56 protein-coding genes (2 of these 56 running past the window's edge) are annotated in these 57,017 nt (G+C 68.8%); 16 read left to right on the forward strand and 40 right to left on the reverse strand.

From position 1 onward, the window contains the following. The 3 genes from ACFXKA_RS15620 to ACFXKA_RS15630 all read left to right on the forward strand — a co-directional run. On the forward strand, positions 1–357 hold the 3' portion of the coding sequence (locus ACFXKA_RS15620) for a GNAT family N-acetyltransferase (protein WP_379427720.1). 147 nt of this gene lie to the left of the window's left edge; only the last 357 of its 504 coding nucleotides appear in the window; the start codon falls outside the window, past its left edge; the stop codon is at positions 355–357. Between the two features lie 298 nt (positions 358–655). Then, positions 656–1,153, forward strand: a complete 498-nt coding sequence (locus tag ACFXKA_RS15625; protein WP_379427814.1) for a M23 family metallopeptidase — start codon at positions 656–658, stop codon at positions 1,151–1,153. A gap of 2 nt (positions 1,154–1,155) precedes the next feature. Beyond that, positions 1,156–1,665, forward strand: a complete 510-nt coding sequence (locus ACFXKA_RS15630) for a DUF1990 domain-containing protein (RefSeq protein WP_354837684.1) — start codon at positions 1,156–1,158, stop codon at positions 1,663–1,665. An 11-nt stretch (positions 1,666–1,676) separates the two neighbouring features. Here the strand turns inward: ACFXKA_RS15630 and ACFXKA_RS15635 are convergent, their stop codons facing one another. The 13 genes from ACFXKA_RS15635 to ACFXKA_RS15695 all read right to left on the reverse strand — a co-directional run bounded on the left by ACFXKA_RS15635 (position 1,677) and on the right by ACFXKA_RS15695 (position 13,768). Next, positions 1,677–2,039 (reverse strand): hypothetical protein, encoded by a 363-nt coding sequence (locus ACFXKA_RS15635; RefSeq protein WP_379427721.1) that lies wholly within the window; start codon positions 2,037–2,039, stop codon positions 1,677–1,679. A gap of 400 nt (positions 2,040–2,439) precedes the next feature. Next, the gene (locus tag ACFXKA_RS15640; RefSeq protein ID WP_379427722.1) at positions 2,440–3,201 is read right to left on the reverse strand and encodes a siderophore-interacting protein; all 762 of its coding nucleotides are present in this window, start codon (positions 3,199–3,201) and stop codon (positions 2,440–2,442) included. Between the two features lie 84 nt (positions 3,202–3,285). After that, positions 3,286–4,077: an N-formylglutamate amidohydrolase gene (locus ACFXKA_RS15645; protein WP_379427723.1), complete on the reverse strand. Its 792-nt coding sequence runs from the start codon at positions 4,075–4,077 to the stop codon at positions 3,286–3,288. A 5-nt stretch (positions 4,078–4,082) separates the two neighbouring features. Next, positions 4,083–5,006: a tyrosine recombinase XerC gene (locus ACFXKA_RS15650; protein ID WP_379427815.1), complete on the reverse strand. Its 924-nt coding sequence runs from the start codon at positions 5,004–5,006 to the stop codon at positions 4,083–4,085. A gap of 124 nt (positions 5,007–5,130) precedes the next feature. Beyond that, the gene (gene dprA / locus ACFXKA_RS15655; RefSeq protein WP_379427724.1) at positions 5,131–6,285 is read right to left on the reverse strand and encodes a DNA-processing protein DprA; all 1,155 of its coding nucleotides are present in this window, start codon (positions 6,283–6,285) and stop codon (positions 5,131–5,133) included. Between the two features lie 296 nt (positions 6,286–6,581). Beyond that, positions 6,582–8,090: a YifB family Mg chelatase-like AAA ATPase gene (locus ACFXKA_RS15660; RefSeq protein ID WP_379427725.1), complete on the reverse strand. Its 1,509-nt coding sequence runs from the start codon at positions 8,088–8,090 to the stop codon at positions 6,582–6,584. Position 8,091: 1 nt separating this feature from the next. After that, positions 8,092–8,448, reverse strand: coding sequence for a YraN family protein (locus ACFXKA_RS15665; RefSeq protein ID WP_379427726.1), 357 nt, complete (start codon positions 8,446–8,448; stop codon positions 8,092–8,094). An 86-nt stretch (positions 8,449–8,534) separates the two neighbouring features. Next, positions 8,535–8,840, reverse strand: coding sequence for a DUF2469 domain-containing protein (locus ACFXKA_RS15670; protein ID WP_040859817.1), 306 nt, complete (start codon positions 8,838–8,840; stop codon positions 8,535–8,537). 43 nt (positions 8,841–8,883) lie between these two features. Beyond that, positions 8,884–9,639: a ribonuclease HII gene (locus ACFXKA_RS15675; RefSeq protein ID WP_379427727.1), complete on the reverse strand. Its 756-nt coding sequence runs from the start codon at positions 9,637–9,639 to the stop codon at positions 8,884–8,886. A gap of 27 nt (positions 9,640–9,666) precedes the next feature. Next, entirely contained in the window at positions 9,667–10,488 is an 822-nt protein-coding gene (gene lepB, locus ACFXKA_RS15680) for a signal peptidase I (protein ID WP_379401136.1), read from the reverse strand. Positions 10,489–10,607: 119 nt separating this feature from the next. Further along, complete coding sequence (rplS, locus tag ACFXKA_RS15685; RefSeq protein WP_033086110.1) at positions 10,608–10,949, reverse strand: 50S ribosomal protein L19; 342 nt, start codon at positions 10,947–10,949, stop codon at positions 10,608–10,610. Positions 10,950–11,113: 164 nt separating this feature from the next. Beyond that, entirely contained in the window at positions 11,114–12,796 is a 1,683-nt protein-coding gene (locus ACFXKA_RS15690; protein ID WP_379427728.1) for an alpha-keto acid decarboxylase family protein, read from the reverse strand. A 36-nt stretch (positions 12,797–12,832) separates the two neighbouring features. Continuing rightward, positions 12,833–13,768, reverse strand: coding sequence for a hypothetical protein (locus ACFXKA_RS15695; RefSeq protein WP_379427729.1), 936 nt, complete (start codon positions 13,766–13,768; stop codon positions 12,833–12,835). Positions 13,769–13,925: 157 nt separating this feature from the next. Between ACFXKA_RS15695 and ACFXKA_RS15700 the strand changes: the two genes are divergently transcribed. Both ACFXKA_RS15700 and ACFXKA_RS15705 read left to right on the forward strand, forming a co-directional pair. Then, complete coding sequence (locus ACFXKA_RS15700) at positions 13,926–14,135, forward strand: TOBE domain-containing protein (protein ID WP_354837704.1); 210 nt, start codon at positions 13,926–13,928, stop codon at positions 14,133–14,135. A 69-nt stretch (positions 14,136–14,204) separates the two neighbouring features. After that, positions 14,205–14,573, forward strand: coding sequence for a bleomycin resistance protein (locus tag ACFXKA_RS15705; protein ID WP_379427730.1), 369 nt, complete (start codon positions 14,205–14,207; stop codon positions 14,571–14,573). A 134-nt stretch (positions 14,574–14,707) separates the two neighbouring features. Here the strand turns inward: ACFXKA_RS15705 and ACFXKA_RS15710 are convergent, their stop codons facing one another. The 10 genes from ACFXKA_RS15710 to ACFXKA_RS15755 all read right to left on the reverse strand — a co-directional run bounded on the left by ACFXKA_RS15710 (position 14,708) and on the right by ACFXKA_RS15755 (position 23,918). Further along, complete coding sequence (locus ACFXKA_RS15710; protein WP_379427816.1) at positions 14,708–17,035, reverse strand: Tex family protein; 2,328 nt, start codon at positions 17,033–17,035, stop codon at positions 14,708–14,710. Between the two features lie 317 nt (positions 17,036–17,352). Then, entirely contained in the window at positions 17,353–17,679 is a 327-nt protein-coding gene (locus ACFXKA_RS15715; protein ID WP_379427731.1) for a DUF732 domain-containing protein, read from the reverse strand. A gap of 13 nt (positions 17,680–17,692) precedes the next feature. Further along, entirely contained in the window at positions 17,693–18,388 is a 696-nt protein-coding gene (gene trmD / locus ACFXKA_RS15720) for a tRNA (guanosine(37)-N1)-methyltransferase TrmD (RefSeq protein ID WP_379386693.1), read from the reverse strand. Positions 18,389–18,392: 4 nt separating this feature from the next. Then, positions 18,393–18,929 carry a ribosome maturation factor RimM gene (gene rimM / locus ACFXKA_RS15725; protein ID WP_379427732.1) on the reverse strand — a complete coding sequence of 179 codons (537 nt, stop codon included), beginning with the start codon at positions 18,927–18,929 and terminating at the stop codon, positions 18,393–18,395. After that, complete coding sequence (locus tag ACFXKA_RS15730) at positions 18,930–19,172, reverse strand: RNA-binding protein (protein WP_029930032.1); 243 nt, start codon at positions 19,170–19,172, stop codon at positions 18,930–18,932. Then, on the reverse strand, positions 19,172–19,618 hold the full coding sequence (gene rpsP / locus ACFXKA_RS15735; protein WP_379427733.1) for a 30S ribosomal protein S16: 447 nt from the start codon (positions 19,616–19,618) through the stop codon (positions 19,172–19,174). Before rpsP ends, ACFXKA_RS15730 begins: the two co-directional genes overlap by 1 nt. A gap of 505 nt (positions 19,619–20,123) precedes the next feature. Further along, positions 20,124–21,224 carry an amidohydrolase family protein gene (locus tag ACFXKA_RS15740; RefSeq protein ID WP_379427734.1) on the reverse strand — a complete coding sequence of 367 codons (1,101 nt, stop codon included), beginning with the start codon at positions 21,222–21,224 and terminating at the stop codon, positions 20,124–20,126. Between the two features lie 56 nt (positions 21,225–21,280). Further along, a complete protein-coding gene (locus ACFXKA_RS15745) occupies positions 21,281–21,736 on the reverse strand; it encodes a LysR substrate-binding domain-containing protein (RefSeq protein ID WP_379427817.1) in 456 nt (151 codons plus the stop codon). Positions 21,737–22,181: 445 nt separating this feature from the next. After that, positions 22,182–22,919: an MBL fold metallo-hydrolase gene (locus ACFXKA_RS15750; RefSeq protein ID WP_379427735.1), complete on the reverse strand. Its 738-nt coding sequence runs from the start codon at positions 22,917–22,919 to the stop codon at positions 22,182–22,184. Positions 22,920–22,952: 33 nt separating this feature from the next. Beyond that, the gene (locus ACFXKA_RS15755; RefSeq protein WP_379427736.1) at positions 22,953–23,918 is read right to left on the reverse strand and encodes a fumarylacetoacetate hydrolase family protein; all 966 of its coding nucleotides are present in this window, start codon (positions 23,916–23,918) and stop codon (positions 22,953–22,955) included. Positions 23,919–24,005: 87 nt separating this feature from the next. Between ACFXKA_RS15755 and ACFXKA_RS15760 the strand changes: the two genes are divergently transcribed. Next, positions 24,006–24,203: a hypothetical protein gene (locus ACFXKA_RS15760; RefSeq protein WP_379427737.1), complete on the forward strand. Its 198-nt coding sequence runs from the start codon at positions 24,006–24,008 to the stop codon at positions 24,201–24,203. A 105-nt stretch (positions 24,204–24,308) separates the two neighbouring features. On the opposite strand, the gene ffh is transcribed toward ACFXKA_RS15760, so the two are convergent. The 6 genes from ffh to ftsY form a co-directional block, all read right to left on the reverse strand. After that, positions 24,309–25,880 carry a signal recognition particle protein gene (gene ffh / locus ACFXKA_RS15765; RefSeq protein ID WP_379427738.1) on the reverse strand — a complete coding sequence of 524 codons (1,572 nt, stop codon included), beginning with the start codon at positions 25,878–25,880 and terminating at the stop codon, positions 24,309–24,311. A gap of 120 nt (positions 25,881–26,000) precedes the next feature. Beyond that, positions 26,001–26,309, reverse strand: coding sequence for a hypothetical protein (locus ACFXKA_RS15770; protein ID WP_354837728.1), 309 nt, complete (start codon positions 26,307–26,309; stop codon positions 26,001–26,003). Between the two features lie 197 nt (positions 26,310–26,506). Continuing rightward, positions 26,507–28,954, reverse strand: coding sequence for a [protein-PII] uridylyltransferase (locus tag ACFXKA_RS15775; protein WP_379427739.1), 2,448 nt, complete (start codon positions 28,952–28,954; stop codon positions 26,507–26,509). A 116-nt stretch (positions 28,955–29,070) separates the two neighbouring features. Then, entirely contained in the window at positions 29,071–29,409 is a 339-nt protein-coding gene (locus tag ACFXKA_RS15780; RefSeq protein WP_040859831.1) for a P-II family nitrogen regulator, read from the reverse strand. Positions 29,410–29,414: 5 nt separating this feature from the next. Continuing rightward, entirely contained in the window at positions 29,415–30,800 is a 1,386-nt protein-coding gene (locus ACFXKA_RS15785) for an ammonium transporter (protein WP_354837732.1), read from the reverse strand. Positions 30,801–30,997: 197 nt separating this feature from the next. Continuing rightward, entirely contained in the window at positions 30,998–32,671 is a 1,674-nt protein-coding gene (gene ftsY, locus ACFXKA_RS15790) for a signal recognition particle-docking protein FtsY (protein WP_379427740.1), read from the reverse strand. 216 nt (positions 32,672–32,887) lie between these two features. Here ftsY and ACFXKA_RS15795 point away from each other — a divergent pair, with 216 nt between their 5' ends. Then, complete coding sequence (locus ACFXKA_RS15795; protein ID WP_326357779.1) at positions 32,888–33,277, forward strand: DUF2237 domain-containing protein; 390 nt, start codon at positions 32,888–32,890, stop codon at positions 33,275–33,277. An 18-nt stretch (positions 33,278–33,295) separates the two neighbouring features. Here ACFXKA_RS15795 and ACFXKA_RS15800 read toward each other — a convergent pair whose 3' ends face one another. Together ACFXKA_RS15800 and ACFXKA_RS15805 are read right to left on the reverse strand one after the other, a co-directional pair. Then, on the reverse strand, positions 33,296–34,201 hold the full coding sequence (locus ACFXKA_RS15800; RefSeq protein ID WP_379427741.1) for a hypothetical protein: 906 nt from the start codon (positions 34,199–34,201) through the stop codon (positions 33,296–33,298). A gap of 173 nt (positions 34,202–34,374) precedes the next feature. Beyond that, entirely contained in the window at positions 34,375–35,190 is an 816-nt protein-coding gene (locus ACFXKA_RS15805) for a TetR/AcrR family transcriptional regulator (protein WP_379427742.1), read from the reverse strand. Between the two features lie 103 nt (positions 35,191–35,293). Between ACFXKA_RS15805 and ACFXKA_RS15810 the strand changes: the two genes are divergently transcribed. Then, a complete protein-coding gene (locus tag ACFXKA_RS15810) occupies positions 35,294–36,214 on the forward strand; it encodes an NmrA family NAD(P)-binding protein (RefSeq protein WP_379427743.1) in 921 nt (306 codons plus the stop codon). Positions 36,215–36,271: 57 nt separating this feature from the next. Here the strand turns inward: ACFXKA_RS15810 and ACFXKA_RS15815 are convergent, their stop codons facing one another. Next, on the reverse strand, positions 36,272–36,928 hold the full coding sequence (locus ACFXKA_RS15815; RefSeq protein WP_379427744.1) for an HAD family acid phosphatase: 657 nt from the start codon (positions 36,926–36,928) through the stop codon (positions 36,272–36,274). Between the two features lie 104 nt (positions 36,929–37,032). Then, entirely contained in the window at positions 37,033–40,644 is a 3,612-nt protein-coding gene (smc, locus tag ACFXKA_RS15820) for a chromosome segregation protein SMC (RefSeq protein ID WP_379427745.1), read from the reverse strand. Positions 40,645–40,738: 94 nt separating this feature from the next. On the opposite strand from smc, the gene ACFXKA_RS15825 reads away from it, so the two are divergent. Then, entirely contained in the window at positions 40,739–41,680 is a 942-nt protein-coding gene (locus ACFXKA_RS15825; protein ID WP_379427746.1) for a MerR family transcriptional regulator, read from the forward strand. A gap of 74 nt (positions 41,681–41,754) precedes the next feature. Here the strand turns inward: ACFXKA_RS15825 and ACFXKA_RS15830 are convergent, their stop codons facing one another. Further along, positions 41,755–42,183, reverse strand: a complete 429-nt coding sequence (locus tag ACFXKA_RS15830) for a DUF1707 domain-containing protein (protein WP_379427747.1) — start codon at positions 42,181–42,183, stop codon at positions 41,755–41,757. A gap of 171 nt (positions 42,184–42,354) precedes the next feature. Between ACFXKA_RS15830 and ACFXKA_RS15835 the strand changes: the two genes are divergently transcribed. Beyond that, entirely contained in the window at positions 42,355–43,587 is a 1,233-nt protein-coding gene (locus ACFXKA_RS15835; protein WP_354837750.1) for an acyl-CoA dehydrogenase family protein, read from the forward strand. A 2-nt stretch (positions 43,588–43,589) separates the two neighbouring features. Further along, positions 43,590–44,714, forward strand: a complete 1,125-nt coding sequence (locus ACFXKA_RS15840) for an acyl-CoA dehydrogenase family protein (protein ID WP_379427748.1) — start codon at positions 43,590–43,592, stop codon at positions 44,712–44,714. Positions 44,715–44,819: 105 nt separating this feature from the next. Here ACFXKA_RS15840 and ACFXKA_RS15845 read toward each other — a convergent pair whose 3' ends face one another. Beyond that, a complete protein-coding gene (locus ACFXKA_RS15845) occupies positions 44,820–44,999 on the reverse strand; it encodes a hypothetical protein (protein ID WP_379427749.1) in 180 nt (59 codons plus the stop codon). Positions 45,000–45,229: 230 nt separating this feature from the next. Here ACFXKA_RS15845 and ACFXKA_RS15850 point away from each other — a divergent pair, with 230 nt between their 5' ends. The 5 genes from ACFXKA_RS15850 (at position 45,230) to ACFXKA_RS15870 (ending at position 50,654) form a co-directional block, all read left to right on the forward strand. Then, positions 45,230–45,670 (forward strand): carboxymuconolactone decarboxylase family protein, encoded by a 441-nt coding sequence (locus ACFXKA_RS15850; RefSeq protein ID WP_354837756.1) that lies wholly within the window; start codon positions 45,230–45,232, stop codon positions 45,668–45,670. Positions 45,671–45,779: 109 nt separating this feature from the next. Beyond that, entirely contained in the window at positions 45,780–46,490 is a 711-nt protein-coding gene (locus tag ACFXKA_RS15855; RefSeq protein ID WP_379427750.1) for a metallophosphoesterase, read from the forward strand. 177 nt (positions 46,491–46,667) lie between these two features. Beyond that, the gene (locus tag ACFXKA_RS15860; protein WP_354837760.1) at positions 46,668–47,111 is read left to right on the forward strand and encodes a CBS domain-containing protein; all 444 of its coding nucleotides are present in this window, start codon (positions 46,668–46,670) and stop codon (positions 47,109–47,111) included. Between the two features lie 19 nt (positions 47,112–47,130). Then, complete coding sequence (locus ACFXKA_RS15865; RefSeq protein WP_379427751.1) at positions 47,131–48,420, forward strand: ArsB/NhaD family transporter; 1,290 nt, start codon at positions 47,131–47,133, stop codon at positions 48,418–48,420. An 83-nt stretch (positions 48,421–48,503) separates the two neighbouring features. Beyond that, positions 48,504–50,654, forward strand: a complete 2,151-nt coding sequence (locus ACFXKA_RS15870) for an acyltransferase family protein (protein ID WP_379427752.1) — start codon at positions 48,504–48,506, stop codon at positions 50,652–50,654. Between the two features lie 75 nt (positions 50,655–50,729). On the opposite strand, the gene ACFXKA_RS15875 is transcribed toward ACFXKA_RS15870, so the two are convergent. The 5 genes from ACFXKA_RS15875 to kdpA all read right to left on the reverse strand — a co-directional run. Further along, positions 50,730–51,542, reverse strand: a complete 813-nt coding sequence (locus tag ACFXKA_RS15875; protein ID WP_379427753.1) for an alpha/beta fold hydrolase — start codon at positions 51,540–51,542, stop codon at positions 50,730–50,732. A 136-nt stretch (positions 51,543–51,678) separates the two neighbouring features. Continuing rightward, positions 51,679–52,014: a winged helix-turn-helix domain-containing protein gene (locus tag ACFXKA_RS15880; RefSeq protein ID WP_379427754.1), complete on the reverse strand. Its 336-nt coding sequence runs from the start codon at positions 52,012–52,014 to the stop codon at positions 51,679–51,681. Positions 52,015–52,369: 355 nt separating this feature from the next. Then, positions 52,370–53,299, reverse strand: coding sequence for a potassium-transporting ATPase subunit C (locus ACFXKA_RS15885; protein ID WP_379427755.1), 930 nt, complete (start codon positions 53,297–53,299; stop codon positions 52,370–52,372). Next, positions 53,299–55,449 carry a potassium-transporting ATPase subunit KdpB gene (kdpB, locus tag ACFXKA_RS15890; protein ID WP_379427756.1) on the reverse strand — a complete coding sequence of 717 codons (2,151 nt, stop codon included), beginning with the start codon at positions 55,447–55,449 and terminating at the stop codon, positions 53,299–53,301. Before kdpB ends, ACFXKA_RS15885 begins: the two co-directional genes overlap by 1 nt. Further along, positions 55,446–57,017, reverse strand: the 3' portion of a protein-coding gene (kdpA, locus tag ACFXKA_RS15895; RefSeq protein ID WP_379427757.1) for a potassium-transporting ATPase subunit KdpA. 105 nt of this gene lie beyond the right edge of the window; the window shows 1,572 of its 1,677 coding nt (coding positions 106–1,677); its start codon lies off the right edge, out of view — the gene reads right to left on this strand; it ends in the stop codon at positions 55,446–55,448. The genes kdpB and kdpA overlap by 4 nt, the downstream gene beginning before the upstream one ends.

A 57,017-nucleotide genomic window follows, 5' to 3' on the forward strand; every position in this document is an offset into this window, starting at 1 on the left:
AATTCCGAAAATAGTTTCGCCACCGTGAATTTCGGACTCTGGGCGCTCCGAGAAAGGAGCGGCGGGCCACTGCTCGGCACCGCTGGATTGCGTGGCCTCGACGGCGGCCCCGACCTGGAGATCGTCTACAGCCTGACCCCGGCCCGCTGGGGCCGCGGCCTGGCAGGCGAGGCCGCAGCCGCGGTCCTGGACTACGCCTTCGACACGCTCGGGCTGGACCGGGTCCTCGCCGAGATCGACGAGAGCAATACCGCCTCACGAGCCGTTGTCGAGCGCCTGGGAATGCGTCCCTACGAAACCGTCCAGGGCGTACTCGGCCCGATGATCCACTACTCCCTGATGCGACCCAGCAACTGACCTTCACGTTGTCCACAACCGCTCGTGTCCTCCACACTCGCCGCGCACCCTCTCGCTCAACGCCTCACCACGGCGCAGGCTGACTCCCATGCCCTCACCTCCACACGAACCGCCGCCTCGCACCCGGCACACCGACGTCTCAGCCGTGCCGTCCATGACGGCTCCGAATGCCGCGGGCGTTTCCCCCGGACCGCACACCAGATTTCGGCTCGCATCGCGTGCGCATGGTCCGGGCGCCGCGGTCGTCCGGGTCGTGGCCGGAGCGTGCGCGACGAGCCTGATCGGGCTGTGCGCCGCCATGCCCGCTGCCGGCGGTTCACCTGCGCCCGCCGGCGATTTCGATTGGCCGCTGCGGCCGCGGCCAGGGGTCGTACGCGCCTTCGACAAACCCGAACACGATTGGCTGCCGGGGCATCGCGGGGTGGATTTGGCGGGCGCTCGGGGGCAGGTGGTGCTCGCGGCCGGGGACGGCATCGTCGTCTTCGCGGGGATCGTGGCCGACAAACCGGTTGTCTCCATCGACCATCCCGGCGGGCTCCGAACGACCTACGAGCCCGTATCCGCAGCGATTCCCGTGGGCCGCAGGCTGACTCGTGGCACACCGATCGGGCTGCTGGAAGCCGGACACCCGCCCTGCTCCCCATGCCTGCACTGGGGAGCGCGGCGGGACGGCGAATACCTCGATCCGCTCGGGCTGCTCCACCGCACTCCGATCCGGCTCAAGCCCCTCACCGGCGACATCCCGGCCCGTCCCGGCCGCATGGGCGTGAACGTCGAAACCGAGCGAGGATGGTGACCATGTCGCAGAAACCCGCGCCCTTCACCTACTCCGATGTCGGCGCGACCGCGGGTGAATTTCCCCCGGGCTACGACCACTTCCGGCTACGCAGGCACATCGGTTCGGGCCGAGCGCTGTTCGAGCAGGCGGCCGAACACATTCTCGGGTACGGGATGCAGCGCGGTACCGGGATCTTCCAGGACGCGACCACGCCGGTAGCCGAGCCGGGGACCGAGCTGACGGTGCGGCTCGGGCTGGGGCCGATCGGCGTGAGCGCGCCGTGCCGGGTCGTCTACGTCCTCGATGAGCCGGATCGGCGCGGTTTCGCCTATGGGACGCTCCCCGGCCACCCCGAGAGCGGTGAGGAGTTGTTCTGCGTCGAATACGACCCCGCCGACGGCTCGGTCCACGGGGTCATTGCCGCGTTCTCGAAACCGGGCGCCTGGTACACCCGGCTCGGCGGCCCGATCGTGCGACTCATCCAGCGCTGGTTCGCACACCGCTACATCGGAACCATCCGGCCACGCTGAGGCACGCGACCTCAGCCATCCACGAGGTGAGCCGAGAGAGCAGCGGCCTCGGCGCGCAGCGAGGCGGCACGGTCCGCCCCACCGGAGAGCGCATCGTATTCCTCTGCGGCAGTGAGACGGTCGTCGATCTCGGCACGCACGATACCGGCGATATCGGACTCGGTGAGGTCGCGCCGAGCGCGTTCAGCCGCGCCCAGCCCCACAGCACTGGACTCGATGGCCCCGGCACGAACATCGGAACCGTCCACAGCTTCGGCATTGTCGATAGCGCCCAGAGCCGAACGAAGCGCCGCGGTGGCACTGCGATCGCGAGCCTTCATCGCCACGGGCAGGGCGGCGCGCAGACGTTCACGCAGGGAGGATGGGGTCGTCATGATCATCGACGCTACCCGCTAGGTCTTTGGTTATGAGATTGGAGTGGTGGGCGCGCGGGACCGAAAAGACCTGTCCGAGGATGTGATCGGGCGCACGCACGCGATCGCCGATGCCACCCGGGCCTGGGATTGGACCGGATCTGCTCGGGCCTCCTCCGCGATCGATCAAACTGCTTGACGATTAAGCGAATTCACCCCGGATCAGCGGGTCCGGGCAGCATTATATGGTCCGTCCCAACGGATTCGAGCTATTCGACCAGGGATTCGTCTGATCCCTCCCGCAGCGAGCCACACGACGTCCTCTATGCACTGCGGGAACGCTCGGGATGGGCCCGAGGGGCCCGCCGCAGATGTGTGCGGCGGGCTGCGGGGAACACCCGAGCGGGAAGGAGTGGATTGGCTAAAGGGTTGCGGGGGTAACCTTTTCGCGTTCGGCGAGTTCGGACTTCCAGCGGCGGAAGCCCTCCTCGGTGCGGCCGTGCCGCCAGTAACCGGAGATGGATGCCCAGTCGGCGGGGACGCCGCGGTCCTTGCGGATGTAGGAGCGGAGGTCGTGCATGACGGCCTGGGCTTCACCGTGGATGAAGACGTGCACCTGGCCGTCACGCCAGGGGGCGGAGCGGACGGCGGTGGCGAGGCGCACTCCCGGCTCGTCCGCGCCGCGGTGAATCCAGATCAGCTCCACGCCCTCCGGGTGGGCGAAGGCGAGTTCGTCGGCGGGATCCGCGACCTCCACGAATACTTGCCCGACCGCATCGGTGGGCAGCGACTCGCAGGCCGCGGCAATGGCGGGGAGTGCGGATTCGTCGCCGGCCAGCAGATGCCAGTCGGCGTCGGAACGCGGAGCGTAGGCGCCTCCCGGGCCCATCAGGTCGATGGTGTCGCCCGGCTGGGCGGCGGCGGCCCACGGTCCGGCGACGCCCTCGTCACCGTGGTGGACGAAGTCGATGGCGAGCTCCTGCGCCGCGCGATCCACCTCGCGCACGGTGTAGGTGCGCACGGTGTCGCCGTCGGCACCGGGGAAGACCAGTTTGACGTAGGCGTCGGTGCGGTCGTTGGGCTGGAAGGACGCGAAGCCGGGGCCGCCCAGCCGGACCCGGATCAGGTGATCGGTCAGCCGGATCGTGTTCTGAACCACCAGCGTGATGCGTGTGCGTGCCAAAGGAAGCCTCCATAATTAGGATTACCTAAGTGACGCTAGCATGAATTCCGATAGGTCGTCGATAGTATTTCGATAGGCCGTCGGTCACCGGATATCGGCGATGAGCGCGGCCAGGGCGGCGGCCAGGCGATCGATTCCGGGACCGGGCGGGCCGCCGGGTTCGGACAGGTAGAGGTCGCGGCGGATCTCCACCATCAGCGCGGTGACGCGGGGTTCGGTGCGGTAGAAGTCCAGCGGCACATAGGTTCCCGCGAACGGGCTGTTGACGCCGACGCCACCGAAGTCCACGAAGGCCCCCGCCGCATGGGTGAGCAGTTCGGGCGGCGTGTGAAAGGCGTCCGCGCCCAGGCAGATCGGGGGACGCGGTAGGTCACCGTGCAGCTCATAGGGCAGGGGCTGAGCCGGGTAGGAGTGGACGTCGATGATCACCGCACGGCCGGTCGCCGACAGGCGATCGGCGACCAGATCCGTCATGGCCTGGGCGTAGGGGCGGAAGTAGCGGTCCAGCAACGGTGCGGGATCGAAACCGGCCGCCCGCAATGGCCTCCGGTCCGTGGTGGCGGTGTACACCGCGCCCATGCCGACGGCGAGCATCTCCTCCCGCTCGTCCGGAAAGCGCTCCGGGTCGACGACCAGCCGCGACAGCCGGTTCACGAATTGCCATGGCCGGGTGGGCGACAGGCGTGCGGCCGTATCCGCCAGCCGCGCGGTATGGGCATCGGTGATGGCGTCGAGCTCACGGTCGAGCGCCCCGTCATCGAGCAGCAGCTCCGCGCGGACAACGGCGGGGATCGTGCGCGCCGAGTGCGGAACGTGCAGCACCACAGGCGAATCGGCGGCACCGGGCAGCAGTTCGGCCGAGTCGGGAATTCGCATGGCGGTCAGGCGCGCGGGTGGGCTTGGTCGTGCGCCTTCTTGAGCCGATCGATCGACACGTGGGTGTACAGCTGCGTGGTGGCCATGCTGGCGTGGCCCAGGATCTCCTGCACCACCCGCAGATCGGCGCCGCCCTCGAGCAGATGGGTCGCGGCGGTGTGACGGAAACCGTGCGGGCCCATATCGGGTGCGCCCGGAATGGCGGAAACCACCTCGTGCACAACCGTTCTGGCCTGTCGCTGGTCGATGCGTCGGCCCCGGCGGCCCAGCAGCAGCGCGCGCCCCGACTCCGGGGTGGCGAAGGCGGCCCGGCCGAACCGCAGCCAGCCGTCCAGGGCCTGCTCGGCGGGCACGCCGAACGGCACCGCCCGCTCCTTGTTCCCCTTGCCCAGCACGCGCACCAGCCGCCGTTCCCGATCCACGTCCTCGATGTCGAGCCCGCACAGCTCGCTCACCCGGATCCCGGTCGCGTACAGCATCTCGACAATCAGCCTATCCCGCAAGGCCATCGGATCATGCTGCGCCGCACCCGATTCCGCCGCCGCCATGGCCGCCTGCGCCTGCTCGCGGCCCAGCACCGACGGCAGCACCCGATGCGCCCGCGCCGACCCCAGCCGCGGTCCCGGATCCACCGCCAGCCGCCCCGTGTGCGTCAGCCAGGCCGTGAACGTCCGAGCCGACGAGGCCCGCCGCGCCATGGTGGTCCGCGCCGCGCCGCCCGCCGCCTGTGCCGCCAGCCACGACCGCAGCAAGGCCAGATCCACCTCCCCCACACCGGAATCCACCGCCCGCCCCAGCAAATGCTCCAGCAACCCGCGCGCGTCGCCCACATACGCCCGCACCGTATGCTCCGACCGATTCCGCCCCAACCGCAAGTGCCGCCCGTACTCGGCCAGCAATGCCTCCAAATCCTCGGGCAGCTCACTCATCCGTCCACGCTGACCCGAATCCCGCCACATATCAAGCACCCCCGCCGCCGCGCCCATCACACGGCCGGACCACCAGCGGTTGTCCATGCCCGGCACCGCATTCCTGTGCAGGCGGGCCGGTTGGTCAGCGATGGCAGTCATGGGCGGCGACTATGGCGGCGGTGGCCGAGGTCGGGTGGGTGGTGCGGTACCAGCCGTTGCCGTCGCAGGCGACCAGGCCGGCGATCTCCAAGGCGGACAAGGTTGCCCGCACTGTGGGGAGTGGGAGGCCGGTGTCGGTGGCCAGGCCACGGGGCAAACGGGAACCGGTGTTGGGGAGGGCGGCGAGGACCAGGGCCTCGTCGCCTGAGAGGTTGTCCTCCGGGCTGGGTGGGACCGCGCCCGGCAGGGACAGGCGCAATGGCCCGGCTTCGTCGAGGATGTCCTCGGCGCGGGTGACGATGAAGGCTTCGCCCTCGCGGATCATGCGGTGGCAGCCGACCGAGGCGGCAGAGGTGACCGGGCCGGGAACGGCCATCGCGGGCCGGCCCAGCCGGCGGCACCATTTCACCGTGTTGCGCGCCCCGCTGCGCATCCCGGCCTCCACCACCACGACACCGTCCGCGAAGGCGGCTATCAGCCGATTGCGGGCCAGGAAATGGTGTTTGCGCGCGGACGTGCCGGGTGGGTACTCGGTGACGACCAGACCGGTGTCGACGATCTCGGCCAGCAGCTGATCGTGCTGCACGGGATACGGCCGATCCGGACCGCAGGCGAGCACGGCGATCGTCATACCGCCGACGGCCAGCGCGGCCCGATGTGCCATCCCATCGATCCCGAACGCCGCCCCGGACACGATCGTCCACCCGCGCGCCGCGAGTTCACCGGCAATCTCGCCGGTCGCATGATTCCCGTACCCCGTGCTGCACCGCGCCCCCACCACCGCGATCGCCCGCTCGGTGGTCTCCAGCAGCGACCGCGGCCCCCGCACCCACAACACCAGCGGCACAGCCGCATCCGCATCCTGCGCCGGATCCAGCTGCCCCAGCCCGAGCATCCGCCAGGCCGGCCACTCCGCGTCGTCCGGCGTCACCACCCGCCCACCCAACCGCTCGATATACGCCAAATCCCTTTCCGCCCGGTCGATCCCCCGCCGCAGCTCGGTAGGCCCCCGCAACACCTCGGGCAATGCACACTCCCGCACCGCCCGCGCCGCCTCCACCACCCCCACCGACCCGATCAACGCCGACAACGCCGCACAGGGCCCCTCCACCACCCGCGACAAATACACCCAAGCCAACCGCCTCTCATCCGCATCCCCGCCCCCAACCGCCGCGCCGACAGTGCCTTTCGCGCCGTGCTTCGCCCCCGTCCACCCGGAGCCCCGGCCGAATTCGCTGACGTGACCGGGTGCGCGTGACCCGGAATCGGTTATGCCGACCGAACCAGGCTGACCAAGTCCGCTGCCGGTCCCACCGGCAGCACGTCCAGAGGCAGGCACAACCGCTGCTGTCGCCGCCACATCCCCTGAGGCCGAACGGAATTCGTGGCGCACGCCAGTGCGCTGCATCGAATCGGAGTTGTCCGTCGTCTCGCTCATGCTCCACCTCGCTGTCGAAAGCTCAATGCCTGCAGGACGTCCTGGGCGCCGGGCACATCACCGCCACGCAAGTCACAGACAGTCCAGGCAACTCTGATCGCGCGGTCGGCGCCGCGGGCGGACATGCGGCCGTGCTGGAGGGCGTTCTCTACCGGGGCGAGCGCCTCACGGGGCAACCGGAAGCGTTGGCGGAGTACGTGACCGGGCACCTCCGCATTGGTGGTCATGCCGAGCTCGACCCATCGTTCGGCGGCCGCGTTCCGTGCCGCCGTCACGCGGGCGCGCACCTCTTCGCTGCTCTCGACCTCGTCGCCGGTGAAGGCTCCGGCGGCCTGGGCGTGCATCTGTACCGAGAGATCGATGCGATCCATCAGCGGGCCGGAGAGTTTGCCGAGGTAGCGGCGGCGGGCCAGGGGCGCGCAGATGCAGTCGATATCGCGGGCGGGTGCGCACGGGCACGGGTTGGCCGCGAGGACGAGTTGGAAGCGGGCAGGGAAACGGGACACCCCGTCCCGGCGCGCGATGCGAACCTCGCCTTCCTCCAAGGGGGTTCGCAGCGCCTCGAGGACCTTGCTGCCGATCTCGGCACACTCGTCCAGGAACAGCACGCCGCGATGGGCGCAGCTGACCGCCCCGGGCCGGGCGGAGCCCGAACCGCCGCCGATCATCGCCGTGACCGACGACGAATGATGGGGTGCCACGAAGGGCGGCGCGGTGATCAGCGGGGCATCGTCGGACAGTGTGCCCGCTACCGAGTGAATCGCGGTCACCTCCAGGGAATCCCGTTCGCGCAGCGGCGGCAGCAAGCCTGGAAGCCGTTGCGCCAACATGGTTTTCCCGATGCCGGGCGGGCCCGTCAGCAGCAGGTGATGCCCGCCCGCCGCGGCCACCTCCAGGGCCCAGCGCGCCTCGTCCTGCCCCACGACCTCGCGCAGGTCCCCGATCGATGTCTCGGCCGGCGGCTGGACCGGATCGGGAAGCGCGAGCTCACCGCCGCCGCGCAACCAATCCAGTAATTCGAGCAGGGTCGACGCCCCGAGAACGCGAATGCCGTCGACCAGGCCCGCCTCGGGCAGGGCGGCCGTCGGGACGATGACGGTGCGCCGCCCCGCGTTCCGCGCCGCCAGGACCGCCGGAAGAATGCCGCGCACCCGGCGCACGCGGCCGTCCAGTGCCAGTTCACCCAGCAGTACCGACTCCGAGAGACGGTTCGACGGGATCGCTCCGGCCGCGTCCAGCACGGCACCGGCCAGAGCGACGTCGTACACACTGCCGACCTTCGGCAGCGTGGCCGGGGACAGGGCGAGGATGACGCGGCCGTCAGGCCACTTCTCGCCCGTATTGGTGACGGCGGCGCGGACGCGGTCGCGGGATTCCTGGAGGGTGGTGTCGGGGCGGCCGACCAGGTGGACCGAGGGGAGGCCCTGACCTATGTCGGCTTCGATTTCTACGAGTTGGCCCTCTACGCCGTTGACGGCGACGGAATAGGCTCTGCCCAAAGGCATTTCAGAACACCGCCTTCAGGTGGCGGATTTCCGGGGTGCGGCCCGGACGCAGGAGGACGGCGACCACGTCGAAGCGGATGCGCAGGTATGTACCGTTCTGTTCGCGCAGCCAGCGGGCGGCGAGTTCGCGAATGCGGCGCTGTTTGAGGTAGGTGACGGCTTCCTCGGGTGGGCCGCAGGTCAGGGTGCGGCGGGTTTTGACCTCGACGAAGGCCGTCACCTCGCCCTCGCGGGCGATGACGTCGAGCTCGCCGAAGCGGCATCGCCAATTGCGGGCGACGATCTCCATGCCGGCGGCGCGGAGAAAGTCCGCCGCCAGTTCCTCCCCCTGCGCTCCCAGCGCCAGATGCTGTGCCATTCAGCCAGCATGGCCGGGCCCGTGACGGACCCGGCCATGCCGAACTGGGAAAACAGTGAGCCTGTGGATAACCTGCGGCCTGTGGACTAGTCGGGAAGCCGCAGGTCGGTCTTCTCCAGCTCCTCGATATTCACGTCTTTGAAGGTGATCACGCGAACGTGCTTCACGAAGCGCGCCGGCCGGTACATGTCCCACACCCATGCATCCGACATCCGTACCTCGAAGTACACCTCGCCATCCGCGTTCTGCGGCCGCAGTTCGACGGAATTGGCGAGGTAGAAGCGACGTTCGGTCTCCACCACGTACGAGAATTGCCCGACGATGTCCTTGTACTCGCGGTACAGGGATAGCTCCATCTCGGTTTCGTACTTCTCGAGGTCCTCGGCGCTCATCGGGTGGAACGTCCTCCTTGTCGCCCAACTGGGTGTAGAGACATCATCCCGCATACGCCGTGTCGGTAGCCACTCGGCCGGTCTCCCGGACGTTTCGCCACGAACGGCGGTGCTCGGGGGTGATGCCGAGACGGGTCAGCGCCTCATTGTGCTCGGGGGTGTTGTAGCCCTTGTGGGCGGCGAATCCGTAGCCCGGGTATTGCTCGTCCATCTCCACCATGATGCGGTCACGGGTCACCTTGGCCAGCACGCTGGCCGCGGCGATGCAGGCCGCCGAGGCGTCGCCGCCGATCACCGGCAGTGACGGCACCGGGATGCCGGGCACCCGGAAGCCGTCGGTGAGCACATAGCCGGGCACCGGATCCAGCCCGGCCACCGCCCGCCGCATGCCCTCGATATTGGCCACGTGGATGCCGATGGCGTCGATCTCCCAGGCCGGGATGACCACCACCTGCCAGGCCAGCGCGAGCCGCTTGATGATGGGGAACAGCTGTTCGCGGGCGTTCTCGGTGAGCTTCTTCGAGTCGTCGAGACCGGCGAGGGAGGCGTAGGCCTTGGGTGGCAGCAGGCAGGAGGCCACCACCAGCGGGCCCGCCGCGCAGCCGCGCCCGGCCTCGTCGACGCCCGCGACCGGACCGAGGCCGCTGCGGATCAGCGCGGCCTCCAGAGTGCGTAGCCCGCCCGCCTGCCGCATGACCACGCGCGGTGGCCAGTCACCGCGGTCGATCCGCTGAATCTTCTTGCCGCCGATCGCCTTCCGGCTCGCACCGGGCTCGGCGGCCCTCGCCATCTTCCCCACCGGTCGATTATCCCGCGATTCTCGCTTCTACTGCGGGTCCTGCGCCCGGACCGGACCCATCCGGCTCGGCGGCCAGATCTTGAACACGGCCTTGCCGCGCACATCCTTCACCGGCACGGTGCCCTGCAGCTCGTCCTTCATGTGGTAGCGGGAGTCGGCGGACTCGGCGCGGTTGTCACCCATCACCCACAGGTTGCCGGCGGGCACCTTGATCTCGGGAAAGGCCCGGCCGCCCGCGTTGAACTGCACGTCCGGGTGCTGGGGGTCGAAGGGGTTGTTGAACTTCACGTACGGCTCGTCGAGCGGCTTCCAGTCGGCGCCGGGGCTGTCGTCCTTGACCAGGATCCGGCCTTGCGCGTCACAGCATTTGACCGATTGCCCACCCGTGGCGATGACCCGCTTCACCAGATCGTTCTCGTCCGGCGGCACCAGGCCGAAGAAGGACAGGAAGTTCTGCACCCCGCGCACCACGGTGTTGGAGGACCGGATCGACTTGTAGTGGCTGTTCCACGAGCTGGTCGGGCCGACGAACACCACCACGTCGCCCGGCTCGGGATCACCGAAGTAGTAGCTCAGCTTCTCGACATAGATGCGGTCGCCGGTGCAGCCCGCGCAGCCGTGCAGGGTGGGTTCCATGGACTGCGAGGGAATGACGTAGGGCCGGCCGATGAAGGTCACCAGCAGCGCCACGATCAGCGCCGCGAACCCGATCAGGATGGGCAGCTCCTGCCAGAACGGGCGTTGCTTCTTCTTCGACTTCGGCTGGGGCGTCTCGGGCGCCTCGGGCGTCTTCGCCCCATTGCCGTTGCCGGACCCGGATTTCGTCACCGACTCGCTCTCGTCTGCCACCGGAACAGAGTAGCCCGGCACCGCGAAGAACCATGCGGTGCCGGGCTACTCGTTGTCGGCGAGCCGACTGTCGATCCTGCGCCGAGCCGTTCACGGGCTCAGCGGGAACTGCGACTACTTCAGCGCTTTTCCTTGATCTTGGCGGCCTTGCCGCGCAGATCGCGCAGGTAGTACAGCTTGGCGCGACGCACGTCACCGCGGGTCACGACCTCGATCTTGTCCAGGTTGGGGCTGTGCACCGGGAAGGTGCGCTCCACGCCGACACCGAACGAAACCTTACGCACGGTGAAGGTCTCGCGGATGCCACCGTTCTGGCGGCGGATGACGACGCCCTTGAAGACCTGGATGCGCTCCTTGTTGCCTTCGATAACCTTCACGTGCACGTTGACCGTGTCACCCGGGCGGAAGTCCGGGATGTCGCTGCGCAGCGAGCTTGCGTCGACGAAGTCGAGGGTGTTCATGTCCGTCCTTATTGGAGTTCGCGCGAACAGAGGAACCTGGCGGCTACCCGGGGCGGGTGCTCTACCGGTTCGTGCTCCGGATATTTGGGCGGTGCCCGGGCACAGCGCGCCCAAAGCAACCTGAGCATTGTGCCAGACTCCGGGATCGCGGAGTTAATCGGCCCCTACGTGCGGGTATTCGCGCGGGTGAGGGCGGAGGCGATGTCCGAGACCAGCGGCGGGTAGTCGGTGGCGCCGGTGATCACCTGCAGGAAGACCAGCCGGTCCTGCTCGTCCGTCGCGGCTTTCAGGCAGTGTTGCAGCTCGCCGGCCGTGGTCGCGCGGAGAGTGAGGACGGACTCGGCGTCGCCGCCGAAGGCGTGCGGGAGTTCGGGCCAGCGCCACGGGGCGATGTCGTTGTACGGGGCGGCCGGGCCGTGGATGGCGCGTTCGATGGCATAGCCGTCGTTGTCGACCAGGATGATCACGCCGTTCAGCTGCTCGCGGATCCAGGTGCCCAGCTCCTGGATCGAAAGCTGGGCCGCGCCATCGCCGATGACGAGGACCGCGCGACGGTCGGGGCAGGCGATGCCGGCGCCGAGGGCGGCGGGGAGGGCATAGCCGATCGAGCCCCACAGCGGCTGGCCGAGAAAGGTGATGCCGGTCGGCATGCGCAGCGTGGCCAGACCGAAGAAGGCCGAGCCCTGGTCGGCCACCACAATGTTGTTGTTGCCCAGCGCTGCTGCGACCAGGGGCCACAGGGCGGCCTGGGTGAGCGGCGCGTCCACGACGGGCGGAGCGTCCGGGGCGGCGGCCGCCGGGGCGGGAATCGGTGCGGGAGCGGCGAATTCGGGGGCGAGCTCGGTGAGGATCTCCAGGGCCGCGGTGAGTGACAGCGGCGCGAAGGCGTCGACTCCCCCGATCACCGTGCGCTCGGGACCGATATCGATGGTGCGGTGCGGGTCGATGCGGTGGCTGAAACCCGCGGTGATGCTGTCGGTGTACTGGACGCCGACGGTCACCAGGCGGTCGGCCTCCTCGACGGCGGCGCGTACCTGCGGCGGGGAGGCCGCGCCGGTGTAGACGCCGAGGAAGTTCGGGGCGGATTCGTCGACCACGGTCTTACCCCAGGCCAGGGTGGCGTGCGGGAGTCCGTGCGGTTGCCCCGGGGTCGGGCCGACCAGGGTGCGCAACCGGTCGGTCGCTCCGACCCGGTCGACGAAGATGTCCGCGAGGACCGTCACCCGCCGGCCGCCGAGGAATTCGCGTGCCGCCTGCGCGAAGGCTGCCCGCGCGCCCGCACTGGAGAAGTCGGCGGGCGGTGCCAGCGGCGTCGCGGGCGGGGACACCTCCACCCGCGCGGTATCGGTGGCCAGCATGAGATACCCCGGACGGCGGTGCACGCGAACCGAATTCAGCACCCGGTCGATCTCCTGACAGGCGTCGGCCGCGCCGAGATCGGCCTGCGCACAGGTGACTTCGGCGGCGATGCGGCGGAAGTGGTGGAAGTCGCCGTCGCCGAGGGTGTGGTGGATGACGCGGTGACCGGCCTGGATGTCCTTGGCGGGCACGCCGACGACGTGCACTACGGGCACATGCTCGGCGTAGCTGCCCGCGATGGCGTTGACCGCACTCAGCTCGCCCACGCCGTAGGTGGTGACAACCGCGCCGATGCCGCGCAGCCGCGCGTAGCCGTCGGCGGCGTAGCCGGCGTTCAGCTCGTTGGCGCTGCCGATCCAGCGGATGTCGGGGTGGGCGATGACATGGTCGAGGAACTGCAGATTGAAATCGCCGGGAACGCCGAAGATTTCGGTGACACCGAGTTCCCGGAGCCGATCGAGCAGATAGTCGCCGACGACGTAGCCCATGGCTCAACACTGGCACGCCGACCGATAGTCAGCAACTCATTGGCTATCGACAGATTCCGGGGGACGGTCCGCGGCCGTGGGTTCGAGGGGCCGATCTGCATGCTTGCGCCCGTGCATGAGGTGCAGGTGGGCCGAGGGCGGCGCGTGCGGGGCCGGGACCACGGTCCGGGCCAGCTCCTCCTCGGCGGCGCGGAGCACGTGCGCGGCATCGGGCTTGCCCGCCAGCAGGTCCTGCACGAAGATCTTGGCCCGGATCACCGGGCGGCGATAACGGCGCTCGCGCCGCACCGCACGCCGCATGAGGCCCGAGCCCGCGGCGTAGCGCCAGCGCGCCCAGGGTGCGCCCGGGCGGCTCAGCCGCAGCGCGCCGATGACCAGCAGCGGCGGGAAGAACATTCCGAACAGACCGGTCCAAATCTTGCCCTTGGCAATGACCATGGCCGCCAGCAGCAGATTCCCCAACGCGAACCCGATCGTGAACAGCCGCTCGGGCACATTCTGATCGGTCCGGAGATCACGAATATTGCCGATGTCGAGCAACCACAGCGGATGGAAGCCGAGCAGCAGCAGCCCGGTCACGGCAAGGGCCACGAACACCGCATCGACCGAGGTGCGGCCCTGCTCCTCCCAGTACACGTCGCGCAGGTAGTAGATGAGCGCGAATTCGTCGAGCACCAGCGCCGCGCCGAGCCCGAACACGGCGGCCAGCGCACTGGTGACGCCGACGCTGCTCTGATACAGCGTCACGAACCCGACGCCGGCGCCGAGCACCAGGATCACCCCGAACACCATGTGGTGGATGTGCACGTCCCCGGCCCGCACATTGCCCGGCCACCAGCGCACCTGTTTGCGGATGAGCCGCACGCTGATTCGGATCAGCAGGAACCCGACGATGAACCCGAGAAGCAGGCATGCCAATGGCAATCTGCCGTGTGCCACCACGACATCTTCCCACCACCGATGTACGCGCATGCCCGTGTCGCCTCCGAAACCCTCGTGCGAACGTCAACCCCCGCCACGCTACCCGCGCCGCCGACCCGCACGGAAAGATCACATGCGGTCGCGCCGTGATTGAGCAACCTTCCAGCCACCATCGAAATGACGACCACCGGTGACTAGGCTCACCACCATGCGACTGAGTACACGAAACCAACTCGATGGAACAGTCACCCAGGTCACCCGCGGCGAGGCCATGGCGGTGGTGCGCATCCGCCTCGCGGGTGGTGACGAGATCACCTCCTCCATCACCCGTGACGCCGCCGACGACCTGGGTCTCGCCGACGGCAAACCCGTCAAGGTCCTCATCAAATCCACCGAGGTCTCCCTCGGCGTCGAATAACCCACCACGAGCACGCCGGGGCGCCCCCGAACCGGGACCGCCTCGGCGTCTTCATTTTTCGGAGCTTCCATGCCGGACGACATCACCTTCGAGCGCGTCGCGCCCGTGATCCCGGTCCTCGACCTCGACGCCGCCCTGGCCCGCTATCGCCGCCTCGGGTTCAGCGTCCACGCCTACGAGGGCGACGCCCGCTACGGCTTCGCCGACCGGGGCCGCGTATCCCTGCACCTCACCGAGTGGGACGAACACGACTCGACACGAACCGCCGCGGCGGTCTACCTCTACGTCTCCGACGCCGACGCGCTGCACGCGGAGTGGGCCGCCGCAGGCCTGCCCGGCCGCCTCACCACCCCGGTCGACACCGATTACGGCCTAAGGGAATTCGGCTACGTCGACCCCGACGGCACCCTGCACCGGGTCGGCTCCCCGCTGAGCTAGCCGGCACATCCCCATGAGACCGGGCTGCGCTCGGTCCCTCGGCGCCATCGCGCTGATCGCTCCGAGTTCCGAAATGGCCGTCCGGCCGAACCCGGGTGGGGGTTCGGCCGGACGGGCGGTTCGGGATCAGCTGGTCAGCGACCGAAGCCGGCGCGGCGGAGGGCGTCGGCCATCGAACCGCTGGGGGCGGGCTGATTGCGGTTGCCGCCGCCCTGACGCTGTCCGCCCTGGCGCTGGCCACCCTGGCCGCCCTGGCCGCCCTGCCGGTTGTCGCGGTTGCCGCCGCGCTGGCCGCCGCCCTGGTTGTTGCGCGGGCCGCGGTCGGCGCGGTCGGGCTTGGCGTTTCCGGGCTCGTCGTCGAGGCGCAGGGACAGGCCGATGCGCTGGCGCTGGACGTCGACCTCGAGCACCTTGACCTTCACGACGTCGCCGGACTTCACGACCTCGCGAGGGTCCTTGACGAAGTTGTGGGACATGGCCGAGACGTGGACCAGGCCGTCCTGGTGGACGCCGATGTCGACGAAGGCGCCGAAGGCGGCCACATTGGTGACGACGCCCTCGAGCACCATGCCGGGCTTCAGGTCGGCGACCTTCTCGATGCCCGCGGCGAATTCTGCGGTCTTGAATTCGGGGCGAGGGTCGCGGCCGGGTTTCTCGAGTTCGGCGATGATGTCGGTGACGGTCGGGACCCCGAACCGCTCATCGGTGAAGTCGGCCGGCCGCAGGGCGCGCAGGGCGGAGGTGTTGCCGATGATCTCCTTCACGCCCTTACCGCTGGCATCGAGGATGCGCCGGACCACGGGGTACGCCTCGGGGTGCACGCCGGAGGTGTCCAGCGGGTCGTCGCCCTCGCGGATGCGGAGGAAGCCCGCGCACTGTTCGAACGCCTTGGGGCCCAAGCGCGGGACATCTTTGAGTGCGGCGCGACTGCGGAATGGGCCGTTGGCATCACGATGCGCCACAATGCTTTCCGCGATCGAGTTGGAAATACCCGAGACCCGGGACAGCAGCGGGACCGAGGCGATGTTGACGTCGACGCCGACGGCGTTCACCGCGTCCTCGACGACCGCGCCCAGCGAGCGGGCCAGCAGGGTTTCGGAGACGTCGTGCTGGTACTGGCCGACACCGATGGACTTCGGGTCGATCTTCACCAATTCGGCCAGCGGGTCCTGGAGCCGGCGCGCGATGGAGACCGCGCCGCGCAGCGACACGTCCATGCCGGGCAGTTCCTGCGAGGCGTATGCGGAGGCCGAGTACACCGACGCGCCCGCCTCCGAGACCACGATCTTGGTGGGCTTGTTCTCGGGGATGCGCGAGATCAGTTCGGCGGCAAGGGCGTCGGTCTCGCGGGAGGCGGTGCCGTTGCCGATGGCGATGAGCTCGACATTGAAGCGGGCGACCAGTGCGCCCAGCACGGCCAGGGACTTCTCGGTCTGCCCCTGCGGCTTGTGCGGGTAGATGACCTCGGTGGCGACCACCTTGCCGGTGGCGTCCACGACGGCGACCTTCACACCGGTGCGGTAGCCCGGGTCCAGGCCCATGGTCGAGCGGGTGCCGGCGGGCGCCGCGAGCAGCAGGTCGCGCAGGTTGGCCGCGAACACGTCGACGGCATCGCGTTCGGCGGACTGCCGCAACCGCATTCGGGTGTCGATGCCCATGCTGACCTGCAGCTTGGTCCGCCACGCCCAGCGCACGGTGTCCAGCAGCCAGGAGTCGGCGGCGCGGCCCTGGTCGGCGATGCCGAACTTGATGGCGATGCGGCCCTCGTAGATCGAGCGCTGCCCGTCCTCGGGCTCCTCGGTGTCGGATTCGAGGTGCAGGTTGAGCACCTCTTCCTTCTCGCCGCGCAGCAGCGCCAGGATGCGGTGCGAGGGCAGCTTGCTGAAGGGCTCGGAGAATTCGAAGTAGTCGGCGAACTTCGCGCCCGCCTCCTCCTTGCCCGCGCGCACCGTCGAGCTCATCTGCCCGCGTTCCCACATGAGCTCGCGCAGTTCACCGACCAGGTCGGCGTCCTCGGCGAAACGCTCCACCAGGATGGCCCGCGCGCCGTCGAGCTGTTCGGCGTTGTACTGCGCGGGATCGGTGGTCGGGTCGGTCAGCAGCGCGTCGGCCACGGGCTCGTGCCCGGCCTCGCGCGCGATCTGCGCCTTGGTGCGCCGCTTGGGCTTGTAGGGCAGGTAGATGTCCTCGAGGCGGGCCTTGGTGTCGGCGAGCATGATCTGCGCGTGCAGCGCCTCGTCCAATTTGCCCTGGCCACGGATGGATTCGATGATCGAGCCCCGGCGCTCGTCGAGTTCACGCAGGTAGCTCAGGCGCTCGTCGAGGGTGCGTAGCTGGGCGTCGTCGAGTCCGCCGGTGACTTCCTTGCGGTAGCGGGCGATGAACGGCACGGTCGACCCGGCGTCCAGTAGTTCGACGGCGGAGCGCACCTGCTCCTCGCGCACCCCCAGCTCGTCGGCGATACGCCGGCCGACGCTGGCGAGGCGGACGGTGCTCTCGGTGCTCGCTGCACCCGTGGATGCGGCACCTGCGGATGCTGCGCTGACGGTTTCGGAGGCTGTCGTCACGCCCGCAGACACTACCGCCGCCACCCGACAGTGCGTGCAAGGCCCACACAGGATTCGGTCATTGCCCCGCCTCTCCGAAACTTCGGCGCCCCGCCGAGAGCCGTCACCCGGGACGCATGCGTGCCTGCGCCGAGTGCCGAATCAAGTCTGGGCGTACCCGGGGAGTTACCCCGATCCTCGCGAAATCAGTTGTTACGTACCGAATTTCACGGTCAGCCGAAATCTCTTGGGGTCGACTTGAATTCGGGGCAGTACACCGAGACGGCCGCGCGGGCAAGCCTTTCCCCGAATCCCCACTGGTCGGTCGCTACAACCGGAGTTCCCGCGCGCAGGTGGGCGCAGATGTCCTTGCCCTCGGCGATCAGGCGCTGCCCGTCCGCGGTGTCCTCATAGCCGGGCGACGCCACCGTCTCGTCGCCCAGGTGACTCAGGAAGAGCACATCGAGGTTGTCCGCGACCGCCTTGCCGCCGCCGAATATCGCGGCGAACAGGGCCAGCCCGGCCAGCGTCGCGCTGAGAAATCCTCTGGTTTCACCCATGATCGACCCTCCTTCACGCATGGCCCAGGTTATCCGGTAGGAGATCGGGCCTGCGTTCGGCCGTGCGGCGCAGCGACTGTTCGTGCCGCCACCCGGCGATCTTGGCATGGTTGCCGGACAACAGGATTTCGGGGACGTCGAGGCCGCGCCAGGACACCGGGCGGGTGTAGGAGGGGCCTTCCAATAGACCGTCGGAGAACGAATCCTGTTCGTGGGATTGCTGATTGCCGAGGACCCCCGGGATCAGCCGGACGAACGCCTCGGTCATGACCAGCACGGCGGCCTCGCCGCCGATGAGCACGTAGTCGCCGATGCTGACCTCTTCGACGCGTACCCGGCGCGCGGCATCGTCGAAGACGCGCTGGTCGATGCCCTCGTAGCGGCCGCAGGCAAAGACAATGTGCTGTTCGGCGGACCACCGTTGCGCGGTCTCCTGCGTGAACGGCACGCCCGCCGGAGTCGGCACCACCAGGAGCGCGTCGTCCGGGCACACCTCGTCGAGGGCGTCGCCCCACACGGTCGGCTTCATGACCATGCCCGGCCCGCCGCCGTACGGGGTGTCGTCCACCGACTTGTGGACGTCGTGGGTCCAGCGGCGCAGGTCGTGCACCTCCACCTCGAGCAGACCCTTGTCGATCGCCTTGCCCAGCAAGGCCGCTCGCATCGGCTCGAGGTATTCGGGGAAGATCGTGACTACGTCGATTCGCACGCCGCTACTCCGGGTCCAGCAGGCCCTCGGGCGGGTCGATGACGATCAGGCCGTCGGCGACCGACACCGTCGGCACCATGGCGAGCACGAACGGCACCAGGATCTCCCGGCCCGCGGGCGGGAACGCGTCCCCGGCCTTGATCGAAAGCAGTTCTCCCGCAGCGGAATGCAGCACCTCGTTGACGGTGCCGACCTGGGTGCCATCGCCGAGTTCGACGCGCAGGCCCTCGAGTTCGTGATCGTAGTACTCGTCCGGATCCTCCGACGGCGGCAGATCCGCGGAGTCCACCACGAACAGCATGCCCCGCAACGCATCCGCGGCCGTGCGGTCGGCGACGCCGTCCAGACGCAGGAGAAGCCGGCCCGAGTGCTCCCGGACCGACTCCACTTCGAATTCCTGCGCCTGATTCGCGCGCGGCAGCTTCCCCTTCAGGACGCTGCCGGGCGCGAACCGCAGTTCCGGCTCGTCGGTGCGGACTTCTACGACGAGTTCGCCACGCACACCGTGTGACTTGGCGACCCGCCCGACGACCAGTTCCATCTACTGATCCGTGTCGACCACGTCGACGCGAATGCCCTTACCGCCGATCCCGGCGACCAGGGTGCGCAGGGCGGTCGCGGTACGACCGCCGCGACCGATCACCTTGCCCAGATCATCCGGGTGCACGTGCACCTCGACGGTCCGGCCCCGACGGCTGGTGATCAGCTCGACGTGGACGTCGTCGGGATTGGCGACGATGCCGCGCACCAGGTGCTCGACAGCATCGGCGACAACGGCACTCATTACTCGGCGGCTTCGGTGGTGGCCTCAGCGGTCTCGGCCTCGGCGGCTTCGTCCTTCTTGGCGGCCTTCTTCTTGGGGGTGACGGCCTCGGCGACCGGCTCGTTCTCGGCGGCGGCCAGCGCGGCGTTGAACAGGTCCAGCTTGGACGGCTTCGGGGCCTTGGTCTTCAGGGTGCCCTCGGCGCCCGGCAGGCCCTTGAACTTCTGCCAGTCGCCGGTGATCTCCAGCAGACGCTTCACCGGCTCGGTCGGCTGCGCGCCGACACCCAGCCAGTACTGAGCGCGCTCCGAGTCGATCTCGATGAGCGACGGCTCTTCCTTCGGGTGGTACTTGCCGATGGACTCGATGGCGCGGCCGTCACGACGAGTACGGGCGTCGGCGATGACGACGCGGTACTGCGGGTTGCGGATCTTGCCCATACGGGTCAGCTTGATACGAACAGCCATGAGCTGATGCCTTTCAAATGGTTGGTCACGTCGCAATTCAGCAGCCCACACGAGGTGGACCCGGTTTTGCGTCAAGTGCTGTGACCGCCGCGCGGTACGGAACCGGAGACGGGCTGACACTGTCCTCGATGAGGACGGTCGTCCATTCTGCCAGAGCACGGGCGGCCCGGAGAAATCGCCCCGACCCGGCCCCGGAAACACCACAGCCCACCGGGTACGACCCCGATGGGCTGCGTCTCACGCAGAGCCTACGGCTGAACCGGGCCGGGCCCGGAGCTCCCGGACGTCAGCAGCTTCACGATCAAACCGGCCAACACGCTAATGGCCAGGGTTTCGATAGACCCCACGGTCATCTCCTCATCGAGTCGAAACAACAAACGTCTGAAGCATGACCGATTCACTTTAAATGCGCAGCCGAATCGCCAGACCCGCACAACCGCCCCCGCACCTGCGGCACACCCGGATCGTGATGCGGAACTTGGCGGGTCGTCTCAGCGGCCGGAGTTCAGCGGTGGCTGGTGACCGGGTCGCGGCGGTTGTAGACGCGGCCGCGTAATACCACCCAGGCGGGGGTGGCGAGGGCGGCCAGGTTTTCTCGTGGGTCCTCCTGGTACACAACGAAATCGGCGGGGGCTCCGGGTTCGATGCCTGGGCGGCCGAGCCAGGTGCGGGCGTGCCAGGACGAGGCGCCGAGGGCGTTGTGGGGGGTGAAGCCGGCGCCGGCGAGGGCGGCGATCTCGTCGGCGATGCGGCCGTGGCGGATGGAGCCGCCGGCGTCGGTGCCGGTGTAGATGGGGACACCGGCCTCGTGGGCCTTGGCGACGGTGGCGCGGGAGCGGCGGTGCAGGTCGCGCATGTGGGCGGCGTAGGTGGGGAATTTGGTTGCGCCGTCGGCGATTCCGGGGAAGGTGTCGATATTGATGAGGGTGGGGACGAGGGCGGTGCCGTGGGCGGCCATCAGGGCGATGGTGTCGTCGGTGAGGCCGGTGCCGTGCTCGATGCAGTCGATGCCGGCGTTCAGCAGGCCGGGCAGGGCGTCCTCGCCGAAGACGTGGGCGGTGACGCGGGCGCCCTCGCGGTGGGCCGCGTCGATGGCGGCCTTCAGGATGTCGTCGGACCACAGTGGGGCGAGGTCGCCGATCCCGCGGTCGATCCAGTCGCCGATGATCTTGACCCACCCGTCGCCGCGGCGGGCCTGCTCGGCGACGATCTCGGGCAGATCGCGCTCGTCGTCGAGTTCGATACCGAGTTCGCGGACGTAGCGCCGGGGGCGGGCGATGTGGCGGCCCGCGCGGATGATGCGCGGGAGGTCGTCGCGGTCGTCGATGAAACGGGTGTCGATGGGCGAGCCCGCATCCCGCAGCAGCAAGGCGCCCGCGTCCCGCTCGACCTCGGCCTGGGCGATCGCGCCCGCCGAATCCTCGTGTCCGCCGCCGTATTTGATGCCGACATGGCAGTGGGCGTCGACCAGGCCGGGCACGATCCAGCCGGAGGCCTGCACGGTGTCGGCGTCGGGAATCGGCTCCGCCGAGATCCGGCCGTCACGCACCCACAGGTCGCGGACTTCGTCATCGGGTAGGACCACGCCGCGGAAATGCAGCCGCATGCCGACCTCCTCGCCTGGACGGTATGTCTCGACACGAATCCGGGTCCACTATCGCATCAGTCGTCGAGCACGGTGATATCGGTGCGCTCCCGGCAAAGCCCGCGAATGGCGTCCAGCCCGGCCGCGATCACCGGATGCTCGGCGCTGCCCCGCCGCACCGCGGACAGGTGACGGCGGACCGGGACCGGATCGTCGTGCAACGGAACACGCACCACCGCCAGCTCCGGCGGCAGGAACGCGAGCCGGGGCACCAGACTCACCCCGAATCCGTGCGCCACCATCGCCGCCACACCCGGGAAATCGACCGCCTGCCCAGCGATCCGGGGCGTGAACGCGGCCGCGGCGCAGGCGGCCGACACCACCAGGTGATGGGTGATGCGCGCACGCCCGGTAATCCACGGCTCGGTCGCCGCCTCGGTCAGGGCCACGCTGTCGCACCCGGCGAGTGAATGCCCCACGGGCACAAGCAGATCCAACGGCTCGGCCAGCAGCGGACGCTGCTCGAACCGCAGGTCGTCGGGCGCGGGGCTGCCGCGGCCGCGGTCACCGTGCCGTGCTCACGCAGTACCCGCAGGGCCTGCAACCGAGGATCGATCATGTGGCAATTCCGAACGATTCGCTACGAAAACTTTCGATGGATCGAGACTACCGTCTCCGCGAAGACTGGCCCCATGACCGAATCGGACCGACAGTGTCGCCACTGCGGCTGGCCCACAGCCCAACCCTTCCAAGTCCTTTCGCGCCACCGTACCTCCGAGGGCATCGTCAGCTACACCCGCTGCGCCTGTGGCGCCGTGCGTATGCACCTGTGGCGCCCGTCTCCCTCGATCATCCGAGCACCACCGCCACCCCCGTAGCGACCAGTTCGGGGTCGAGCGCGTTCGGAGTCGATTGGGATCCGGGCATGATCACCACCTCGGCCAACCCCTGCCTGCCGATCTGACTTCTCCGCGGCGATCACTGCCGGGCGAAATCACCCAGCAGGCTCGACAGGTCGTGCCGGACCGGCAGCCCGTGCCCGGGAACCAGAATTCCGGCCTCCAGCGTGCAGAGCGCGCGGGCGCTCGCGAGCGTCCCCGCCTCATCGTGGTTGAACACGCTCGGGAGAAGTTGCAGTCCGGTCTCGAGCAACAGGGGGTGACCGGTGACCAGGGCGTCGCCGGAGAACAGCACACCCTCGGACGGCATCAGATACGCCGTGTGACCGTTGGTGTGACCGGGCGTCGGCACCTCGACGAAACCGCCGGGTAGCGCCGCCAGGGTGTCGGCGTCAGCGGTGCGAGCGGTCGGCACGGTCATCCCGATGTGACCGACGCAGGCGCGCAGGGTCTGCGCGACCCAGACCGCCCCGCGCCGAGTCCGCAACTGCCGCACCATGTCCACGGGCGTGATCTGTTGCAGGTACTCACGTTTGGCGTGCCGGACCTCCTCGGCGCCGGTGTAGACCGGCACGCCCAGGCGTTCGACCAGGGTCGGAATCGCACCCATGTGGTCGAGGTGCGCATGGGTCAGCAGCACCGCGGCGACATCGCCGAGCTCGTGCCCGATCTGGCGCACCGAACTCAGCACCGACTCGGTGTCGGCGGGATATCCGGCGTCCACGACCGTCACACCGCGCTCGTCACTGACCAACGCCCAGTTGACGTTCGTACCCGCGACGACGTAGACGGAATCGGAAACCTGGTCGATTTTCACGTACCGCTCCTCAGCGTTGGATTCGGTGATCGATCACGGCCGGATTCGATGTTCGATGACGCCGATGCCGTCGATCTCCAGGCGCAGCTCGTCGCCCGGAGCCAGCCAGCGGCCCACTTCCATACCACTGCCACCCGGCAGGGTGCCGGTGGCCAGCAGCTCACCCGGATACAGCTGCTCGGAGCGCGAGACATGCGCGATGGCCTCACCGAGCGAGAAGCGCATGCCCCCGGTCCCGGTGCGGGACACCGTCTCCCCATTGATCGCCACCGTGGCCGTGAGCCGATCGAGCCGGTCGGCCACCGCCGCACCGGCGACCGCCGTCCCGGACATCGAGCTGACGAAATGCTTGGACTTCTGCGGCCCGAAACCCGACCGCATTTCCGCCAATTGCACATCCCGCGCCGAGAAGTCGTTGACGACCACCACCGCCGCGATCGCGGCCAGCGCCTGCTCCGGCGACGCGTCGCGCAGCGGAGCGCCCAGCACCACCCCGAGTTCGAGCTCGAAATCCAGTGCGCGACTGTAGGCGGGCGGCGCGATCGGGACACCCGAGGGCACGATGGTCAACGCATTGGACAGGTAGTAGATGGGCTGGGCGTACCAGAGCCGGTGCGGCCGGTAGGCCGGGAACGTCCGTCGGGTCAGCGTCTCGAACGCCTGCCCGAGCCGGTATCCGGCGGGCAGGAACCGGCGGGCCATCCCCCGCGCGGCGTCCACGGCATGCTTCTCGTAGAGCATGAAGTCCCGGAACGAGACCGGGCACACCGGCAGTACCGTGGCCCCGTCGGCGAGCTCCAGGCGCTCGTAGCGGGCCAGCTCGAACTCCTCGGTCCAGGCCGAGGGCACGAGATCGGCCGCGCCGCCATCGGATTCGCCGACCGTCGTCCACCCGCCGCCGGTGTCGATCTGGGGGAGGATGCGCCGCCGGCCGCGGTCGAGGGTGCGGCGCAGGCGCGGGAGCGGGAGCGGGAGCGGGAGCGGGGTGGGTTCGGTCATCGCATCACCGGTTCTGCCGCGTCGGAGGACACCAAGTGGTCACGGGGGAACCGTACCGATAATTCCGACCATTGCACGGCATGACCCATGGCGCAGTGGTCGTCGTCGGCGTACACGTCGAGCACGGTCGAACTCCCGCCCGGCACCGACGCGCGTATGGCCCTGGAAGTGCTCATCGCACCGATCCACTTCAGTGCCATGCTCACCCGCGAACCCGCCGACGCGGACTACATCGTCCGCCCGGCCGGATACGTGACCCGAGCCCTCGGACCCACGCACGACTGAGCGCCGACCCGCATCACCCCGGGCCCGGAACGCACGATAACCCCTGGCCGGGAACGCAATTCGGCCCCGCCCGGGTGGGGCGGGGCCGAATCAGGTTCGCGCGGATCAGTTCTTGGGGAATTTCAGTTTCGAGAGGTCGAAACCTTCCAGACCCGGCGGCAGCTCGTTGAGACCGGCGGGGAGGTCGGAGAGGTCGGGCATGCCGGCGGGCATACCGCCCGGGAGGCCGGGCATGCCGGGGAAGCCGCCGCGCACCTTCGGCGGAGTCGGGCCACGCCCGCCCTTCTTGCCCTTCTTGCCCTTCCTGGTGTTCTTGCCGCCACGGCCCGCACCCGGCAGGCCGAACTGCCGGGACATCGCGCCCATCATCTTCCTGGCCTCGAAGAACCGGTCGACCAGCTGGTTGACGTCGGACACCGCGACGCCCGAGCCATTGGCGATGCGCAGGCGGCGGGAGGCATTGATGATCTTGGGGTTGGCGCGCTCGGCGGGGGTCATGCCACGGATGATGGCCTGCACCCGGTCGAGCTGCTTGTCGTCGACCTGGGCCAGCACGTCCTTCATCTGCCCCGCGCCGGGCAGCATGCCCAGCAGGTTGCCGATCGGGCCCATCTTGCGGATGGCCAGCATCTGCTCGAGGAAGTCCTCGAGGGTCAGCTCACCCGAGCCGATCTTGCGGGCGGCCTCCTCGGCCTGCTTGGCGTCGTAGACCTGTTCGGCCTGCTCGATCAGGGTGAGCAGGTCGCCCATGCCGAGGATGCGGCTGGCCATGCGGTCGGGATGGAAGACATCGAAGTCCTCGAGCTTCTCGCCGGTGGAGGCGAAAAGGATGGGCTGGCCGGTGATTTCACGCACCGACAGGGCCGCACCACCGCGGGCGTCACCGTCGAGCTTGGTGAGCACGACACCGGTGAAGCCGACGCCGTCGCGGAAGGCCTCGGCGGTGGCGACCGCGTCCTGACCGATCATGGCGTCGAGGACGAACAGGGTCTCGTCGGGGTTGACGGCGTCGCGGATGCCCGCGGCCTGCCGCATGAGCTCCTCATCGATACCGAGGCGACCGGCGGTGTCGACGATGACCACGTCGTACTGCTTGGTCTTCGCCTCTTCGATACCGGCGCGCGCCACATCGATCGGGTCGGAGGCCGAGACGCCCAGCGGGTTCTCGCCGCCGCCGATGGAGGTGCCCGGGTGCGGCGCGAAGACCGGCACCCCGGCCCGCTCGCCGACCACCTGCAGCTGGGTGACCGCGCCGGGACGCTGGAGGTCACAGGCCACCAGCAGCGGCGTATGTCCCTGCGCCTTCAGCCATTTGGCGAGCTTGCCCGCGAGGGTGGTCTTACCGGCACCCTGCAGACCGGCCAGCATGATGACGGTCGGCGGATTCTTGGCCAGCCGCACCCGCCGGGTCTCGCCGCCGAGGATATTGATGAGCTCCTCGTTGACGATCTTGACGACCTGCTGCGCCGGATTCAGGGCGGCGGACACCTCGGAGCCCTTGGCCCGCTCCTTGATCTTGGCGATGAAGCCGCGCACCACGGGCAGCGCCACGTCGGCCTCGAGCAGCGCCAGCCGGATCTCACGGGCGGTCGCGTCGATGTCCGCCGGCGACAGGCGTCCCTTGCCACGCAGATCCTTGAGGGCACCGGCCAACCGGTCGGAAAGGGATTCGAACACCGATGCTCCTGATCTCGAGGGACGTCACTCGAGATACCAGGGTAGTGGGATCCGCGTGATGCCGTTGCGCCAGGCTCGGACCTGCGCGAACGGGGCGACGCGGCAAGCGGTTCCGGGCGGCTATTCCAGCGAGCGGGGACGCGGGCCGGGCCGCCGCAGATCATGGTTCTCGGTGGCGACCATACCGACCGCCTCGCGGGCGGTGAGGCCCAGTTCCAGGGCGAGCCCGTCCAGCAACGCCCATTCGGCGTCGGAGGGCGCCTGGTCGGCGACGGTGGACGCGATGGTCATCGCGGTCACCGCCTGTTGGCCGCTCAGGGTGCGCCCCGGCAGCCAGGAGACCACCCAGCGATCACCACCGACGCAGCGGGCGATGTGTGCGGTCAAATCGCTGGTCATCATCGACGCGGATACGACTTCGATTGCCACCGACCTGCTCCCCTCATGCTCGCGACAGCTTGGGACCTCCGGATCGACCTTGCACGCGAATACTAGGGTGTGACTCCGATCACCCGATCGGTATTACAGCAAATCTCCTGCAACATTCTGATTAACCGGCAAACGTGCGGTTTGTCCGCTAATCCCGGTTCCTGGCGAACAATTGGTAAACCGCCGGGAGATCCGATTCAGCTGTCCGATTCGAGAGGTTTCTTCGGTTGTTGCGGCGGCACCACCGTCAGCACCGCCGCCTCGATCTCCGCCCGCCGCCCGGGCGTGTCGGAAACGCCCAGATCCAGGCAGAACGAGTCGATGACCGCCGAACCCATGGTCACCACCTTCGCCCAGCAGACATTCACCCCGGCCTCGGCCAGCGCCGCGGCCAGCCGGCTCAGCAACCCGATCCGATCCTCGGCACGCAATTCCAGCAGCACCCGGCCCGGATCGGCGGTCTCGTGCCAGAACACCCGCGGCCGCGCCTGCGCGAACGGCCTCGGCTGGGCGCCGCCCGCATCGCGCTCCTTACGGGCCAGCACCGAGGCCAGATCCAGATCGCCGTTGATGGCGCGGATCAGTTCCTGGCGCAGCAGGCCCGGGTCCGGCGGATCACCGAAACGCGGTGCCACGACGAAGGTATCGATGGCCGAGGCGCCCACACTGGCGAGTTCGGCCGACAGCACCCGCAGCGAATGCACGGCCAGCACACCCGCCGCATCGGAGAGCAGACCCGGATTGTCGGGCGCGACCACGGTGACCACATGGTGGTAGCGGCTCTCTCCCGGCTTCAGATCCACGTGCACGCCACCGGATTCCGCGCGGGCGCGCAGCTCGTCGGGAATCGGGGTCGGCTCGGGCAGGGCGTAGCCCGCCATGGCCGTGCGGCAGTTGCGCACGAGATCGCCGATGAGCGAGGCCTTCCAGTCGTTCCACACGCCGGGCCCGGTGGCCAGCGCGTCGGCCTCGGCCAGGGCGTGCAGCAGCTCCAGCAGCTGCGGGTCACCGTCGAGGGCGTCGATCACCATCTTCACGGTGTCGGAATCGGTGATGTCGCGCCGCGTGGCCGTGTCGGGCAGCAGCAGGTGGTGGCGCACCACACCCGCGAGCGTCTGCACGTCGGAAGGCCACAGCCCCAGGCGATTTCCGATGGAAACGGCCAGCTCCGCACCGACCACGCTGTGATCCTCGGTGCGGCCCTTGCCGATATCGTGCAGCAGCGCACCCAGCAGCAGCAGGTCCGGGCGGGCGACCCGGGTGGACAGCGCCCCGGCCTGGGCGACGGTCTCCATGAGATGACGGTCCACGGTCCAGGTGTGCATGGCATCGCGCGGCGGCAGGTCGCGCACCACGCCCCATTCCGGAAAGAGCCTGCCCCACAGGCCCGTCCGGTCCAGCGCCTCCACGGCATCGACGGCGCCGCGGCCCGTGCCCAGCAGGACCAGCAGGTCGTTGAGGGCTTCCTTGGGCCACGGCTCGCGTAGCTCGGGCGCGTCCTCGCCGAGCCGGTTGAGCGTGGTCGCCGACATCGGCAGCCCGGTCTGCGCCGAGGCCGCGGCCACCCGCAGGATCAGCCCGGGATCGCGCTGCGGCCGGGCATCGCGGGCGAGCACCACCTCCCCGGAGTGTTCGACCACCCCCTCATCGAGTGGTCGGCGTACCGGGGCGCGGCGCAAGCGCGCGAGCCCGCGCCGTGGCAGCGCGTTCCCTGCGGTCCGCAGCCCGACGTCGGTGGAGTAACTCACCGTGCGGGCCGCATCACTGAGCGTGCGGGCCAGATCGAAGCGATCCCCGATGCGCAGGGCCGCCCCGATCTCGTCGGCGTCCTGAGCCCGCAACTGGTCACGGGCCCGGCCCGCCACCCGGTGCAATTCGGTGCGGACATCCAGCAGGCGGCGATGCGCCTGCTGCAACCCGCCACCGGGCACATCCGGACCGAGCCCCGGCATGGCGTCGGTCAGTTGTGCGATGGCGAGCGCGTCCAGCAGCTGGATGTCCCGCAGCCCGCCGCGCCCGTTCTTGAGATCGGGCTCGGCGCGGTGCGCGACGTCTCCGCTTCTGCGCCAGCGGGTTTGGGCCTGTTCGATCAGGGCGTCGAAGCGGGACCGAATTCCGGCGCGCCAGTCCCGGCGTACGCCGCTGATGAGCAGGTTGCTCAGGCCGTCGTCGCCCACGATGTGCCGGGCCTCGAGCATGCCGAGGGCGGCGGTGAGATCGTCGGCGGCCACGCGCAGCGCCTGCGGGACGGTGCGCACGCTGTGATCGAGCTTGATGTGGGCGTCCCACAGCGGATACCAGAGCTGATCGGCGACCTCGGCGACCCGATGCGGATCGACGTCGTCGTAGAGCAGCACCAGATCCAGGTCGGAGTAGGGCAGCATTTCCCGGCGGCCCAGTCCGCCCACGGCGACGAGGGCGAGCCCGCTGTCGGCGGTGATGCCGACCTCATGGCCCTTGGTGGTCAGCCACAGCTCGTAGAGATCCACCAGCGCTTCCCGCAGCGCCTCGGGGTCCAGACGGGACGCACGGCCATTGGCGCTGTGCTCCGCGAGCAGTTGGTTGCGGGCCCGGACCAGGTCCGAGGCTCCGCCGGAAACCTGCTCGGCCTCGGTTCTGTCGTCGCGTTCCTGCTGGAAACCCACAACCCACCACCCATCTGAATTCAGTTCTTCGCCGCACATGGGGGCGGCCCCGCCACCGCCGGTTCGACACCGACGGTGGCCAGGGCCGCCACTGGTTCCGCTGCTCCGGTTACCGCTTACAGAGCGTCGGAACCGCGTTCGCCGGTGCGCACCCGGACGATGGCGTCGACCGGGGTCACCCAGACCTTGCCGTCGCCGATCTTGCCGGTGCGGGCGGCCTCCACGATGACCTCGACGACCTTGTCGACGGAGGCGTCGTCCACGACCACCTCGACCCGAACCTTCGGGACGAAGTCGACGGAGTACTCGGCACCGCGGTAGACCTCGGTGTGGCCCTTCTGGCGACCGTAACCCTGAACCTCGCTGACGGTCATGCCGAGCACGCCCGCCTGCTCCAGGCCGGTCTTCACGTCCTCCAGGGTGAACGGCTTCACGATCGCAGTGATCAGTTTCATTTTCGTCATGCCTCCTTGACGGCGGCGGTGCGCGCCGCACCACCCACAGCAGCGAAATCGTATGCCGTTTCAGCGTGATCCGACTCGTCCATGCCGACGAACTCCTCTTCCTCGCTCGCGCGGAGGCCGATGGTGAACTTGATGGCGAACGCGATGATCAGCGTCACGATGAACGAGAAGGCAAGCACCACACCGGCTCCCGCGGCCTGACGCCACAGCTGGTCGAAACCGCCGCCGTAGAACAGACCCGCGACATGGGCCGGCGCCTCCTTGGTGGCCACCAGGCCGACCATCAGGGTGCCGATGATGCCGCCGACCAGGTGGACGCCCACCACGTCGAGCGAGTCGTCGAAGCCCAGCTTGAACTTCAGGCCGACGGCCAGGGCGCAGGCCACACCGGCGACCGCGCCGATGGCCAGCGCGCCGAGGACGTTCACCGAGGAGCAGGACGGGGTGATGGCGACCAGACCCGCGACGACGCCGGACGCGGCGCCCAGCGAGGTGGCGTGGCCGTCACGCAGCTTCTCCACGAGCAGCCAGCCGAGCATGGCCGAGCAGGTGGCGAAGGTGGTGGTCAGGAAGGTGGAACCCGCGGTGCCGTTGGAGGACAGCGCCGAACCGGCGTTGAAGCCGAACCAGCCGAACCACAGCAGACCGGCGCCGAGCATGACGAAGGGCAGGTTGTGCGGACGCATCGGGGTCTTCGGCCAGCCCTTGCGCTTACCCAGGACGAGGCAGAGGGCCAGCCCCGCGGCACCGGCGTTGATGTGGACCGCGGTACCACCGGCGAAGTCGATCACGTGCAGCTTGTTGGCGATCCAGCCGCCCTCGTGAATGACATTGCCGTCGGAGTCGGTGGCGTTGAAGTCGAAGACCCAGTGCGCGACCGGGAAGTAGACGATCGTGGCCCAGACCGCGGCGAACAGCGCCCAGGCGCCGAACTTCAGGCGGTCGGCGACCGCGCCCGAGATCAGGGCGACGGTAATGATCGCGAACATCAGCTGGAACGCCACGAACACGGTCATCGGAATGTGGGTGTTACCGGCCAGCGGGATCCCGACGACCTTGGTCGGATCGGAATCCGCGACCGCGTCGGCACCGATCAGGCCCTTGAGCCCGAAGAACTGCTTCGGGTTGCCGATCAGTCCGAACTTGTTGTCGCCGAACGCTGCCGAGAATCCGAAGATTGCCCATAGCACGCCGACGATGCCCATGGCACTGATGCTCATCATGATCATGTTGAGCACGTTCTTGCTACGGACCATGCCGCCGTAGAAGAACGCGAGCCCCGGGGTCATTAAAAGCACCAATGCCGAACTCGCCAACATCCAGGCTGTGTCGCCGGTGTTCGGCAAATCAACGATGGGGTACGCCACCTTTGTCCTCCTCATCTCTGGCCCCGCAGCAACCTGCGAATAAGCCTGCAATGAGATTCACCAGTCGGTGTTTCAACCGTGATCCTGCGGCGTTTCGCCTAGGTGAACGGGTGAGCTTGCAGTGTTGCGGTCACGTTTCCGAAACCGCACCGCTGTTATGACGACCGGGTGAGGATGATGTTGATCTCGGTATCGATGCAGTTCAGTAGCGGTTAACCGAGCAGGGCGTCGACGAAGGCGCCCGGTTCGAAGGGTGCGAGGTCGTCGGCGCCCTCTCCCAAACCGACCAGTTTGACCGGAACGCCCAGCTCATGCTGCACCTGGAAGACGATGCCGCCCTTGGCGGTTCCGTCCAGCTTGGTCAGCGCGACACCGGTGATGTCCACGACGTCGGCGAAGACCCGCGCCTGCATCAGGCCGTTCTGGCCGACCGTGGAGTCGAGCACCAGGATGACCTCGTCCACCGCGGCCTTCTTCTCCACCACACGCTTGACCTTGCCCAGCTCGTCCATCAGGCCGGTCTTGGTGTGCAGGCGACCGGCGGTGTCGATGAGCACCACGTCCACGCCGCGATCGATACCGGCCGACACCGCGTCGAAAGCGACGGCCGCGGGATCCGCGCCCTCCTTACCGCGCACGGTCTCCGCTCCCACGCGCTCACCCCAGGTCTGCAGCTGATCGGCGGCCGCGGCACGGAAGGTGTCGGCCGCGCCCAGCAGCACGCGGCGGCCGTCGGCCACCAGCACACGCGCCAATTTGCCGGTGGTGGTGGTCTTTCCGGTGCCGTTCACGCCCACGACCAGCAGGATCGACGGGTGATCGGCGTGCGGCAGGGCACGGATGGAGCGATCCAGCTCGGGTCGGAGCGCGTCGACGAGCACCTCGCGCAGCAGGGCGCGCGCGTCGGCGGCGGTGCGGATGCTGCGGGCGGCCATCTCCTGGCGCAGCCGCTCCACGACGGCGGTGGTGGTGGCGGTACCCAGGTCGGCCATGACCAGGGTGTCCTCGATCTCCTCCCAGGAGTCCTCGTCCAGATCACCACCACCCAGCAGGCCGAGCAGCGACTTGCCGACGGCGTTCTGGGAGCGGGACAGGCGACCGCGCAGCCGGGTCAGCCGACCCGCGGTGGGCTCGATCTCGGCGATGGCCGGGACTGCCGCCTCGGCGGGGGGCGCGGTGACAGGCGCGCCCGCGTGCGCGGCGATAGCGGCCTCGGCGGCAGCGGCCACCTCGGCGGCGGCGACGGCGGCCTCGGCGGCCTCCTCGGCGGCGGCCTCTTCCGACGCGGGGTGCTCGACGACATCCCCGGCGGCGGTATCGGCCGCGGTCTCACCGGCCTGCTCGGCGGCCTCGACCGCCGCGGCTCGGGCGCTGTCCTCGGCGTTCTCGAGCGACTGCGTGGCCGCCTCACCCGCGTCGGCGGCCTCGGCGGCCGGGGCGGATTCGGTGGTGACGGGCTCGGTGGGCGCGACGGGCTCGGGGGGCGTGACGTGCTCGGTGGCCGGAGCGAGCTCGGGGCCCTGGACCGGGTCGGGGAGGCGGACATTGGTGATGGTCCGCTTGGCGGCGTCGCGCGGGACGGCGGCGTCGTCACCGACGTGCGGCTGTCCCTCGTCGTCGGTGCGCTCGGGCGGGAGCGGCAGCGGTTGCGGCTTGGGTTTGGCGGCGGGCGCCTGTTCGCGCTCGGCGGTGCCGCTGCCCTGGCTGAAGTTGAATCCGCTCGAGGCCTGATATCCGCCCGACCGGTCGGTCACCTCCTTGGTCTCGGTGACCTCCGGGGTCAGCGAGATCCGGCGGCGCTTGTTCAGGGCGTAGCCGGCAACCAGCGCCACGAGCAGCACCGCCGCGATCGCGGCGATGAGAATCCACAGTTCAGCAGTCGTCACGCCCCCATCCTTTCAGAGGCACCTGCATTGCCGGATTCACATACCTACCGACGCGTCGCAGGGCAGTGTCGTCTATCACACAGCGATGCCGTGTGGCGCGGAGACACGCCGGGTAGGGGCCTGGAAATCCCAGCAACTACCAACCGGTCTGCTCGAGAACGTGCCACAGTGCGGAAGGAGCGGCGAATGCGACACCGAGACAATAGGATCGGCGACGTGACCGATCGAAATGTGCTTGGGGGACCGCTGGAGGAGTGCGGCACCGATCCTCTCACCGGCTTCTACCGGGACGGATGCTGCAGCACCGGTCCCGAGGATTTGGGCAGCCACACCGTCTGCACCGTGGTGACGGCGGAATTCCTGGAGCACCAGAAGTCGATCGGCAACGATCTCGTCACTCCGCGGCCCGAGAACAACTTCCCGGGCCTGCAACCGGGCGACAGGTGGTGTGTGGTGGCCGTGCGCTGGCTGCACGCCCACGAGGACGGGGTGGCCGCGCCAGTGGTGCTGGCCGCCACCCACGAGAACGCCCTCGAGGTGGTGCCCATGGAAACCCTGCGCAAGTACGCCGTCGACGTCCCCGACGACGTCAGCGACCTGCTCTGAGACCCTGTCGCAGCCGGCTCAGCCGCCGGTGTGCAGCCCGTTGTCGCTACCCCTGCGCAACAATGCCTCTGTGGCGCTGCGCAATTCGACGCGAGCGGCGCACAGCTGCGGGTCCGAGGCGAAGGCCACGCGGTCGGCGCCGGCGTGCAGGGGGCCGTGGAGGACCTGCAGGGTGATGGAGCCGGCGACAGCGCCGAAGAACAGGGCGATCAAGGCGGGGCGCTCACCGGCCAGGGTGAGAGCGAGCGCGGCCTGACCGCCGAACACGGCCGCGGTGGCCGCCGAGAGCACCAGCGAGTGGGTCATGTCGGCGCGCAGCGCCTCGCCCTCGTCGTAGGCGTCCACCACGGCGATGCCCAGGCCCAGCACCACCAGGTCGGCCGCGATCACCGACAGCATGGCCGTGCGCGGCAGGACGTTGAGCCCCAACAGGATCAGGGCCGCGCTGAGCCCGAGCAGCAGCGCGCCGATGGTCAGCAGGCCGGCCGCCGACCGCCGCGAATCCTCGGACCATTCGGCGTGCTGTCCCAGCATCCCGAGCATGGTGCCGAGCAGCGCCAGCAGGGTGAGCGCGCCGAGCAGATACCCGGCGGGCAGGAAGCCGCCCGCGGCGGGCATGGCCAGCAGGGCGCACAGCGGCAGCAGCCCGGCCCGCCACCAGCGGTCCACGCGCTCGACGGCATTGAGGGGCAGCAGCCGCACGAAGACTCCGCTGAAGGCCAGCACCGGCGCGCACACCAGCACGATCCGCGGACCGTCGAACCAGGAGTTGCCGCCGGCCAGCCGATCCGCCACCACGGCCGCGGCGAATGCCAGCAGCCCGATGGCAGCCCTGCGTAACAACGGCTTTCGCGGATCCCGCGCCAGTAGATACAAACCGAGCCACCATGCGACACCGAACGTCGCGGCCGACACCCAAACCACGCAGGGAGCGTACTTCCCCACTGGCCTGTTGCGGGTCCATACGAAGACGCCAAATATGGCCTTCTACCAGTATTTTTCGCCTCTGCACCCGCCTCGTCACACCTTCGCATCCGTTCGGACACACCCAGGTCACGAAGTGCCCCAACACCTTTCAGTGGGGGCCGATTAGGGGCTCATGCGGGGGTGGCGTGGCGACGACGATGTGCCTTCTGACGGCAGGCGGCGGAGCAGTAGCGGGCCGGGCGGCCGGTGCCGGTCGGGTGGATCGGGGTGGCGCAGATCGGGCAGTGCGGCGTTTCGTCACACGCCGTGGTTTCGTCACGGGGCGCGGGCGGGTTCCGGAGTTTCGTCACGGTGCCGGACACCGGCCGGGCCCGCATGGAGTCCAGGACCAGGGCGGCGGGGCGGGACAGCTCGCTACCCGGGCTGAGGCGTTGGATGGCAACACATCCCGTGAACAGCGCCAGCACGTCGGAGAGCGCGAGGTCCGGGCGGACCGCGCCGGCACGCTGCGCGGCGACCAGCAGATCATCGAGGGCGGTGTGGAAGCGGGCGCCCGCGTCCCGCACCAGTTCGCGGGGCCAGCCGTCATTGGCGGCCAGGTCGCAGACGGCCTGGTTGCGATGAGACGAGACGATGACCTCGGTACAGAAGACGAAGAAGGCCCGGCCCGGGTCGGGCGCGTCCCGCAGGCGGTGCGCGAGAGCGGTGAGGCGGTCGATGCGCTGCTGCATGACCGCTTCCAGCAGTGCGGTTTTGGTGGGGAAATGCCGGTAGACGGTGCCCGCGCCGACGCCCGCGCGGCGGGCCACCTCGGCCAGTGACACGGCGACGCCGCCCTCGGCGAGGGCCCGCTGCGCCGCGGCCAGCACCAGCGCGCGATTGCGGCGCGCATCGGACCGGGTGTTCGGGGCGGGCTTGTCGCGGAGCAGGGTCGGCTCTATGCGGGAGAGGTTGTGGTCTACGTGGGACAGGCTGGGCGCGGACATTTCGTTACGCGGGTCCTTTCCGGTGGTGGTCACCGAAAACGGGCGGTTCTAGCGTCCATATTCGGGTTGACCGACCCGAATACTACCGAACGAACGGCTGACGATGTCTTCTCGAAATGATCCGACCGAGCCTTCTCGCAATGATCTGGTGCTGGTGACCGGGGCGACCGGCAAGCAGGGCGGGGCCACTGCGCGCCGGCTGCTCGCCGCCCGCCGGGCCGTGCGGGCGCTGGTGCGTGATCCGGAATCGCCTGCGGCACAGGAACTCGCGGCCGCGGGTGCGCAACTGGCCGTCGGGGACTTCGACGCTCCCGAGTCCCTCGCCCCGGCGCTGTCCGGCGTGGGCGCGGCCTTCCTGGTGCCGCCCGCGACCTTCAGCCCGAACGGCTGGGACACCGAACTGGAGGTCGAGCGCGGCACGCGGTTCATCGCGGCGGCGCGCGCCGCCGGGGTGGAGTTCATCGTGTTCACCACCGTCGCCTCCTATACCGAGGACGGCAAGTGGGGTGCGCAGGGCAAGCGCCTGGTGGAGGAGGTCTTGCAGTCCAGTGGTCTGCACTGGACGATCCTGCGCCCGGCCCGCTTCATGGAGAACTACTTCATGCAGGGCTTCCCGGTGGACGGCATCAACGATGGCGTGCACAAGCATCTGTTCCCGGCCGACCGGCCGGTGCAGTCCATCGCGCTCGACGATATCGCCGTGTTCGCGCACCTGGCTTTCGAGGATCCGGCCCGATTCCACGGCCAGGTCCTGGAATTGGCCGGTGACGATCCGACCATGCCCGCCGCGGCCGCCGCCATCACGGCCGCCACCGGGCACGCGGTGCGCTACCTGGAGGGCACCGAGGCCGAGGCCGAGGCCATGGGACCCGAGGTCGGGGAGGTCTGGCGGTTGTCGCGACAGGGCCAGGGCTGGCACGCCGACATTCCCGCGCTGCGCGAAATCCATCCCGGCTTGCGGACTTTCGACATGTGGCTGGCCGAAACCGGTGCGGCACGGCTGAAGTCGCTGCTGGACGGGTGAGAACCGCGGGCGAGGAGGACCCGAGCCTCCTCTCCCACGGTCACGGGACCGCGTAGGTCACTGCAGGGCGCCGTTGTAGTCCGGCAGCTTGAAGGTCTTCGAAGCGTGGCCGCCGGACAGGTCGGAGGCGCTGTTGCCGATATTGGCGACGATGGTGTAGCCCTGGGCCTCGATGGAGGCGCGGGTGGCGGTCTTGTAGTCGGCGAGTGCGCCCGCACCGCTGGAACCGGTGGTGAGGCCGCCACCGTAGAGCCCGTCCACCGGGTAGCCGACGGTGGTCAGGTTGATCTGGGTGTAGAAGTTCATGAGCGCGGGCCGGCCGGTCACGAAGATGATGGACGCGCCTTGGCTTTTCGCCCACTGCGCCAGCTTCAGGATCGGCTGGATGGCCGGAGTGATCGGGCCCGGATGGTAGGTCGTCTCGAGCACGGTGTTGTCGACGTCGAAGACGATGGCGGGCTTGGTGGTTCCGGGCAGCGCGGTGGTGAGGTAGGTCTGCGCGTCGGCGGCGATCGGGGTGATGTCGCCGATCCACTGGCTGTAGGGTGGCAGGTTGCTGTTGCTGCCGCCGGAACCGGACAGGGAGCCGGTGCCCGAGCCGGAGGCCGATCCGGATCCGAGTGCGGAGGATCCGGAGTCGGCCAGGGCGGCCGGAAACGGGGCGGCCAGGCCGACGGCGATGCCGGCGGCCAGTACTGCGATGGAGCGTCTCATGGGGCCGGACGCTAATGCCTCGCCCGTTCGACGCGCAGGCGTTTCACTTTGCCCCGCACCGCAATCCCGCTCACCGGGACGGCGGCGCCGGGCTCGTCACCGGGTCACGGTGTCGCGCCGACCAGGTTCTCCCCGCGCATGCGCTGGGAGATCACCTGGGTGATGCCGTCACCGCGCATGCTGACGCCGTAGAGCGCGTCGGCGATCTCCATGGTCGGCTTCTGGTGGGTGATGACGATGAGCTGGCTCTTCTCGCGCAGCTGCTCGAACAGGCCGATGAGCCGGCGCAGGTTGGTGTCGTCCAGCGCCGCCTCGACCTCGTCCATGACATAGAACGGGGAGGGCCGGGCCCGGAAGATCGACACCAGGAAAGCCACTGCCGCAAGGGACTTCTCGCCACCGGAGAGCAGCGACAGCCGCTTGACCTTCTTGCCCGGCGGGCGGGCCTCGACCTCGACGCCGGTGGTGAGCATGTCGCTGGGATCGGTGAGCAGCAGCCGCCCCTCACCGCCGGGGAACAGGCGGCCGAAGACGCCGGTGAATTCACGTTCGACGTCCTCGTAGGCCTCGGTGAAGACCTGCAGGATGCGCTCGTCCACCTCGGCGACCACGTCGAGCAGATCCTGGCGGGCCTTCTTGACGTCCTCGAGCTGAGTATTGAGGAAGGTGTAGCGCTCCTCGAGGGCCGCGAACTCCTCCAGCGCCAGGGGATTCACCTTGCCGAGGGTGGTGAGGTCCTTCTCGGCGCGCTTGGCGCGGCGCTCCTGGGTGGCGCGGTCGTAGGGCATGGGCCGGGGCGCGCTGACGGCTTCGCCGCGGTCGCGGGCCTGCTCGTACTCCATCAGCTCCAGCGCGGTGGGCGGCATCGGGACGTCCGGGCCATATTCGGCGATGAGGTCGTCGAGGCTGATGCCGAACTGCTCGGAGATGGTGGTCTCGACCTGTTCGATGCGCAGCGCGGCCTGGGCGCGGGCCACCTCGTCCCGGTGCACGGCGTCGGTGAGCTGGGTGAGCTGGGTGGTGAGGGCGCGGGAGCGTTCCTTGGTCTGCTCCACCTGGGCCGCGAATTCGCTACGGCGGCGCACCAATTCGTCGCGGCGAGTGGCGGCCTGGCCGACCACCTGCTCGAGTTCGGCGGCCACCCGTTCCGCGGACTCGGCGACCACGGCGGCGACGGCGGCGGCCTGGCGGCGGGCGGCCTGGGCGCGTTCGACGCGGGCGCGGGTCTCGCGTTCGGCGCGGGCCGCGCGGCGCAGCGAATCCGCTTTGCCGCGTACCGATTCCGCGCGTTCCTCGGCGGTGCGGACGGCCAGGCGGGCCTCGACCTCCATCGAGCGGGCCTCGGCGAGGGCGGCGGCGGCCTCCTCGCGGGCGTACCCTGCGGTCTCGGTGCCGGCGGCCTCCGGATCCATTTCGGCCTGTTCGAGTTCGGCGTGGCGCAGCCGGTCCTCGAGGTCGGCCAGTTTGGAAAGCGTTTCCTCGCGGCCGGTTTCGGCGTCGTCGCGCTGGGCCAGCAGCCGGTCGCATTCGCGTTGGGCGGTGCGGGCGGCGTGGCCGAGGCGGCCCAGGCGGTCGTAGATGGCGACCAGGGCCTGATCGGATTCGTGCAGGGCGAGCAGGGCGTGGTCGACCGCCTCCTTGCGGTCGGACTGCTCGGCGAGCGCGCCCGCGAGCGCGGCCTCGAGTTCCTCCGCCGTGCGCTGCCACGAGGCCAATTCGTCCTTGGCGGAATCGATGTCGGCCTGCACCTCGAGCTGGCTGGGGGCGCGGTCGGAGCCGCCGAGCAGCCAGCCGCTGCCGGTGAGGTCGCCGTCGCGGGTGACCACGCGCAGTTCCGGGCGCTCGGCGAGGACCCGGGCGGCGGTGGCGAGATCGTCGGTAACGGCGATGCCGGCGGTGAGGGCGGCGATGGCGCCGCGCAGGTCGGCGGGGCAGTCCACCACCTCGGCGAGCCAGCGCGCGGCGGCCGGTAGTCGCGAATCCGCCTGTGCCACCGGCTGATCGGTGGCGTCGGAGTAGACGATGGCGGCGCGGCCGCCGTCGGATTCCTTGAGGGCGCGCACGGCGGCGTGGGCCGAGGGCCCGGTGTCGGCGGCGACGGCGTCGGCCAGCGGGCCCAGTGCGGCGGCGACCGCGGACTCGAAACCGCCGTGCACCCGGATCAGCCCGGACAGCGGGCCGAGCAGGCCGTCGGTGCGGTGCTCGAGCAGCCAGGCCGCGCCGTCCTTGCGGCGCAGGCCCATGGTGAGGGCCTCGATGCGGGCGGTCAGCGAGGCGACGCGTTTACCGGCCTCGCGGTCCTTCTCGCGCAGTTCGGTGACGCGCTGGTCGGCCAGGGCGAGCGCCTGGGCGGCGTGCTCGTAGGAGGTGTCGAGGCCCTCCTCGCCCGCGTCGAGTTCGCTCAATTCGCCCTGGACGGCCTCGAATTCGGCGTTCGCGTCCTCGCCGCGGCGGCGGGCCTCGGCGATGCCGGTGGACATGCGCGCGATCTCGCCGTCCACGGACTGGGCCCGGATGCGCAGGGTGTCGACCTGGCCGGACAGGCGGGCCAGGCCCTCGCGGCGGTCGGCGATGGCGCGGACGGCGGCCAGGTGGGCCTGTTCGGCGGCCTTGGCGGCCTGCTCGCGTTCGTGCAGTTGCTCGCGGGCGGCTTCCAAGGTTTCGGTGGCCATTTCGACCGCTTCGCGCAGTTCGGCCTCTTCGGCTTCGACCCGATCCGCCTCGCGCTCCAGTTGTTCCGGGTCGCGGCCGGCGCCGGCGGGTTGCTCGATGGTGAGGTTGCGCGCGCGATCGCGGGCAATGCGGATAGTGGCATTGACGCGTTCGGTCAGGGCGGACAGCTGGAACCAGGTCTGGCCGGCGGCCTCGGCGCTGGGGGTGAGCTTGGAGAGCTCGAATTCCTGCTGGGCCAGAGCGGCATTGGCGGCGTCCAGCTCTGCCTGCATATTGACCTGCTGCTCGCGGGCGTAGGCCTCCTTGCTCTGCTGACTCTCCAGTTCGCGGCGACGGCTCACCAGATCGTCGGCGGCCAGGCGCAAGCGGGCGTCGCGGAGCTCGGACTGGACGGTCGCGGCGCGGCGGGCCACCTCGGCCTGCCGGCCCAGCGGCTTCAACTGCCTGCGCAATTCGGTGGTGAGGTCGGTGAGCCGGGCCAGGTTGGCCTGCATGGCGTCGAGCTTGCGGACCGCCTTCTCCTTGCGCCGCCGGTGCTTGAGCACGCCCGCGGCCTCCTCGATGAAGGCCCGCCGATCCTCCGGCCGCGATTCCAGAATCGCCGACAGCTGGCCCTGACCGACGATGACGTGCATTTCCCGGCCGATGCCGGAATCGCTGAGCAGCTCCTGGACATCCATGAGCCGGCAGGAGTTTCCATTGATCTCGTATTCGCCCGCGCCGTCGCGGAACATGCGGCGGGTAATGGACACTTCGGAGTACTCGATGGGCAGCACGCCGTCGGAGTTGTCGATGGTCAGCGTGACTTCGGCACGACCGAGCGGGGCGCGGCCCGCGGTACCGGCGAAGATGACGTCCTGCATCTTCCCACCCCGCAGGGCTTTCGCGCCCTGCTCACCCATCACCCAGGTGAGCGCGTCGACGACGTTGGACTTCCCCGACCCGTTGGGCCCGACCACGCAGGTGATCCCCGGTTCGAATCGCAACGTCGTCGCGGACGCGAAGGACTTGAACCCCTTCAGCGTCAGACTCTTCAGGTGCACAGCGGCTCAGACTACCCGCTCCGCCGGGATTGCCCCGAGTATGCCGGACACCAGGACTTGAGTCTCCACCAAGGGGAAGCGCCAAGGTTGACGCATGGACGACGAAACGCTCTACACGATCGGGGCGCTGGCCGAACGCACCGGCCTGACGGTCAAGACCATTCGGTTCTACTCCGACAAGGGGATCGTTCCGGCGACCATGTACAGCCCCGGCGGCTACCGGCTGTACGACATCGAGGCCGTGGCGCGCCTGGAACTGGTACGCACCCTGCGCGAACTGGGCATGGACCTGGCGACCGTGCGGCGCGTGCTGTCCCGCGAAACCTCCCTGACCGAGGTCGCGACCGCGCACGCCGAGGCGGTGGACGTGCAGATCCGTGTACTGCGGCTCCGGCGCGCGGTGCTCTGCGCGGTGGCCAACCGGGGATCGGATGACAAGGAGATGGGATTCATGCACAAACTGGTGCAATTGTCCGAAGCCGAACGCGCCCGCATCATTCACGACTTCGTCGACGACACCTTCGGCGCCGTGGACGGCAACCCCGCCGTCCTGGAACTGCTCCGTTCCACCATGCCGGAACTCCCCGACGACCCCACCCCCGACCAGGTCGGCGCCTGGATGGACCTGGTGGAACTGGTGCAGGACAAGGAATTTCGCGCCGCGGTCCGCCGCATGGCGGACTACCAGGCCGAGGAACGCGCCGCCGGCGACCACACCGGCCTCCACCACGATCTCACCGAGGCCGTCCGCACCGAAGTCGCCCGAGCCCTGACCGACGGCATCGCCCCCGAAAGCCCCGCCGCAGCACCTGTCCTCGACACCCTCACAGCCCGCTATGCCGAAACCTTCGCCAAGCCGGACGACCGCAATCTCCGCGAATGGATTCTGAACCGCCTGGAAATCGCCAATGACCCACGCGTAGAACGCTATTGGCACCTGGTAGCCACCATCAACGCCTGGCCCCCACTCCCCGACCTCGGCCCGGCCTTCGACTGGTTCGCCGCAGCCCTGCGCGCCCGGATCATTCAGCGCTGAAGCGACGACCGCCAGCGTCCACGGCCGAATAGCGTGCCGCCCCTCCCGCATCGGACGTGCGGCACGGTCCGGGGTCAGCGGGTGCGGTGGCGGTGCTGGGCGGCGGATTCCCAGCCCATGACGACGCGGAAGACGAGGACTGCGCCCCAGGGGCCGATGACCCAGATGGGCCAGGGGTAGGTGAATTCGCCTGTGGCAAGGGAGATTGCGGCCCAGATGACCAGGCAGAGGAGGCTGACGCCGAGCCACGCGCTGCCTTCGATCTGCTGCCAGATGGGGAAGCGGGTGCGGGAGATGGACTGGGGTGCAACGGTCTTGGGCAGTTTGGGGAGGTCCTGGAGGACCAGTTGGAGGTCTTCGCGGGTGGCGGTGGCGTAGACCCGGGTGAGGCGTTCGTTGTATTCGGCCAGGTCGAGGCGGCCGTCGGAGAGGTGGCGGCCGAGGAGGTCGGCGATCTGGGTGCGCTCGGCGTCAGAGGCGCGGGTGCCGGTGGTGATGTCCATGTCGATCCTCTCGGTCGGACGCTGCCATATGTTCCACAGTGGAATATGAGTCCAGGATAAACCTCCACAATGGAATGTCAAGCAATTGAAGTGAAGGCAGGTGCCAGCACATTTGCCAGCAGGGGTGATGCGATGAGATGGTTAGCGTCAGTTCTCGGACAAGGAGTCATCGTGGACCTCGACTGGTCGCCTGCCGATCTGGCATTTCGTGATGAAGTGCGCAGCTTCCTCGACGAAAAGTTAACCGACGATCTTCGCCGTGCGGGACGGCTGGCGACCAGCGTCTACCCGGACCACGAGGCCAGCATGCAGTGGCAGGCCATCCTGCACGAACGCGGCTGGGCCGCCCCGGCATGGCCGGTGCGGTACGGCGGCTGCGACTGGAGCCTGACCCAGCACTACATCTTCGGCCGCGAATGCACCCTGGCCGGCGCACCGAACCTGTCCCCCATGGGAATTCGCATGGTCGCGCACGCCATCATGGCCTTCGGCACCCCGGAGCAGAAGGACTTCTTCCTGCCCCGCATCCTCACCGGCGACGTCTTCTTCTGCCAGGGCTATTCGGAGCCCGAGGCGGGCTCGGACCTGGCCTCGCTGACCATGGCCGCGGTGCCCGACGGCGAGGACCTGGTCGTCACCGGCTCCAAGATCTGGACCACGCACGCCACCGAGGCCAACTGGATCTTCGCCCTGGTCCGCACCTCCCGGCAGGCCAAGAAGCAGCAGGGCATCACCTTCGTGCTCATCGACATGCGCACCCCGGGCATCGAGATCCGCCCGCTGGTCATGACCTCCGGCGAGCAGGTGCAGAACCAGGTGTTCTTCGACCAGGTGCGGGTACCGCAGGCGAATGTGCTGGGCGCGATCGACGACGGCTGGACCGTCGCCAAGTACCTGCTCAACTTCGAGCGCGGCGGCGGCGCGGCGGCCCCGGCCCTGCAGGTCATGGCCGAGGAGCTCGCCCAGGCGGCCACGGAGCAGGTCGCCCCGAACGGCGGCGCGCTCATCGACGACCCGGCCTTCGCCGCCAAGCTGGCCGATGCCCGCCTGCGCGCGGACGTGCTGGAGATCCTCGAATACCGCACCCTCGCACTGGTTTCCAGCGGTAAGGACCCGGGCCCGGCCGCGTCCACCATCAAGATCCTGGGCACCGAACTGAGCCAGACACTCACCGAGCTCGCGTTGGAGGCCGCCGGTCCGCGCGGTCGCGCCTATCAGCCGCACGCCACCATGCCGGGCGGCCCGATCGCCGATTTCACCCCGCCCGCAGACGGTTTCGTCGCCGGCGCGGATTGGCAGGCGGTCGCCCCGCTGCGGTACTTCAACGACCGTGCCGGCTCGATCTACGCCGGCAGCAACGAGATTCAGCGCAACATCATCGCCAAAGCCACCCTGGGACTGTAGCCATGGACTTCTCCTTCACCGCCGAACAAGAACTGCTCCGCGACACCGTCACCGAGTTCCTCGCGGCGCGCTATCCGCTCGAGCCCAGCCGCGCGGCAGCGCGCACCGGGGGCGGCCGGCAGCCGGAGGTGTGGCGCGGACTGGCCGAGGAGGTCGGGATTCTCGGGGCGAGCCTGCCGGAGTCGGTGGGCGGCATCGGGGGCGGCCCGGTCGAGACCATGATCATCGCCGAGGCGCTGGGCGCGGCACTGGTGCTGGAACCGTACGTGGACACCGTGGTGGTGGGTGGCGGCCTGCTGCGGCGCGCCGACGGCAAGCGGGCCGAGGACCTGCTGACGGGCATCGCCGCCGGCGAGGTGGTCACCGGATTCGCCGCGCTGGAACCGCGATCCGGCTACGACTACACCGCTGTCGCGACCACCGCGGTCCGCGACGGTGACGACTGGGTGCTGAACGGTGAGAAGACGGTGGTGACCGCCGCACCGCTGGCCACCCACCTGCTGGTGACCGCGCGACTGGACGGCGGCATCGCCCTGTTCGTGGTCGATTTCGACGCCGCCCATCCGCCCGCCGGGCTCATCGCGCGCCCGTACCGCACCATCGACGAGCGCCAGGCCGCGGACCTGACCTTCGAGGCCCTGCGCGTGCCCGCCGACGCCCTGCTGCTCGCGGACGCGGGCGAGGCCATTGCGGCCACCCTGGACGAGGCCATCGCGGCGGTGTGCGCGGAGGCGGTCGGAGCCATGCGCAAGGTGGTCGCCGACACCGTCGCCTACACCAAGCAGCGCCGGCAGTTCGGCGTCCCGATCGCCAGCTTCCAGGCGCTGCAGCACCGGATGGTGGATATGCTGCTGGAGCTCGAACAGGCCGTGGCCGCAACGTATCTGGTGACGCTGAAGCTGGACGCCCCCGCACCCGAGCGGGCCCGCGCCGCCTCGGCCGCCAAGGCCACCATCGGCCGCGCCGCCCGGCGCATAGGCCAGGAGTCGGTGCAGTTGCACGGCGCCATGGGCATGACCGAGGAGCTGGCCATCGGCCACTTCTTCAAGCGCCTGACCGCCGTGCAGTACGAGTTCGGCACCACCGACCAGCACATCGCCCGCTATGCCGCACTGACGCGGCCGTAGCGGTTCCCGCGCACCGGTTCAGGGGTGATCCGGTGTCCGGCCGGGTTCCGGTGGATCGCCTGGGGGATCCATCGGAACCCGGCCGTCGCGCGGGCGATCCCGTGGCTATCGGCGATGGCTCTGGTGGACGCCGACGGGTATCCGTCCGGCATCACGGCGTCCGGACCGGGGCGCGGCGGCGGCGCCCCGCGCCGACCCTCGTACGGCGAGCACGATAACCAGCGCCAATGCGGGTCCGGTGACGAAGCACAACAGACCCAGCGCGATCAGCAGAACTGTTCCCACGTGCGGATTATTGTCCGCCGCGCCGCATTTCGCACAATTACGGCAAACGCCACCCTCCGGACCAAAGGAGCCGACCGGTCCAGCTGGGACGCGGGCCGGAAACCCATCGGCAACTGCGGCCGCGACCAGCGCCACGCTGGTGTGATCGAGGCCACAGCGGCCCACCCGTCACGTCCGCGGGCCCTGTCTCGTCCTTGGTGTGGAAACGAACCGGAGGAAAGGACGACACCATGTCGCGTTTGAACATGCAGCAGGCGGCCCCCGAGGTCTACAAGGCCTGGATCGCCGCCGAGACCGCGATCCGTCGCGGCCCCCTCGACGCCACCGTGCGGGAACTGGTCAAGATCCGCGTCTCGCAGGTCAACGGTTGCCTGTTCTGCATCGACATGCATTCCACCGAGGCCCGCAAGGAGGGCGAGACCGAGCGGCGGCTCTGGCACCTCAACGCCTGGCGGGAGTCCGAGCTCTTCACCCCGGCCGAGCAGGCCGCGCTGGAATACGCCGAGGCCGCAACGCAACTCGGCCCGCACGGGGTGAGCGACGAGATCTGGGCGGGCGTGGAGAAGCACTTCGACGAGGGCCAGCGGGCGGGTCTGGTCGCGGTGACCGCGCAGATCAACCTGTGGAACCGGATCGGCGTCCCGCTGCGGCTGGAGCCCCTGGGCGAGTAGGCCCGCACCGGCCACGGCCCGAATAGCGTTGACAGCCAGGAAGGTTCTGTGGCTGGCTGACGGTATGGGCCGTGGTGAGAGCGATTCCGGACGCGTCCGGATCGCGGCAGTGGGCGATCTGCACATGCGCGAGAGCATGCGCGGCCGATTCCGGCCCGCCCTGCTGGAACTGGGTGAACGCGCGGATGTGCTGCTGCTGGCCGGTGATCTGACCAATGGCGGCACCCTGCGCGACACCGACGCGCTGTGCGCCGAGATCGAGGAGCTGCCGGTCCCGGTGGTCGCCGTCCTGGGCAATCACGATCACGACCGCCGGCTCGGCTTCCGGATCTCGGTGCGGCTCAGCGAGATCGGCGTCCACATCCTCGACGGCACCGCGATCACCCTGCCCGTCAATGGGATTCGCCTGGGCATCGCCGGGGTGATGGGCGGCAGCGGAGGATTTCCCGGCCACCCGGGCAATCCCGCCGAGGGCAGTGTCGAACACCGCGCCCGCTTCCGCCGCGGCCCCGCCGACGCCACCCGCCTGCGCGCCGCCCTGGAATCCCTGGACACCGGTCTCCGCATCGCCCTCATGCACTTCTCCCCCGTCGTGGACACCCTGGCCGGCGAAGCCCCGAAGATCTACCCGGGCCTGGGCTGTCACGATCTCGCCGAGGCGGTGGACGCGGCCGGCGCCGCCCTCGCCATCCACGGCCATGCCCACGGCGGCACCGAATTCGGCCGCACCGCAGGCGGCGTGGAGGTCCGCAACGTCTCCTATCCGGTTATCCGCTCGGCCTGCCGGGTGTACGAGCTCAGCCACCCAGGCGACAGGTAAACCCGTTCGCGGTACCGTTGACGAAATCTCTACACGCGGTGTGCCGGGAAGTCTGGTCGGCCGGTCCGAAACCTCGGGCCGCACGGTCCGACCTGGGAGTTTCGATGCGGCATCCGTTTTCGATCTTGACGTATTCTGCTGCCGTGAATGCCCGGCTGTTCGTCGTATCCTGCAGTTATGCATGCCGCTCAGATGGCCGAGGACTATCCCGTGATCGATCTGGACTCCGACGCGATCGACGCGGCGAAGTTGCTGGCCGAGCATCGACTACCCGGGATTCTGGTGACCGATGCCAAGGGGGAGCCGCATTCGGTGCTGCCGGCATCGCAGGTGGTGCTGTTCATCGTGCCGAAGTACGTGCAGGACGATCCGTCGCTGGCGGGGGTGCTGAACGAGTCCATGTGCGGACAGGTGGTGAAGCGGTTGCGGGGCAAGAAGGTTCGGGATGTGATTCCGGAGCGGCTCACCAAGATTCCGGCGGCGAAGGCCGACGACAACATCGTCGAGGTGGCCGCGCTGATGGCGAAGTACAAGTCGCCGCTGGTGGCGGTGCAGGACGGGACGACGCTGCTCGGCGTGATCACGTCCGCGCGGCTGCTCGAGGTGGCGCTGGCGAACTGAGCCCGCCGGGGCGGCAGTCATGACCGCTGTCGCCATCGCTGTTTTCGTCGTCGCGTATGTGCTCATCGCGACGGAGCGGGTGCACAAGACCATTGCGGCGCTGGTCGGTGGGGGCGTGGTCATCGGCATCGGCATCCTCGACTCCGACGACGTCTTCTACTCGCACGAGACCGGCATCGACTGGAACGTCATCTACCTGCTGCTCGGCATGATGATCATCGTCGGGGTACTGCGGCAGACCGGCATCTTCGAGTACGTCGCGATCTGGGCGGCCAAGCGCGCCAAGGGATCCGCGCTGCGGGTGATGATCCTGCTGGTGCTCATCACCGCCACCGCGTCCGGCTTCCTGGACAATGTCACCACCGTGCTGCTCATCGCCCCGGTCACCCTGCTGGTGTGCGAGCGCCTCGAGGTGCCGCCGGCGCCGTTCCTCATCGCCGAGGTGCTGGCCTCCAATATCGGCGGCGCGGCGACCCTCATCGGCGACCCGCCCAACATCATCATCGGCAGCCGGGCGGGGCTGTCGTTCAACGACTTCTTCCTGAATCTCACACCGATCGTGCTGATCACGCTGGCCGTGTTCACCCTGCTGCTGCCGCGCCTGTTCCAGGGCTCCTTCGATGTCGATCCCGAACGCGCCGCCGACATCATGCAGCTGAACGAGCGCGAGGCGATTCGCGATCCGAAGCTGTTGATCAAGTGCGGAATTGTGCTCGCCGCCGTGTTCGCGGGATTCTTCGGCCACCCGGTTCTCCACCTCGAACCGTCGCTGGTGGCATTGCTCGGCGCGGGCGCGCTGGTGCTGATTTCCGGTCTGCCGCAACGGGATTACCTGTCCGCGGTGGAATGGGAAACGCTGCTGTTCTTCGCCGGTCTGTTCGTGATGATCGGGGCGCTGGTGAAAACCGGTGTGATCGCCCGGCTGGCGAAATCCGCGACCGAACTCACCGGCGGCGACGCGCTCGTGGCAACTCTGCTGATACTCGTGGTCTCGGCGGTGCTGTCGGGTGTCATCGACAACATCCCGTACGTGGCGACCATGAGTCCACTGGTGGCCCAGCTGGTGGAGCACGTTCATCACCCGGCCCAGGGGAATGCCCTGTGGTGGGCGCTGACACTGGGCGCGGATTTCGGTGGCAATCTCACAGCAGTCGGGGCCAGCGCGAATGTGGTGATGCTCGGCATTGCACGGCGCTCGGACCATCCGATCTCGTTCTGGGAATTCACCCGGAAGGGCATTCCGGTGACCGCGGTCACGATTTCGGTGGCCGCGCCATATCTGTGGCTGCGCTATTTCGCATTCGCCTGACCAGCGACAATCGGCACAACACGGACCTGTTCTGTGTGGCGATTGGTAATTTCCGCGACCCCTGACCGACAATGGCAGCCGCCATGTCCATATCCAGCACCGATCACCCGACCGCGCCGGGCAGCGACCGACAGGACGCACCGGACGCACCCACCCGGCCCGGGGCCTACCGACGCGATCTGGACGGATTGCGTGGCGTAGCTATCGCGCTGGTGGTCGCCTTCCACATCTGGGCCGGACGCGTATCCGGCGGTGTGGACGTGTTCCTGGTGCTGTCCGGCTTCTTCTTCACCGGCATGCTGGTGCGCCGCGCCGACAGCGGATCGGTGGGGGTGCTGACCACTATCCGGCGCACGCTGCGCCGGCTGCTGCCCGCCATGGTGGTGGTGCTGGCGGCGGTGGTCGTCGCCACGGTGGTGCTGCTCCCCCACACCCGCTGGTCGAATATCGCCGGCCAGACGCTGGCCTCGCTGTTCTACTACCAGAACTGGTACCTGGCGCTGTCCTGGTCGGACTATCTGGCCGCGGATCCCTCGGTGAGCCCGCTGCAGCATCTGTGGTCGATGTCGGTCCAGGGCCAGATGTATCTCGTCGTGCTGCTGACGGTCGCCGCCGTGGCCTGGGTGCTGCGCGGCGTGGTCCGAGCAGGGGCGTGGAAACTGGCCGCCGAGTACCCGCTGCTGCGCCGCATCGGACAGGAAGGCATGCTGCGGCTGACGCTCGCGGTAATGTTCGCCGCCGCCGCCTTCATCTCGTTCCGCCATGCCGGTGAAGGCGTTTCGACCCAGCAGGGCTGGAACTACTACGACACCTTCGCCCGCGCCTGGGAACCGCTGGTGGGCGGTCTGCTCGCCCTGGCCGCGCCGCTGATCCGGCTGCCCAGGCCGACGCGGGAAGTGTTCGCCTGGACCGGAATCGCGGCCATCGCCTGCTGCGGCTGGATGGTGAACGGCTCCCTGGTCTTCCCCGGTCCGGCCGCCCTGATTCCGGTCCTGGCCACGGCCGCACTGATTCTCGCGGGTGCGGGCCGCGATACCGCCGATCAGCCGGTGGTGAATCGCCTGCTGGCCACCGGACCGGTGGTGCAGCTCGGCGGGTTCGCCTACGCGCTGTACCTGTGGCACTGGCCGATGCTCATCTTCTATCTGGGTGAACAGCATCAGCGCCGGGCCGGGTGGCTGGGCGGGCTGGTCATCATCCTGATCTCGCTGCTGCTGGCCTTCGTGACCCATCATCTGGTCGAGGAGCCGCTACGGCTGCGCTCGCGGCCCGCCGCGACCCCCGCGCTCGGCCGCGTGCTCGCCGGGGTGGCGGTGTCCACGGTCGGGGTGCTGCTGGTCGGCTCGACCCTCGCCTGGCAGTGGAGCATGGGTGCGAAGGCGCACGCGGTCGGCGAGCTGGATCCCGCCAAATATCCGGGTGCGGAGGCGCTCACCGATCACGCGCTGGTGCCGCGCGCCCCGATGCGCCCCACCACCGAGGAAGCCCCCGCCGATATCCCCTACCCCACGCGTGACGGCTGCATCTCCGACTTCGACACCCGCGCGGTCACCACCTGCACCTACGGTGACCGCGACGCGCACCGGACCCTCGCGGTGGTGGGCAATTCGCATGCCGAGCACTGGATTCCGGCATTGCAGATCCTGGGCGAGCAGTACCGTTTCCGGGTCGTCGTCTACTTGAAGATGGGCTGCCCGCTCACGGTCGCCGAGGAGCCCGTGTACAAGGGCCAGCAGAATCCGGATTGCCGCGACTGGTCGTCCGAGGTGATCGACCGGCTCGGCGTGGAGCGCCCCGACTACGTCTTCACCACCGCCACCCGCCCCAGCGACAATGGCGGCGACGAGACCCCGCAGGACTACGTCGACGTCTGGTCCGCGCTCTCCGACCGGGGCCTCCAGCTCATCGGCATCCGCGACACTCCGTGGCTGCGCCGCAACGGCATTCGCTATCGCGCCATCGACTGCCTGGCCGGCGGCGGCGATCGCCTCAGCTGCGGCATCCCGCGCGCCGAGGCCCTCAATGCGGAGAACCCGGCCGCCACCCCCGCCGCCGCCTTCCCGAACATGCACCTCATCGACCCCAACGACGCGGTCTGCGAGCACGACATCTGCCCCGTCGTCGAGGGCAACATCCTCATCTACCACGACGAACACCATTTGACCGCAAGCTATTCGCGGTCCATGGCCCCCGAACTGGCCCGCGAACTCCAGCCCATCCTGGACTGGTGGTAGCTCCATCCCGGACCGGTGGTGGCCGAAGTGCACGGGTGTCCTGAAACCTGGTGAGTGTCAGATGGATCGACCGGCTCAGCTGAGCCGGTCGAGAGCCGACGCGGTCTCGCGGACGGCGTCGGCGACGGCGTGGAAATCCTTGGCGAGGATCTTGGAGTGATTGCTGGCGACCCGTGCGCTGACCGTCAGGTTCGGGTTGATCGCCAGCAGCGGTTCCAGGGAGGCCCGGACCGCTTCGATCTCCTCCTCGGCCGCACCGAGATTGGCGCCGGTGGCCACGACGTAGCGGACCGGACAGCGCAGCCGTTCCAGGACCGGGCCGAGGGCGGCGCAGAGCTGGTTGAGCTCGACATTGACCTCGGCGTGCTGCTCGGCGCTCATCCGCGCGGCCAGGCCGAGCGGGCGCAGCACCGGCATCATCGGCCCCATCTTGCGGAACATCGCCCGGATCCGCTCCAGGTTCTCCTCGTCGGTGAAACCCCAGGGCATCGCGCCGTCGGCCGACACGACGCCCGCGATGCGGTCCGGGTTCCGGTCGGCCCAGTGCACCGCGACCAGCGCACCGTAGGACCAGCCCACCAGAACCGGCCGCTGCTCCACACCCCGCGCCGCGAGCACGGCATCGACATCCCGCACACAGGCGTCGAACGAGTAGTCCGCCGAGGTCGTCGACTTACCGCGCGCCCGCTCGTCGAAGGTAATGTGCCGGAAACCGGGACCGAGATCGGCGATCACCTTCTTCCAGTTCTTCTGCGTGGCATAGGAACCGTTGAGGTAGACGACCGGAACGCCGCTACCGCCGGTGTCGCTGACCGCGAGGGCCGTGTCCTCCACCGCCACCATGCCGGTCCAGGTCGAGGTGGCCGGGGAAGTGCTGTTGTTCGTCATGGCAGGTTGCTCCTTGATCCGCGTCGGGCGATGTCCGCAACTGTCGTCGCCCCCGCTGCCACACACCTGACACGGGCCTGACACACCCCCTGACACGACGATTCCGGGCCCGATGCTGCGCGGACCCGGCTGGTGATCAGCGGTCGCGGGCCGAATGCGGGTGCTGGTAGAGCGCTTCCCAGACCGCGAAGCTGCTCAGCAATTCGATGGTGCGCCAGCCGCTTTCGGTCAGATGAACGGGGCCGGCGAAATCGAGGGGGTCGTCCCAGGTGCCGACGTGGTCGGCGGTGACGACACCGTATGCGGCGAGAAGCCGGAGAACTCGCGAGACTCCGGGCCTGCGGAGGCCGAGTTCGGCGCGCAGTTGCCGCACCGTGTGCGGCTCGCGGGCCAGGAGGTCGAGCAACTCCACCACGCCGCGGTGATTCACCAGCTCACGTAGTGCGGACAGCTCATCCGCTGGGTTGTCCATCGAACCGACGCCTCGCCTTTCGACCACGGAACCGTGTCGCCACCGACGCTAGGCCGTGCGGACGGGCTGGTCGCCCGACCTTGACGGCCCCAGTCCGCCCCGGCCCACCTTCTTTACCGAATCCATACGCGCTACCGATGACGCGGTCACACAACAGAATTCGGGGCCTTGGAGATGCTCGGCAACGACCGGCCCCCTGCGCCGGGCGCCACCGCCTGCTGCACCATCGCAGCCACCAATCCGCACGCACCGAATACTCCGACGCGGCAGAGGCCTCCAGCGTCGATACGGTGACATGCCAAGGGGCCCGGTCGCCTTCGTGAGCGAAGCGACCGGACCCCCCCGAGTCGGCTGATCAGCCCTTGGACGGGTACTTGCTGTCCAGGTCGTAGTTCAGCTCGACGACATTGACCGTGGGCTCACCCATGAAGCCCAGGGCCCGGCCGCTCCGGTGGGCATCCACGAGGGCCTTGATCTGATCTTCGGAGACGTGGCGCGCCTTGGCAACCCGCGCCACCTGGATGGCGGCGTACTCCGGGGAGATCTGCGGATCCAGGCCGGAGCCCGAGGCGGTCACCGCGTCGGTCGGCACCGGGGTGTCGGAGGAGGCGTCGCCGCGGATCGGCACGATCCGACCGGCCGAGTAGTCCTCGCCGCGCTTGGCGCATTCCACCTTCACACCCTCGTACGCCTCCTGGAAGGGGGTGGTCGGGTTCTTCGGATCGGTGGAGCAGGGCTCGTTGACGCTGATCACCTGGGTCGGGTGGGTGACCAGACCATGCGAGTCACGATCGCCCATGACCGCCAGCACCGAGCCGACGCCACCGGAGGTGCAGTACGGACGGCTGCCGTCCACACCCTCCAGCCGGCCGACCGCCGCGCTCCGCGAGCACACGGTGCTGAGCAGGCTCAGCTTGTCCTTCTTCGGGTCACTGGCGTCGAGGCTGTCGACCACCGACTCCGGGCCCATATTGCCGAAGGCGGTGTTGGTCGGGTCGTAGCCGTCGGGAAGGCTGCCGTCGGTCGGGGCGGAGTTGGACGGACGCGTCTGGAAGTACTGCACCAACGCGTTGCCCTTGCCGTCGGTGAACGCCTGCCCGATCAGGCTGGAGCCCACCAGCTTTCCGTCCTTGGTGATCAGCGACCCGTCCGCCTTGTCCTTCAGCCCGGGTATCTGCGAGATGCCCAGCACCACCGCGGGATAGATGATCCCGGTGATCACCGTGAGCACCAGCAGCGCGCGCAGCGCCGCGATGTGTTGCCGGATCCAGGTTGACATACGCATTAGGACATCCCCGGGAAGAATTGGATGACGAGGTCGATGAGCTTGATCCCGATGAACGGCGCGATGATGCCGCCGAGGCCGTAGATGTACAGGTTGCGGCTCAGCAGTTTCGACGCGCTCGACGGACGGTAGTTCACACCGCGCAGCGCCAGCGGGATCAGGCCCACGATGACGAGCGCGTTGAAGATGACCGCCGACAGGATCGCCGACTGCGGCGAGTGCAGCCGCATGATGTTCAGGACGTCCAGGCCCGGGAACAGCACCACGAACATCGCGGGAATGATCGCGAAGTACTTGGCGATGTCGTTGGCGATCGAGAACGTGGTGAGCGCACCACGGGTGATCAGCAACTGCTTGCCGATCTCCACGATCTCGATCAGTTTGGTCGGGTCGGAATCCAGGTCGACCATATTGCCGGCTTCCTTGGCCGCCGACGTTCCGGTGTTCATGGCGACACCCACGTCGGCCTGCGCGAGCGCGGGCGCGTCATTGGTGCCGTCACCGGTCATGGCGACCATGCGGCCACCGGCCTGTTCCTTCTTGATGAGCGCGAGCTTGTCCTCCGGAGTCGCCTCCGCGAGGAAGTCGTCCACGCCCGCCTCGTCGGCAATGGCCTTGGCGGTCAACGGATTGTCACCGGTGATCATGACGGTGCGGATGCCCATCTTGCGCATCTCGTCGAAGCGCTCCCGCATGCCCTGCTTGACGACATCCTTGAGGTGAATGACGCCGAGCAGCGTGGCGGTGCCCTTCTTGATCTCCGCCACCACCAGCGGGGTGCCGCCGGAGGCCGAGATGCCGTCGACGGCAACGCCGACCTCGTTCGGGACCTCACCGCCATTGCCGCGCACCCATTCGGTGACGGCGCTGGCCGCGCCCTTGCGCAACTGGTGCCCATCGGCCAGGTCCACACCCGACATACGGGTCTGGGCGGTGAACTCCACCCAGCTGGCGCCGACCAGCTCGCCCGGGGTGCGCTCGCGTTTGTTGTATGCCTGCTTGGCGTACACCACGATGGAGCGGCCCTCGGGGGTCTCGTCCGCGAGGCTGGAAAGCTGTGCGGCATCAGCCAATTCATCGGCGGTGATGCCGGGCATCGGCACGAAGTCCGAGGCCTGGCGGTTACCGAGGGTGATGGTGCCGGTCTTGTCCAGCAACAGGGTGTTGACGTCGCCGGCGGCCTCGACGGCACGACCGGACATGGCCAGCACATTGCGCTGCACCAGACGGTCCATACCGGCGATGCCGATAGCGGACAGCAGTGCGCCGATGGTGGTCGGGATCAGACACACCAGCAGGGAGACCATCACGATGCCGGTGACACCGTTGATATCGAGCGCCTGGTTGTCGCCCACACCCGGGTTGTTGACCTTCGAGAAGATGGCCAGCGGCTGCAGGGTCGCGACCGCGAACACGAAGATGATCGTCAGCGCGGCCAGCAGGATGTTGAGCGCGATCTCGTTCGGCGTCTTCTGCCGCGAGGCGCCCTCGACCAGCGCGATCATCTTGTCGATGAACGAGCCGCCCGGCTCCTGGGTGATCTTGACGACGATCCGGTCCGACAGCACCGTGGTGCCGCCGGTGACGGCGGAACGGTCACCACCGGACTCGCGGATGACCGGCGCGGACTCACCGGTGATGGCCGACTCGTCCACGGAGGCAATGCCTTCCACGACATCGCCGTCACCCGGAATGACCTGGCCCGCCTCGACGACCACGTAATCGCCGCGCTGCAGGTCGGGGGCCGCAACCTGCTCCTCGACCACACGCGCGCCCGGGGACCAGTTCACCAGACGGCGAGCGATGGTGTCGGTCTTGGCCTTTCGCAGGGTGTCGGCCTGCGCCTTGCCGCGGCCCTCGGCCACCGCTTCGGCCAGGTTGGCGAAAATCACTGTCAGCCAGAGCCATACGACGATCGCCCAGGCGAAGAACGTCGGATGCACCAGCGCGAGAATGGTGGACCAGACCGCGCCGATCTCGACGATCAGCATCACCGGATTGCGCCACATGATGCGCGGATCCAGCTTCTTGACCGCGTCCGGCAGGGACTTCACCAGCATCTTGGGGTCGAACAACCCCGCCGAGACACCGCGTTTCGGCTTGCCGTGCGCCTGTTCCGCCGGCGCGGAATCGAGGGTGGGAGTGCTCATGAGTGGATTCCTTCAGCGAGCGGGCCGAGCGCCAGCATCGGCAGGAAGGTGAGCGCGACCAGGATGACGGTGACGCCCGCGACCATGCCGACGAACTGCGGCCGATGCGTGGGCAGCGTGCCCTCGGAGGCGGGGGTGTGACCCTGCGCCGCCAGCGAACCGGCCAGTGCCAGTACGAAGATCATGGGAATGAAGCGGCCGAAGACCATGGCCAGGCCGAGTGCGGTGTTCCACCACACGGTATTGCCGGACAGACCGGCGAAGGCCGAACCATTGTTGTTGGCCGCGGAGGTGAAGGCGTACAACACCTCCGAGAGCCCGTGCGGACCCGAGTTGGCCATGCCCGCGCGCTCACCCGGCAGGGCCATGGCGACGGCGGTGCCGGTCAGCACGATCAGCGGGGTGACGAGGAAATACGAAGCGGCGAGCTTGATTTCCTTCGGGGTGATCTTCTTGCCCAGGTACTCCGGGGTGCGGCCGACCATCAGACCGGCGATGAACACCGTGATGACCGCGAGGATCAGCATGCCGTACAGGCCCGAACCGGTGCCACCGGGCGCGACCTCACCGAGCTGCATGTTGAACATGGTCATCATGCCGCCGAGGCTGGTGTACGAGTCGTGCGCCGAGTCCACCGCGCCGGTCGAGGTGAGCGTGGTCGCGGTGGCGAAGGTCGCCGAATTCGAGACGCCGAAACGGGTTTCCACACCTTCCATGGACGCGCCGATGGCGGATGGCACCGTGCCGTGGTGCTGCAGCTGGAAGAGGTTCATCACGGTGACGCTGAGGATGGCCAGGGTCGCCATGACGGCGGCGATGGCCACGCCCTGCTTCTTGGAGCCGATCATGCGACCGAAGGTCCGCGGCAGCGAGAAGCTGATCACCAGCAGCATGAAGATCTCGACCCAGTTGGTCCACGCGGTCGGGTTCTCGAACGGGTGCGCCGAGTTCACGTTGTAGAAACCGCCGCCGTTGGTGCCGAGCAGCTTGATCGCCTCCTGGCTGGCAACGGGTCCGCCCGGCAGGGTTTGCGAACCGGTGTTGCCCACCGTCTGGGCGATCTGGTCGTACACGTGCAGGTTCTGGATGGCGCCGCCCGCGACGAGCACGATGGCGAACACGATCGACAGCGGCAACAGAATACGGGTGGTTCCCCTCACCAGATCCACCCAGAAGTTGCCGAGTTCGCCGCTGCGACGCCGGGCGAAACCGCGCACCAGCGCGACCGCCACGGCCATACCGACGGCCGCCGAGACGAAGTTCTGCACGCTCAGGCCCACGGCCTGAACAACGTGACCCATCGTCGATTCACCGGCATAGTTCTGCCAGTTCGTGTTCGTGACGAAGCTGATGGCGGTGTTCCATGCCAGATCCGGGGTCATCTTGGTACCCGGATCGTTCAGGTGCAACGGCAGTTTGCCCTGAATCAGCTGCAGGAAGAACAGGAGCAGCACGCTGATGGCCGAGAAGGCCAGCACGCTGCGCGCGTAGACGGCCCAGGTCATCTCGACGCCCGGCTGCACGCCGATCAGTCGATAGATGCCCTTCTCGGCCCGAGAATGCTTGTC

The organism is Nocardia sp. NPDC059228 (genome assembly GCF_042754245.1).
Lineage (GTDB): Bacteria > Actinomycetota > Actinomycetes > Mycobacteriales > Mycobacteriaceae > Nocardia.

Bases quoted from the DNA above. Each gene is read 5' to 3' on its own strand.
- ACFXKA_RS15695 (WP_379427729.1), bottom strand. From the start codon at position 13,768: ATGCGCGTACATCGGTGGTGGGAAGATGTCGTGGTGGCACACGGCAGA.
- ACFXKA_RS15810 (WP_379427743.1), top strand. From the start codon at position 35,294: ATGTCTTCTCGAAATGATCCGACCGAGCCTTCTCGCAATGATCTGGTG.
- ACFXKA_RS15730 (WP_029930032.1), bottom strand. From the start codon at position 19,172: ATGAGTGCCGTTGTCGCCGATGCTGTCGAGCACCTGGTGCGCGGCATC.
- ACFXKA_RS15665 (WP_379427726.1), bottom strand. From the start codon at position 8,448: ATGGCACAGCATCTGGCGCTGGGAGCGCAGGGGGAGGAACTGGCGGCG.
- ACFXKA_RS15815 (WP_379427744.1), bottom strand. From the start codon at position 36,928: ATGAGACGCTCCATCGCAGTACTGGCCGCCGGCATCGCCGTCGGCCTG.
- ACFXKA_RS15885 (WP_379427755.1), bottom strand. From the start codon at position 53,299: ATGCGTATGTCAACCTGGATCCGGCAACACATCGCGGCGCTGCGCGCG.
- ACFXKA_RS15870 (WP_379427752.1), top strand. From the start codon at position 48,504: ATGTCCATATCCAGCACCGATCACCCGACCGCGCCGGGCAGCGACCGA.
- ACFXKA_RS15715 (WP_379427731.1), bottom strand. From the start codon at position 17,679: ATGGGTGAAACCAGAGGATTTCTCAGCGCGACGCTGGCCGGGCTGGCC.
- ACFXKA_RS15645 (WP_379427723.1), bottom strand. From the start codon at position 4,077: ATGCGAATTCCCGACTCGGCCGAACTGCTGCCCGGTGCCGCCGATTCG.
- ACFXKA_RS15830 (WP_379427747.1), bottom strand. From the start codon at position 42,183: ATGGACATCACCACCGGCACCCGCGCCTCTGACGCCGAGCGCACCCAG.
- ACFXKA_RS15755 (WP_379427736.1), bottom strand. From the start codon at position 23,918: ATGACCGAACCCACCCCGCTCCCGCTCCCGCTCCCGCTCCCGCGCCTG.
- ACFXKA_RS15840 (WP_379427748.1), top strand. From the start codon at position 43,590: ATGGACTTCTCCTTCACCGCCGAACAAGAACTGCTCCGCGACACCGTC.
- rplS (WP_033086110.1), bottom strand. From the start codon at position 10,949: ATGAACACCCTCGACTTCGTCGACGCAAGCTCGCTGCGCAGCGACATC.
- ACFXKA_RS15660 (WP_379427725.1), bottom strand. From the start codon at position 8,090: ATGCCTTTGGGCAGAGCCTATTCCGTCGCCGTCAACGGCGTAGAGGGC.
- ACFXKA_RS15785 (WP_354837732.1), bottom strand. From the start codon at position 30,800: ATGAGGAGGACAAAGGTGGCGTACCCCATCGTTGATTTGCCGAACACC.
- ACFXKA_RS15670 (WP_040859817.1), bottom strand. From the start codon at position 8,840: ATGAGCGCCGAGGACCTCGAGAAGTACGAAACCGAGATGGAGCTATCC.
- ACFXKA_RS15740 (WP_379427734.1), bottom strand. From the start codon at position 21,224: ATGCGGCTGCATTTCCGCGGCGTGGTCCTACCCGATGACGAAGTCCGC.
- ACFXKA_RS15625 (WP_379427814.1), top strand. From the start codon at position 656: ATGCCCGCTGCCGGCGGTTCACCTGCGCCCGCCGGCGATTTCGATTGG.
- ACFXKA_RS15865 (WP_379427751.1), top strand. From the start codon at position 47,131: ATGACCGCTGTCGCCATCGCTGTTTTCGTCGTCGCGTATGTGCTCATC.
- rpsP (WP_379427733.1), bottom strand. From the start codon at position 19,618: ATGGCTGTTCGTATCAAGCTGACCCGTATGGGCAAGATCCGCAACCCG.
- ACFXKA_RS15630 (WP_354837684.1), top strand. From the start codon at position 1,156: ATGTCGCAGAAACCCGCGCCCTTCACCTACTCCGATGTCGGCGCGACC.
- ACFXKA_RS15805 (WP_379427742.1), bottom strand. From the start codon at position 35,190: ATGTCCGCGCCCAGCCTGTCCCACGTAGACCACAACCTCTCCCGCATA.
- ACFXKA_RS15850 (WP_354837756.1), top strand. From the start codon at position 45,230: ATGTCGCGTTTGAACATGCAGCAGGCGGCCCCCGAGGTCTACAAGGCC.
- ACFXKA_RS15875 (WP_379427753.1), bottom strand. From the start codon at position 51,542: ATGACGAACAACAGCACTTCCCCGGCCACCTCGACCTGGACCGGCATG.
- rimM (WP_379427732.1), bottom strand. From the start codon at position 18,929: ATGGAACTGGTCGTCGGGCGGGTCGCCAAGTCACACGGTGTGCGTGGC.
- ACFXKA_RS15860 (WP_354837760.1), top strand. From the start codon at position 46,668: ATGCATGCCGCTCAGATGGCCGAGGACTATCCCGTGATCGATCTGGAC.
- ACFXKA_RS15700 (WP_354837704.1), top strand. From the start codon at position 13,926: ATGCGACTGAGTACACGAAACCAACTCGATGGAACAGTCACCCAGGTC.
- ACFXKA_RS15635 (WP_379427721.1), bottom strand. From the start codon at position 2,039: ATGACGACCCCATCCTCCCTGCGTGAACGTCTGCGCGCCGCCCTGCCC.
- kdpB (WP_379427756.1), bottom strand. From the start codon at position 55,449: ATGAGCACTCCCACCCTCGATTCCGCGCCGGCGGAACAGGCGCACGGC.
- ACFXKA_RS15880 (WP_379427754.1), bottom strand. From the start codon at position 52,014: ATGGACAACCCAGCGGATGAGCTGTCCGCACTACGTGAGCTGGTGAAT.
- ACFXKA_RS15825 (WP_379427746.1), top strand. From the start codon at position 40,739: ATGGACGACGAAACGCTCTACACGATCGGGGCGCTGGCCGAACGCACC.
- ACFXKA_RS15760 (WP_379427737.1), top strand. From the start codon at position 24,006: ATGGCGCAGTGGTCGTCGTCGGCGTACACGTCGAGCACGGTCGAACTC.
- ACFXKA_RS15690 (WP_379427728.1), bottom strand. From the start codon at position 12,796: ATGGGCTACGTCGTCGGCGACTATCTGCTCGATCGGCTCCGGGAACTC.
- ACFXKA_RS15705 (WP_379427730.1), top strand. From the start codon at position 14,205: ATGCCGGACGACATCACCTTCGAGCGCGTCGCGCCCGTGATCCCGGTC.
- ACFXKA_RS15780 (WP_040859831.1), bottom strand. From the start codon at position 29,409: ATGAAACTGATCACTGCGATCGTGAAGCCGTTCACCCTGGAGGACGTG.
- ACFXKA_RS15650 (WP_379427815.1), bottom strand. From the start codon at position 5,006: ATGAGTGAGCTGCCCGAGGATTTGGAGGCATTGCTGGCCGAGTACGGG.